This is a genomic window from Phenylobacterium haematophilum, assembly GCF_014196295.1.
Classification (GTDB): domain Bacteria; phylum Pseudomonadota; class Alphaproteobacteria; order Caulobacterales; family Caulobacteraceae; genus Phenylobacterium; species Phenylobacterium haematophilum.
Map to the genome: position 1 here is coordinate 1112166 of NZ_JACIDK010000001.1, position 43267 is coordinate 1155432.

General features: G+C 67.1%; 47 protein-coding genes, 1 tRNA gene and 1 pseudogene (1 of these 49 running past the window's edge). 25 read left to right on the forward strand and 24 right to left on the reverse strand.

Annotated features, from left to right (window positions below):
- Positions 1–1455 carry the 3' portion of a ribonuclease R gene (rnr, locus tag GGQ61_RS05535; protein WP_183770443.1) on the forward strand. 852 nt of this gene lie to the left of the window's left edge, so the window shows 1455 of its 2307 coding nt (coding positions 853–2307); its start codon lies beyond the left edge, outside the window; its stop codon occupies positions 1453–1455.
- 183 nt (positions 1456–1638) lie between these two features.
- A complete protein-coding gene (locus tag GGQ61_RS05540) occupies positions 1639–3327 on the forward strand; it encodes an acyl-CoA dehydrogenase family protein (RefSeq protein ID WP_183770445.1) in 1689 nt (562 codons plus the stop codon).
- Here the strand turns inward: GGQ61_RS05540 and ybaL are convergent.
- Positions 3324–5297 carry a YbaL family putative K(+) efflux transporter gene (gene ybaL, locus GGQ61_RS05545; protein WP_183770447.1) on the reverse strand — a complete coding sequence of 658 codons (1974 nt, stop codon included), beginning with the start codon at positions 5295–5297 and terminating at the stop codon, positions 3324–3326. The two genes, GGQ61_RS05540 and ybaL, sit on opposite strands and share 4 nt — an antisense overlap.
- A 118-nt stretch (positions 5298–5415) precedes the next feature.
- Entirely contained in the window at positions 5416–6102 is a 687-nt protein-coding gene (locus GGQ61_RS05550) for a phosphatase PAP2 family protein (RefSeq protein ID WP_183770448.1), read from the reverse strand.
- On the opposite strand from GGQ61_RS05550, the gene GGQ61_RS05555 reads away from it, so the two are divergent.
- The 10 genes from GGQ61_RS05555 (at position 6101) to GGQ61_RS05600 (ending at position 12945) form a co-directional block, all read left to right on the forward strand.
- Positions 6101–6556, forward strand: coding sequence for an EamA family transporter (locus tag GGQ61_RS05555; protein WP_183770450.1), 456 nt, complete (start codon positions 6101–6103; stop codon positions 6554–6556). The genes GGQ61_RS05550 and GGQ61_RS05555 overlap by 2 nt on opposite strands.
- 48 nt (positions 6557–6604) lie before the next feature.
- Positions 6605–7321 carry an NUDIX hydrolase gene (locus GGQ61_RS05560; protein WP_183770452.1) on the forward strand — a complete coding sequence of 239 codons (717 nt, stop codon included), beginning with the start codon at positions 6605–6607 and terminating at the stop codon, positions 7319–7321.
- 119 nt (positions 7322–7440) lie between these two features.
- Complete coding sequence (locus GGQ61_RS05565; protein ID WP_343056041.1) at positions 7441–8100, forward strand: PepSY-associated TM helix domain-containing protein; 660 nt, start codon at positions 7441–7443, stop codon at positions 8098–8100.
- 11 nt (positions 8101–8111) lie between these two features.
- Positions 8112–8627, forward strand: a complete 516-nt coding sequence (locus GGQ61_RS05570) for a DUF2271 domain-containing protein (RefSeq protein ID WP_183770455.1) — start codon at positions 8112–8114, stop codon at positions 8625–8627.
- An 11-nt stretch (positions 8628–8638) separates the two neighbouring features.
- On the forward strand, positions 8639–9457 hold the full coding sequence (locus GGQ61_RS05575; protein ID WP_183770457.1) for a DUF4198 domain-containing protein: 819 nt from the start codon (positions 8639–8641) through the stop codon (positions 9455–9457).
- Positions 9457–10449 carry an FAD:protein FMN transferase gene (locus GGQ61_RS05580; RefSeq protein ID WP_183770459.1) on the forward strand — a complete coding sequence of 331 codons (993 nt, stop codon included), beginning with the start codon at positions 9457–9459 and terminating at the stop codon, positions 10447–10449. Before GGQ61_RS05575 ends, GGQ61_RS05580 begins: the two co-directional genes overlap by 1 nt.
- Before the next feature lie 113 nt (positions 10450–10562).
- Positions 10563–10730 carry a 50S ribosomal protein L33 gene (gene rpmG, locus GGQ61_RS05585; RefSeq protein WP_183770461.1) on the forward strand — a complete coding sequence of 56 codons (168 nt, stop codon included), beginning with the start codon at positions 10563–10565 and terminating at the stop codon, positions 10728–10730.
- A 112-nt stretch (positions 10731–10842) separates the two neighbouring features.
- Entirely contained in the window at positions 10843–11592 is a 750-nt protein-coding gene (locus GGQ61_RS05590; protein ID WP_183770463.1) for an AraC family transcriptional regulator, read from the forward strand.
- 44 nt (positions 11593–11636) lie between these two features.
- Complete coding sequence (locus tag GGQ61_RS05595) at positions 11637–12596, forward strand: DMT family transporter (protein WP_183770465.1); 960 nt, start codon at positions 11637–11639, stop codon at positions 12594–12596.
- Positions 12574–12945 (forward strand): tRNA-binding protein, encoded by a 372-nt coding sequence (locus GGQ61_RS05600; RefSeq protein WP_183770467.1) that lies wholly within the window; start codon positions 12574–12576, stop codon positions 12943–12945. The genes GGQ61_RS05595 and GGQ61_RS05600 overlap by 23 nt, the downstream gene beginning before the upstream one ends.
- Positions 12946–12956: 11 nt before the next feature.
- Here GGQ61_RS05600 and GGQ61_RS05605 read toward each other — a convergent pair whose 3' ends face one another.
- Together GGQ61_RS05605 and GGQ61_RS05610 are read right to left on the reverse strand one after the other, a co-directional pair.
- Positions 12957–14321 (reverse strand): PleD family two-component system response regulator, encoded by a 1365-nt coding sequence (locus GGQ61_RS05605; RefSeq protein ID WP_183770469.1) that lies wholly within the window; start codon positions 14319–14321, stop codon positions 12957–12959.
- Positions 14322–14328: 7 nt separating this feature from the next.
- A complete protein-coding gene (locus GGQ61_RS05610) occupies positions 14329–14694 on the reverse strand; it encodes a response regulator (protein ID WP_056018205.1) in 366 nt (121 codons plus the stop codon).
- A gap of 110 nt (positions 14695–14804) precedes the next feature.
- On the opposite strand from GGQ61_RS05610, the gene GGQ61_RS05615 reads away from it, so the two are divergent.
- Positions 14805–15473, forward strand: coding sequence for a hypothetical protein (locus tag GGQ61_RS05615; RefSeq protein WP_343056044.1), 669 nt, complete (start codon positions 14805–14807; stop codon positions 15471–15473).
- Here GGQ61_RS05615 and GGQ61_RS05620 read toward each other — a convergent pair.
- On the reverse strand, positions 15470–16165 hold the full coding sequence (locus GGQ61_RS05620) for a YceI family protein (protein ID WP_183770471.1): 696 nt from the start codon (positions 16163–16165) through the stop codon (positions 15470–15472). The two genes, GGQ61_RS05615 and GGQ61_RS05620, sit on opposite strands and share 4 nt — an antisense overlap.
- Before the next feature lie 124 nt (positions 16166–16289).
- Between GGQ61_RS05620 and GGQ61_RS05625 the strand changes: the two genes are divergently transcribed.
- From GGQ61_RS05625 to clpA, 4 genes and pseudogenes are all read left to right on the forward strand, one after another.
- Positions 16290–17183, forward strand: coding sequence for an ROK family protein (locus GGQ61_RS05625; protein WP_183770473.1), 894 nt, complete (start codon positions 16290–16292; stop codon positions 17181–17183).
- Positions 17180–18448, forward strand: coding sequence for a DNA polymerase IV (locus GGQ61_RS05630; protein WP_183770475.1), 1269 nt, complete (start codon positions 17180–17182; stop codon positions 18446–18448). The genes GGQ61_RS05625 and GGQ61_RS05630 overlap by 4 nt, the downstream gene beginning before the upstream one ends.
- A 151-nt stretch (positions 18449–18599) precedes the next feature.
- A complete protein-coding gene (gene clpS, locus GGQ61_RS05635) occupies positions 18600–18929 on the forward strand; it encodes an ATP-dependent Clp protease adapter ClpS (protein ID WP_056734830.1) in 330 nt (109 codons plus the stop codon).
- A gap of 6 nt (positions 18930–18935) precedes the next feature.
- A pseudogene (clpA, locus tag GGQ61_RS05640) lies at positions 18936–21228 on the forward strand (ATP-dependent Clp protease ATP-binding subunit ClpA); the annotation flags it as partial.
- Positions 21229–21332: 104 nt separating this feature from the next.
- On the opposite strand, the gene GGQ61_RS05645 reads toward clpA, so the two are convergent.
- Positions 21333–21770, reverse strand: coding sequence for an HIT family protein (locus GGQ61_RS05645; protein ID WP_183770479.1), 438 nt, complete (start codon positions 21768–21770; stop codon positions 21333–21335).
- A 152-nt stretch (positions 21771–21922) separates the two neighbouring features.
- On the opposite strand from GGQ61_RS05645, the gene GGQ61_RS05650 reads away from it, so the two are divergent.
- Positions 21923–23461 (forward strand): acyl-CoA synthetase, encoded by a 1539-nt coding sequence (locus GGQ61_RS05650; protein WP_183770481.1) that lies wholly within the window; start codon positions 21923–21925, stop codon positions 23459–23461.
- A 12-nt stretch (positions 23462–23473) separates the two neighbouring features.
- On the opposite strand, the gene GGQ61_RS05655 is transcribed toward GGQ61_RS05650, so the two are convergent.
- The 4 genes from GGQ61_RS05655 to GGQ61_RS05670 form a co-directional block, all read right to left on the reverse strand.
- Positions 23474–24634 (reverse strand): GNAT family N-acetyltransferase, encoded by a 1161-nt coding sequence (locus tag GGQ61_RS05655; protein WP_183770483.1) that lies wholly within the window; start codon positions 24632–24634, stop codon positions 23474–23476.
- The gene (locus tag GGQ61_RS05660) at positions 24631–25377 is read right to left on the reverse strand and encodes a glycerophosphodiester phosphodiesterase family protein (RefSeq protein WP_183770485.1); all 747 of its coding nucleotides are present in this window, start codon (positions 25375–25377) and stop codon (positions 24631–24633) included. The genes GGQ61_RS05655 and GGQ61_RS05660 overlap by 4 nt, the downstream gene beginning before the upstream one ends.
- Entirely contained in the window at positions 25374–25835 is a 462-nt protein-coding gene (locus tag GGQ61_RS05665; RefSeq protein ID WP_183770487.1) for a RidA family protein, read from the reverse strand. Before GGQ61_RS05665 ends, GGQ61_RS05660 begins: the two co-directional genes overlap by 4 nt.
- Before the next feature lie 112 nt (positions 25836–25947).
- Positions 25948–26382, reverse strand: coding sequence for a phasin family protein (locus GGQ61_RS05670; RefSeq protein WP_183770489.1), 435 nt, complete (start codon positions 26380–26382; stop codon positions 25948–25950).
- A 306-nt stretch (positions 26383–26688) separates the two neighbouring features.
- Between GGQ61_RS05670 and GGQ61_RS05675 the strand changes: the two genes are divergently transcribed.
- The gene (locus GGQ61_RS05675; RefSeq protein WP_183770491.1) at positions 26689–27984 is read left to right on the forward strand and encodes a D-alanyl-D-alanine carboxypeptidase; all 1296 of its coding nucleotides are present in this window, start codon (positions 26689–26691) and stop codon (positions 27982–27984) included.
- A gap of 5 nt (positions 27985–27989) precedes the next feature.
- On the opposite strand, the gene GGQ61_RS05680 is transcribed toward GGQ61_RS05675, so the two are convergent.
- Positions 27990–28409 carry a J domain-containing protein gene (locus GGQ61_RS05680; protein ID WP_183770492.1) on the reverse strand — a complete coding sequence of 140 codons (420 nt, stop codon included), beginning with the start codon at positions 28407–28409 and terminating at the stop codon, positions 27990–27992.
- 10 nt (positions 28410–28419) lie between these two features.
- Positions 28420–29244 carry a division plane positioning ATPase MipZ gene (locus tag GGQ61_RS05685; protein WP_183770494.1) on the reverse strand — a complete coding sequence of 275 codons (825 nt, stop codon included), beginning with the start codon at positions 29242–29244 and terminating at the stop codon, positions 28420–28422.
- Between the two features lie 169 nt (positions 29245–29413).
- Between GGQ61_RS05685 and panC the strand changes: the two genes are divergently transcribed.
- Positions 29414–30265, forward strand: coding sequence for a pantoate--beta-alanine ligase (gene panC, locus GGQ61_RS05690; RefSeq protein ID WP_183770496.1), 852 nt, complete (start codon positions 29414–29416; stop codon positions 30263–30265).
- A gap of 10 nt (positions 30266–30275) precedes the next feature.
- Here the strand turns inward: panC and GGQ61_RS05695 are convergent, their stop codons facing one another.
- Together GGQ61_RS05695 and GGQ61_RS05700 are read right to left on the reverse strand one after the other, a co-directional pair.
- Positions 30276–30674, reverse strand: coding sequence for a DUF1489 family protein (locus GGQ61_RS05695; protein WP_183770498.1), 399 nt, complete (start codon positions 30672–30674; stop codon positions 30276–30278).
- A gap of 5 nt (positions 30675–30679) precedes the next feature.
- On the reverse strand, positions 30680–31516 hold the full coding sequence (locus GGQ61_RS05700) for an enoyl-CoA hydratase-related protein (protein ID WP_183770500.1): 837 nt from the start codon (positions 31514–31516) through the stop codon (positions 30680–30682).
- Between the two features lie 96 nt (positions 31517–31612).
- On the opposite strand from GGQ61_RS05700, the gene GGQ61_RS05705 reads away from it, so the two are divergent.
- Together GGQ61_RS05705 and GGQ61_RS05710 are read left to right on the forward strand one after the other, a co-directional pair.
- Complete coding sequence (locus GGQ61_RS05705) at positions 31613–33391, forward strand: patatin-like phospholipase family protein (RefSeq protein ID WP_183770502.1); 1779 nt, start codon at positions 31613–31615, stop codon at positions 33389–33391.
- 299 nt (positions 33392–33690) lie between these two features.
- Entirely contained in the window at positions 33691–34497 is an 807-nt protein-coding gene (locus GGQ61_RS05710; protein ID WP_183770504.1) for a helix-turn-helix transcriptional regulator, read from the forward strand.
- On the opposite strand, the gene GGQ61_RS05715 is transcribed toward GGQ61_RS05710, so the two are convergent.
- The 5 genes from GGQ61_RS05715 to GGQ61_RS05735 form a co-directional block, all read right to left on the reverse strand.
- Positions 34494–34808 (reverse strand): DUF3574 domain-containing protein, encoded by a 315-nt coding sequence (locus GGQ61_RS05715; RefSeq protein WP_183770506.1) that lies wholly within the window; start codon positions 34806–34808, stop codon positions 34494–34496. The two genes, GGQ61_RS05710 and GGQ61_RS05715, sit on opposite strands and share 4 nt — an antisense overlap.
- 146 nt (positions 34809–34954) lie before the next feature.
- Positions 34955–36220, reverse strand: coding sequence for a lysozyme (locus GGQ61_RS05720; RefSeq protein ID WP_183770507.1), 1266 nt, complete (start codon positions 36218–36220; stop codon positions 34955–34957).
- A gap of 67 nt (positions 36221–36287) precedes the next feature.
- Positions 36288–37718 (reverse strand): magnesium transporter, encoded by a 1431-nt coding sequence (gene mgtE, locus GGQ61_RS05725; RefSeq protein WP_183770509.1) that lies wholly within the window; start codon positions 37716–37718, stop codon positions 36288–36290.
- Between the two features lie 61 nt (positions 37719–37779).
- Positions 37780–37864: transfer RNA gene (locus GGQ61_RS05730), tRNA-Leu, on the reverse strand.
- Positions 37865–37912: 48 nt separating this feature from the next.
- The gene (locus GGQ61_RS05735) at positions 37913–38194 is read right to left on the reverse strand and encodes a FliM/FliN family flagellar motor switch protein (RefSeq protein ID WP_183770511.1); all 282 of its coding nucleotides are present in this window, start codon (positions 38192–38194) and stop codon (positions 37913–37915) included.
- A gap of 50 nt (positions 38195–38244) precedes the next feature.
- Between GGQ61_RS05735 and lipB the strand changes: the two genes are divergently transcribed.
- Entirely contained in the window at positions 38245–38970 is a 726-nt protein-coding gene (gene lipB, locus GGQ61_RS05740) for a lipoyl(octanoyl) transferase LipB (protein ID WP_183770513.1), read from the forward strand.
- On the opposite strand, the gene GGQ61_RS05745 is transcribed toward lipB, so the two are convergent.
- Positions 38967–39371 carry a DUF805 domain-containing protein gene (locus tag GGQ61_RS05745; protein WP_183770514.1) on the reverse strand — a complete coding sequence of 135 codons (405 nt, stop codon included), beginning with the start codon at positions 39369–39371 and terminating at the stop codon, positions 38967–38969. The genes lipB and GGQ61_RS05745 overlap by 4 nt on opposite strands.
- A 17-nt stretch (positions 39372–39388) precedes the next feature.
- Positions 39389–39709, reverse strand: a complete 321-nt coding sequence (locus GGQ61_RS05750) for a heavy metal-binding domain-containing protein (protein ID WP_183770516.1) — start codon at positions 39707–39709, stop codon at positions 39389–39391.
- Positions 39710–39765: 56 nt separating this feature from the next.
- Between GGQ61_RS05750 and msrB the strand changes: the two genes are divergently transcribed.
- Entirely contained in the window at positions 39766–40260 is a 495-nt protein-coding gene (gene msrB / locus GGQ61_RS05755) for a peptide-methionine (R)-S-oxide reductase MsrB (protein ID WP_425500963.1), read from the forward strand.
- A 95-nt stretch (positions 40261–40355) separates the two neighbouring features.
- Complete coding sequence (locus tag GGQ61_RS05760; protein WP_183770520.1) at positions 40356–41327, forward strand: SDR family NAD(P)-dependent oxidoreductase; 972 nt, start codon at positions 40356–40358, stop codon at positions 41325–41327.
- Here GGQ61_RS05760 and GGQ61_RS05765 read toward each other — a convergent pair.
- The 3 genes from GGQ61_RS05765 to GGQ61_RS05775 form a co-directional block, all read right to left on the reverse strand.
- Entirely contained in the window at positions 41324–42139 is an 816-nt protein-coding gene (locus GGQ61_RS05765; RefSeq protein WP_183770522.1) for an aminoglycoside phosphotransferase family protein, read from the reverse strand. The genes GGQ61_RS05760 and GGQ61_RS05765 overlap by 4 nt on opposite strands.
- A gap of 42 nt (positions 42140–42181) precedes the next feature.
- Positions 42182–43012: a BON domain-containing protein gene (locus tag GGQ61_RS05770; protein WP_221220832.1), complete on the reverse strand. Its 831-nt coding sequence runs from the start codon at positions 43010–43012 to the stop codon at positions 42182–42184.
- 90 nt (positions 43013–43102) lie between these two features.
- Positions 43103–43267 (reverse strand): carboxyl transferase domain-containing protein (locus GGQ61_RS05775; RefSeq protein WP_281372635.1); only part of this gene is annotated, 165 nt, incomplete at its 5' end.

A 43267-nucleotide genomic window follows, 5' to 3' on the forward strand; every position in this document is an offset into this window, starting at 1 on the left:
GACGACGCGGTCTTTGCCGAACCCGACACCGATCCCAAGAACGAGGGCGGCTGGATCGTCTGGGTCGCGATCGCCGACGTCGCCGCCTATGTCCGGCCAAATTCGGCCCTCGACAAGGAAGCGCGCGACAAAGGCAATTCAACCTACTTCCCGGACCGTGTCGAGCCGATGCTGCCGGAGCGGCTGTCGGCCGGTCTCTGCTCGCTGCGGCAGGGTGAGAACCGCGCCTGCATGGCCGTGCGGATGGTGTTTGGGGCCGACGGCCGCAAGCGCTCGCACAAGTTCGTCCGCGGCCTGATGCGCTCTGCCGCCAAGCTGTCCTACGAGCAGGCTCAGCGGGCGATCGACGGGTTCCCGGACGACCAGACCAACCCGCTGCTGGCGCCGATCCTGAAGCCGCTCTGGGCCGCCTACGAGACGATGCTGAAGGGGCGCAAGGCGCGTTCGCCGCTGGCGATCGAGAGCCAGGAGCGCAAGATCGTGCTCAATGCCGAGGGAGAGGTCACCTCGATCACCCCGCGCGCCTCGCTGGAGGCGCACAGGCTGATCGAGGAGATGATGGTCCAGGCCAATGTCTGCGCCGCCGAGACGCTGGAGCAGAAGAAGAGCCCGCTGGTCTACCGGGTCCACGATGCGCCGAGCCAGGAGAAGGTCCAGTCGCTGGCCGAGTTCCTACAGACCATCGGCATCGCGTGGAATAAGGGCGAGGCGCCGCGAACCGACCGGTTCAACAAGCTATTGGGCGAGACCCGCGAGGGGCCGCATGCCGAAATCGTCAACGAGGTGGTGCTGCGCACCCAGATGCAGGCGATCTACTCGACCGAGAACATCGGGCACTTCGGCCTGAACCTGGACCGTTATGCGCACTTCACCTCGCCGATCCGCCGCTATGCGGATCTGGTCGTGCATCGGGCGCTGATCCGCGCTCTAGGCCTGGGCGACGATGGCCTGACCGATCGCGACATCGCGCAGATGAAGGACACCGCCGAGCGGATCACCGGCACCGAGCGCCGGTCGATGGCCGCCGAGCGCGACGCCACCGACCGCTATGTCGCCGCCTTCCTTGCCGACCGCGTGGGCGCCGAGTTCGCGGGCCGGATCACTGGTGTGACGCGCTTTGGCCTGTTTATCCGGTTGGAGGAGACCGGGGCGGACGGCCTGGTCCCGGTCTCCAGCCTCGGCGGCGAGTTCTTCGTCCACGACGACAAGGCCCACGCCCTTGTGGGCGAGCGGACAGGTCGCCGCTGGCCGCTCGGCATGCGGGTGCAGGTCGAGCTGAAGGAAGCTACGCCGATCACCGGCGGTCTGCTGTTCGAGATGATCAGCGATCCCCTGCCCGTCGATCCGACCGCGCCGCGTCCGCGGCTCGGCGTGCGGGGGCGCGCGCCATTTACGGGTCCGAAACGCGGCGGCGGCGCCGGCAAGGCGCCGCCGAAGCGCGGGAAGCGCCGCTAGGCCTTGGCGCCTGGTGTCCCGTGCGTCAGCGCGTGTCTCCGCCTCCGGTTTACCCGTCCCTGCGGTGAAGGTTGTTCACCAGATCATGCGTGACCGGATCGCCTCGGCGTTTCGGCATCTCAAACATCGCCCTCGCGGTCGGAGGAATGGGCTAGTCTTCATCTCAACACACGAGGAGGCGCGATGTACGACACCCCAGTCCCGCCGACCGGCGCTCAGGCGGTCCCGGACAGCCGCGGCCTCAATCTCTATCGCGCCGATCCCGACCTCCAACGGCTGGCCGAGCTCTACCTCCCCGGCGGCCTGGCTTCGCACCTGAAGCCTCATCTCGACCGGCTGGGCGGCTTGGCCGGCGGCGAACTCGACGAACTGGCCGGCGTCGCCGACCGCAACCCGCCGGTCCTACGCCCGCGCACCCGGCGCGGCGAGGACGCCCAGAGCATCGACTATCACCCGGCCTATAGGCAGCTCGAGCAGGCGGCGTTCGGCGACTACGGCCTGGCGGCGTTGTCGCACCGGCCTGGCGTGCTGGGTTGGAACGCGCCAATGCCGGCGGCCGCCAAATACGTGATCACCTATCTGTTCGTGCAGGCCGAGTTCGGCCTGTGCTGTCCGGTCAGCATGACCGACAGCCTGATACGGACCCTGCGCAAGTTCGGCTCTGAGGAGCTGATTGCGCGCTACCTGCCGGCCCTGACCAGCCAGGATCTCGACGTCCTGAACCAGGGCGCGATGTTCATGACCGAACAGGGCGCAGGGTCCGACGTCGGCGCAACCGTGGTCACCGCTTCACCAAAGCCCGATGGCACCTGGACGCTGAGCGGCGAGAAATGGTTCTGCTCCAATGCCGACGCCGAACTCGCCATGGTGCTGGCCCGGCGCGAAGGCGGTGAGCCAGGGCTGAAGGGCGTATCGCTTTTCCTGTTGCCGCGCACGCTGCCCGACGGGACGGCGAACCGCTATCGGATCGTGCGGCTGAAGGACAAGCTGGGCACGAAGTCGATGGCCAGCGGTGAGATCTCGCTGGAAGGCGCCACCGCCTGGCTGGTCGGCGATCCCGCCGCCGGCTTCAAGCAGATGGCCGACATGGTCAACAACTCGCGCCTGTCGAACGGGGTTCGCGCTGCCGGCCTGATGCGCCGGGCCGCCACCGAGGCGCTATATATCGCCCATCGGCGCGAAGCGTTCGGCAAGCGGCTGATCGAGATGCCGCTGATGCGTCGCCAACTGTTGAAGATGATCATGCCGGCCGAGCAGGGCCGGAGCATGATGTTCCAGACCGCCGAGGCGCTACGCCGCTCCGACGGCGGCGAGAAGGCTGCCTATCCGCTGCTGCGCATCCTCACGCCGCTGATCAAGTTCCGCGCCTGCCGCGACGCGCGCAAGGTGACCGGCGACGCCATGGAGGTGCGCGGCGGCTGCGGCTACATTGAGGAATGGTCCGACGCGCGGCTGGTGCGCGACGCCCATCTTGGCAGCATCTGGGAGGGGACGAGCAATATCGTGGCCCTGGACGTCATCCGCGCCGCCCAGCGCGAGGGCTCGCTGCCGGTGCTGCGCGCGCATGTCGCCGGCCTTTGCGCAGATAGCGACGCGCCAGACACGCTGATGCCGGCGCTTGACCGGGCCATCGCCCTCGCCGAAGCGGCGAAGGGCGATGTCGCCCAAACCCGGCAGGCCGCCAGCGCGCTCTACCACCTGACCTCCGCCGCGGCCCTGGCGTGGGAAGCGCGGCGGCTGGGCGCACCGCATCGCCTGGCCCTCGCGCGGGGGGTGCTGGCGCACCGCGTCCTGCCGCACGATCCGCTGGCGGCGACCCCGGCCGAAGATCCCGACCTGGCGCCGCTGCTGGCCGATCCCGGCGCCGGTTAGGCCGCAGCCGGCTGCAGCGCCGCCAGGAAGCCCTGCTTGGTCAGGGTGATGCGCTCCTGATCGAGATCGCGCACGCAGTCTTTGGCGCGCAGGGTCTCGGACGCGTGGTCGAGCCGCTCGGCGTTGTAGCCCCGCAGCACCGCGGCCTCATGCACGGCCGCCCAGGAGATCGCCTCCCCGGGCCAGATGTCGAAGCTCCGGACAGCCGCCAGCACGGCGCGCTCGGCATCGTCGAGGATCAGCAGACGCGGCGCGCCGGCGGCGAACTCGACCACCTCGCCGGCAGGCTCGGCGGTCTCGCCGGCAGGGACCTCGTCCTCAAGCATGCCGCGGGCGATCTCCGCCTCGCCCATCACCACCCGATCAGCGCCGTGGGCTATGAGGTGGGCGGCTTCTGCGTCCGAGTGAGCGCGGGCGACGATTTCCAGCGTGGCGTTCGCCTTCCTGGCGTGGTCGACCACGCCGCCGCACTCGAAGCCGTCGGCGACCGCGACGTAAATGCGCACGGCCCGGGTGACGCCTGCGGCCTCAAGCACCCGCGTTTCGACCGCCGAACCGATGATCACCTCGTAGCCCTGCCCGGCCGCCTTGGCGGCGAACTCCGGCTCGGCCTCGACCAGCACGAACGGCTTTGACTGGCTCTTGAGTCCGGCGGCGACCGCCTGGCCGACGCGGCCATAGCCGACGACGATGATGTGCCCGCTGAGCGCAGTCGGCGCGAGGTCGTTGGCGGGCTCCGGTTCGGGGGCGGCGGGAGTCGGCGCCGCCGGCTCGACCGGCGCGGTCTTCGGCGCCCGCAGCGCCACGGCGAAGATCAGCGGGTTCAGCATGATCGAGATGATCGCACCGGCCAGGATCAGGTCGCGGCCTTCCCGAGGCAGAATCTCAAGATCGACGCCCAGGCCAGCGAGAATGAACGAGAATTCGCCGATCTGGGCCAGGCTGGCGGCGACCGTAATCGCCGTCGTGTTCGAGCGCTTGAACAGCTTGAGGATTGCGTAGGCGGCCAGCGACTTGCCGATGATGACGATGGCCAGCACCGCCAGCACTGTCAGCGGATTGGCGAGCACCACGAACGGGTTGAACAGCATCCCCACCGAGACGAAGAACAGCACGGCGAAGGCGTCGCGCAACGGCAGGGTCTCTTCGGCCGCGCGGTGGCTGAGCTCGGAGTCGGCGAGGATCATCCCGGCGAAGAACGCGCCGAGCGCGAACGAGACGCCGAACAGCATGGCCGCGCCGAACGCCACGCCCAGCGCGATCGCGAACACCGCCAGCCGGAAGAGCTCGCGCGAGCCGGTGTGCGCCACGTAATGCAGCAGCCAGGGCACCGCCCGGCGCGCCACGATCAGCATGAAGGCGACGAATCCGCCGACCTTCAGCAGGGTCAGGCCCAACGGCACGCCATAAGCGGTCAGCGGGTCGGCGGACCCCGCCCCGGATTTCATCGCTCCGGCCAGCGCCGGCAGCAGCACCAGGGCCAGGACCATGGCCAAGTCCTCGACGATCAGCCAGCCAACCGCGATCTTGCCGCGCTCGGTCTGCACCAGCCGCCGATCCTGCAACGCCCGCAATAGGACCACCGTCGAGGCCACCGACAACGCCAGGCCGAACACCAGGCCCGAGATCAGCGGCCAGCCGAGCAACGCCGAAAGAGCGATGCCGAGGACAGTCGCGACGCCCATCTGCGCCAGCGCCCCTGGCACGGCGATCTTGCGGACCGCCATCAGGTCCTTGACCGAGAAGTGCAGGCCCACCCCGAACATCAGCAGGATGACGCCGATCTCGGCCAACTCGTTGGCGATCTTCTGGTCGGCGACGTAGCCGGGCGTGAACGGACCGACGATGACCCCCGCGAGCAGATACCCCACCAGCGGTGAAAGCCTCAGACGCTGCGCGAGCGCGCCGAGGGCGAATGCGGCCACGAGGCCCGCGACGATGGTGGCGATCAGCGGCGTATGATGGGGCATGTGCCTCCGTGGAGAGTTGTCAGGGGTTCCCACCGTGGAAATTGCGGTCCGAAGCCCTCAGATCAACCAGAAATGATCACTCCGCCCGGACACATCGACGTCATCGCAGACGGTCGCGTCAGTTTTTGCCCGGCTCGGTGAGCGCCAGCAGCAGCCACGCCGCCAGCGCCCAGCTGGCGCCGAGAACCCACCCGCCCAGGACGTCGGTCGGCCAGTGCACGCCCAGATAGACGCGGCTGACCCCGACCCCGAGCACCGAGACGATCGCCAGGCCGTAAATCAGCGCCTTTGTCCGTCGCCGCGGCTCGACGCTCGCCACCACTGTCGCCAGGATCAGGAACACCGCCGCAGCCATTGCCGAATGGCCCGAAGGAAAACTGTGCGAGTAGGCGTAGCTGCCGTGCGCCACCAGGGCCGGCCGCTCCCGCTCGTAGAACGCCTTCAGCAGCTGGCTCGACGCCTGGGCGGCGACGACAGTGGCGGCGAAGATCAGCGCCTCGCGCCGGCGCTGGTGGAAGACCAGCAGCAGGGTCGCAACGATCGTCAGCAGCGTCAGGACCGTGAAGCCACCGAGCGCGGTGATGTCGCGGACCGCCTCCTCCAGCCAACTGGGGCCAAGCGGGTCCGACGGCTGGCCGGGCGTACGCAGCGCCAAAAGAAGCTCGCGATCGAGAGCGTCGGTCCCGCCCTCGGACACCTCCCCGGCCACGACCAGGAAAAGCCATGACGCTGCGGCCAGCGCCACCAGCAGCACCAGGGTGCGGGTCTCGAGCTTGCCGATCAGGGCTTTCAGGCGTTCGATCATGCCGCTTTCGCAAAAGGTTGGGTCGATGACATCTTCATGGCAGCTTTGGGCTCTGCTGTCGGCCGGCTTTGCGGCCTTGACGGCGGTGTTCGCCAAGGTCGGGGTGGAGAACATCAACTCCGACTACGCGACCTTGATCCGCACCCTTGTGATCCTGGCGATCGCGGCGGCCATCGTCAGCGCGACCGGAGCCTGGAAACCCGCCGGCGCGGTCAGCCCGCGCACCTATCTGTTCCTGATCCTCTCCGGCGCGGCCACCGGCTTCTCCTGGCTTTGCTACTTCCGGGCGCTGAAACTGGGCGACGCCGCGCGGGTCGCGCCATTGGACAAGCTTAGCGTCGTGCTGGTCGCAGTGTTCGCCGCGATCTTCCTCGGCGAACGCCTCTCGGGCGTGAGTTGGGCGGGCGTGGCGTTGATCGCGGCCGGCGCGGCGCTGGTCGCATATGGAGATTGACGCTACGTCGCCGTTCCCAGGACTCAGATCGAGTCATACAGTTGTTTCATGACCACGACCGTTGTTCCGACCAACCGCGCTCCTGAAGGCGGCCGCATGCGCCCCGCGGGGGCCCGCGCCGTGAAGCCCCGCAACGCCGCGACCTTGATCATCGTGCGCCGCGACCGCCAGAAGCCCCAGGTGCTGATGGGCAAGCGGCACGGCGGACACGATTTCATGCCGAACCTCTGGGTCTTCCCGGGCGGGCGCATCGATCGTAGCGACTTCCGCGCGCCGTTCGCGACGGATCTGCGGCCGGAAGTCGCCGCCCGGTTCGAGGCGCACATTCCGATGAACCGTGGCCGGGCCCTGGCCCTGACAGCTATCCGCGAAACCTACGAGGAAGCAGGCTTGCTCCTGGCCAAGCAGGCGCCCGTGCGGCCTCTGGCCGGCCCCTGGCGCGAGTTCGCCGCCGAAGGCGCTGCCGCCGACCTTGAGGCGTTGGAAATCGTAGCCCGCGCGGTGACCCCGCCTATGCTGGCCAAACGCTTCGACACCTGGTTCCTGATGGCCGACGCCGAGCGGTTGATCAGCCTGGAGCGCAAGCCGGACTGCGGGGAGCTTGAGGAAATCGCCTGGGTCGACTTCGACGAGGCCATCGCCCTGCCCCTGCCCTCGGTCACCCGCACGGTGATCGGCGAGGCGATCCACCGGTTGGAAGATCCCGACCGTCCGCGTCCCTTCATGCGCTTCGGCGCCGGCGCCACGCGGCTGAGCCACCTCTAGGCGCCGAAACATTTCAAATGCGAATTGTTCTCAACTAACTTGCGTTGAGGGCACGCCCTTGTTAGTGCGAACGACTATCAGCACTTGCGAGGACTAGCAGTTTGTCGGCTTCGGAGCTCGTGGACGCGAAAGCGACCATCGACGAGGAAAAGGCCAAGGCCAAGCGTAAGGCCCAGCGCCGCGCCGCTCTCATGCGCCAGATGGTCAAGTGGCACTGGATCAGCGCCGCGATCTGCCTGGTCGGGATGCTGCTGTTCGCGATCACCGGCATCACGCTCAACCACGCCGGCGCGATAGAGGCCAAGCCCAACACCGTTGAGGCCGAGGGACAGCTTCCGGCAGAGCTCCTGAGCGTGGCCAAGGCCGCCCAGGCCGAGCAAGGCGCCCTGCCCGATCCGATCCGCGTCTGGCTCGCCAAGGACATGGGCGTGAAGGCGCCCAAGGCCGCCGCCATCGAGTGGACCGACGAGGAAGCCTACGTCTCCCTGCCCCGCCCTGGCGGCGACGGCTGGGTCACCTTCGACGTCGGCACCGGCGCGGTCGTGCACGAGAGCACCAGCCGCGGCCCCGTGGCCTACCTCAACGACCTGCACAAGGGCCGTAACACCGGCGCGGTCTGGAGCCTGTTCCTCGACGTCTTCGCCATCGGCTGCGTGATCTTCTGCCTCACTGGCCTGGTGCTGCTGCAACTGCATTCGAAAGCCCGCAAGATCACCTGGCCGCTGGTCGGGCTGGGCCTGGCGGTTCCGCTGATCCTCGTTCTCATCTTCCTTCACTGACCGGAGCACCTATGCGTCTGCCGATCTACACCGCCGCCTTCACGGGCCTGATGGCGGGCCCCGCCCTGGCGGCGGACCTGGAGCTGAGCTTGGAAATTCCGCGGCTGACGGTCGCCGAGTACCATCGCCCGTATGTCGCCGTCTGGATCGAGAACCAGGACAAGACCGCGGTGAAGACCCTGGCCGTCTGGTACGACGTCAAGCTGAAGAACCAGGAAGGCCAGAAGTGGCTGAAGGACATGCGCCAGTGGTGGCGCCGGGCCGGACGCGACATGAGCCTGCCCGCCGACGGCGTCAGCGCCGCGACGCGCGCGCCAGGCAAGCACCAGGTGGTGTTCAAGGGCGGCGCAGCGCCGCTCGGGAACCTGCCGGCCGGCCAGTACAACATCGTCGTCGAAGCGGCTCGCGAAGTCGGCGGCGTCGAGGTGGTGCGCGCGCCGTTCCAATGGCCGCCCAAGGCCCGCACGACCTCCTCCACCAAAGGGACCAGCGAACTCGGCGCCGTGAGCGTCACCGTCAAGCCGTAGAGGACAGAAGCATGCAAAAGATCCGCCGCGGCGCCCTGGCCGCCGTATCCGTCGTCGCCATCCTGGCGATCCCGGCCGCCGCCAGCGCGCACCGCCAATGGCTGCTGCCCTCGGCCACCGTGCTGTCGGGCAACGATCCCTGGATCACCGTTGACGCCGCCGTTTCCAACGACCTGTTCTACTTTGACCACGTGCCGATGCGCCTGGACGGCATTTCGGTGATCGCGCCGGACGGCTCGAAGGGCGAAATCAAGAACGGCGCGACCGGCAAGTACCGCAGCACCTTCGACGTGCAGCTGAGCCAACCGGGCACCTACAAGATCGCCAATGTCAGCGACGGCGTCGGCGCCTCGTACAAGCAGGGCGGCGAGCAGAAGCGCTGGCGCGGCGCGGCCGCGGACCTGGCGACGGCGATCCCCAAGGACGCCACCGACGTGAAGATCACGGAGAACGCGCGCCGCCTTGAAGTCTTCGCCACTCGCGGCTCGCCGACCAAGGCAGCTCTTAAGCTGACCGGCAAGGGCCTCGAACTCGACCCCGTCACCCATCCCAACGACCTGGTGGCTAGCGAACCGGCGACTTTCAAGCTGGTCATGGACGGCAAGCCCGCGGCGGATGTCGAAGTCGAAGTCGTCGCAGGGGGCAACCGCTACGCCGGCAAGACCACCGAACTGAAAGTGAAGACCGGCGCCGACGGCGCCTTCACGGTGAACTGGCCGGCGGCTGGCATGTACTGGCTGGAGGCCTCCGTGCGCGGGGGCCAGAGCAGCATCCCGGGCGCAGAGCGCAGCGCCGCCTACGTGACGACCCTGGAAGTGCTTCCCGATTGATGAGCCGGGTCGCGGTTCCCCTGGACCTCTCGCCGCACGCCTTTCGTGCCCGCGGTGAGAGACCGGTCGGCTTCAGCGGCCCGACCATGGGGGTAACCTGGAACGTCAAGGCGTTCGCGCCGGCGGGCCTCGATCTGACGAGCATCCCCACGCAGATCCAGCGCCTCCTGAACGGCCTGATCGCCCAGATGAGCAACTGGGAGCCCGACTCCCGCATCTCGCAGTTCAACCGTGCGGCGGCCGGGGGCTGGCTGGACCTGGCCCCGGGGTTCCAGCATGTGATGGACCGGGCGCTGCACTGGGCCGAACTTAGCGGCGGCGCCTTCGACCCGACGACAGGCCGGCTTGTCGACTTGTGGGGCTTTGGTCCCGCCGGGGCTGCACGGCCCCCCAGCCATACCGACGTCGAGGCCGCACGGGCCGATTGCGGCTGGGACCGCCTAGCCCGCGACGGCGCGCGCATCTTCCAGCCGGGCGGCCTGCATCTGGATCTGTCCGGTATCGCCAAGGGCTTCGGCGTGGACGAGATTTCGCGGGCGCTGTCGCATCTGGGCCTCGCTGACCACCTAGTGGAGATCGGCGGCGAATTGCGCGGCTCCGGCGTCAAACCGGACGGCCACCCGTGGCTGGTCGACATCGCCGCACCGCCGGGCACGAGCCTGCCGGGCGGTCCGATCCGTGTGGCGCTGCATGGCCTCTCGCTCGCGACCTCGGGCGACTATCACCGTTTTTTGGATCACGAAGGACGACGCTATAGCCACACGCTGGATCCGCGCACCGGACGGCCCGCCGCCAATGGCCTGCGGTCGGTCAGCGTCGTGGCTCGCGACTGCATCGACGCCGACGCGCTCTGCACTGCGATCGGGGTGCTGGGGCCAGAGGAAGGCCGCGCCTTCGCCGTCCAGCACGACGTCGCCGCCTATCTGCTGGTGGACAAAGGCGACGGATTGAGCGAAATCGTCACCCCCGCCCTTGAGGCGATGCTGGCCTGAGCCAGGACATCCGCGGATTTTCCCAAGGCCGCATTGACTTTGGGTTCGAGATTCGTATTGTCCGCGGCTCTTTAGAACACCTGCCGGTCCGACCGGCCCCGCGAGGACCGACCATGGCGAAGCCCGCCTCCATCAAGATCCGCCTGAACTCGTCGGCTGACACCGGCTACTTCTACGTCACCAAGAAGAACGCCCGCACGAAGACCGAAAAGCTGGTCATGAACAAGTACGACCCGATCGTGCGCAAGCATGTCGAGTTCAAAGAAGGCAAGATCAAGTAAGCCTTCACCAGACTCTCCAGTCTGTGAAAACGCCCGGCCGTCTGGCCGGGCGTTTTTCGTTGTGCCACGCGCGTGATGTCGCCTCCCCGCAGCGTCGGCTAACATTCGCCCCATGACGACCCTGGATTTCAGCATCCGCAGCTATGGCGCCGACCGCGGCCCCGACAGCCACAGCTTCGACCAGCTGGTGCTGCCGCTTAGCGGCGCGTTGCAACTGGACATCGCCGGCCAGGGCGGCCGACTCGCTGTCGGCCGCGCCGCCTTCGTGCTCGCCGGGACATCGCATTCGACCATAAGCGACACAGCCAACCGCTCGATCATCCTCGACCTGCAGTTAGCCGGCTTGGCCCCGCAAATGGCCGAGCGGCTGGCGCGCACGCCGTTTGTCAGTCTCACGCCCGCCGCCACCAAGCTCATCGACTATATGGGCCTAATGATCGGCGAGGGGCGCGCGACGCCTGCCACCGTGGCGCTCTGGACGCCCCTGCTCGTCGATGCCCTGGCGCAGACCCCGCCCAGCGCCGCCTCTCGCCTGGCGCGGCTCACCGCGCAGATCGAAGCGGAGCCCGCCCTGCCCTGGACCACGACGATGATGGCCGAGCGGGCGGCCGTCAGCGTCAGCCGCCTGCACGCGCTGTTCCAATCCGAGCTCGGCATGAGCCCGCGCGCCTGGCTGAGCGAGGTGCGCCTGCGCCTGGCGCGGGGCTGGCTGTCCACCTCGCCAGCCTCGATCGCCGAGATCGCCCATCGCTGCGGCTATGGCGATCAGAGCGCCCTGACGCGGGCCATGCGGCGGGCCACGGGCATGACGCCGGCCGCCTATCGTCGGCAAGAACGCGAGACGGGGCCCAAAGGACAGTAGCCCCGGCCAAGACCCGGCGTCCGTTTCGTGGCATCTGCCGCCTGATGACAGGTCAAGGCCGCACATTGCTAGGCGTCGGGTGCGGATTGGCTGCTGGCGCGCTCTGGGGACTGGTGTTCCTGGCGCCGGAGCTAGCCTCGGAGTTCACGCCGCTGCAGCTGGCGGCCGGGCGCTACGTCGCCTATGGCGCGTTCGCGGCGGCCCTGCTGGCCCCGCGCTGGCGTGCGGTCAGCGCCGCCATCGGCCGGCGCGAGTGGATTGCGCTGACATGGCTCAGCGTGCTGGGCAACACCCTCTACTACGTCCTCCTCGCCAGCGCCGTGCAGATGGGCGGGGTGGCCATGACCTCGGTCGTGGTCGGCTTCCTGCCCGTCGCGGTGACGGTGATCGGCAGCCGTGACCATGGCGCCGTCCCGCTGCACCGACTGGTCCCCTCTCTGGTCATGGGCGCCGCCGGTGTAGCCTGCATCGCCTGGCAGTCGGTGGACGCCGCCGCGCCAGGCTCTGAAGCCAAGGCCATGGTCGGCTTAGCCTGCGCCATCGGCGCGCTGGTCTCCTGGACCACCTACGCGGTCTGGAACGGCCGGTGGCTGGCGCGCGCGCAGCACGTCTCCGCCCACGACTGGAGCCTGCTGACCGGGGTGGCGACGGGGGCCCAGGCGCTGGTCCTGGCGATCCCGGCAGCGCTGATCGGCGCGAGCGCCCACGCGTCCGACCAGTGGATGCGCTTCATCGCCGTCTCGGCCGGCGTCGCCATCTTCGCCTCGATTGTCGGCAACGCCTTCTGGAACCGCGCCAGCCGACTGTTGCCGCTGACCCTGCTCGGCCAGATGATCCTGTTCGAGACCCTGTTCGCCCTGCTCTACGGCTTCCTGTGGGAGCAGCGCTGGCCGACCACCGCCGAACTCGCCGCCATCGCACTGATGGTCGCCAGCGTCGTCACCTGCGTGTCGGCGCACCGCCCGAGCCAAGGAGCCGCCCATGCACAAGATCAGCACGCCTGACGAACCGGCCGCCGCGCAGATCGTCTTCGACGACTTCGCCAAAGTGGACATCCGCGCGGGCCTGATCGTCTCGGCCGAGCCGTTCCCCGAAGCCCGCAAGCCGGCCTACCGGCTGGCCATCGACTTCGGCCCGGCGATCGGGGTGAAAAAGAGCTCGGCCCAGATCACTGAGCTCTACACGCTAGAGGAGCTGGTCGGCCGCAGTGTCATGGCGGTGGTGAACTTCCCGCCGCGCCAGATCGGCCCGGTCCGCTCGGAGGTTCTGATTCTGGGCTTTCCAGACGAGGCCGGCCGCATCGTGCTGGCCGCGCCGGCGGGGACCGTCCCCAACGGCGCTCGGCTGGCCTGATCGCAGGGCCGCTAGGCGGCGCGGGCGACGACTTTGTTCCGGCCGTGGGCCTTCGCCTCATAGACCGCCTCGTCGGCGCGCTTGAGCAGCGCTTCGGGCTTGTCGCTCTCGCCAAGGGTGGCGGCGACGCCGACCGAGATCGTGACCGTCAGCAGTTCGCTGCCGCCCATCACCCGGAAGGGCGAGCCGGCGACATGTAGCCGGATGCGCTCAGCGATGCGCTCGGCGTCCTCCAGCTTGGTGTCGGGCATGACCACTACGAACTCTTCGCCGCCATAGCGGCAGGGCAGGTCTATGGCCCGGACGTTGGAGGCTAGGCGCACGGCGAACTCGCGCAGCACCTCGTCGCCGACGTCATGGCCGTAGCCGTCGTTGATTTTCTTAAAGTGGTCGATGTCGATCAAAAGGCAGGCTACCGGATCGCCGCCGTGAGTGGCGCGGCGCACCAGCGCCTCCAGCTGGCCGGTCATGTAGCGACGGTTGTGCAACCCGGTCAGCTGGTCGGTAACCGCCAGTTCCAGCGAGTGATCGAGATTGTCGCGCAAGTAGTCGGTATAGCGCTTGCGGCGGATCTGGGTGCGGGCGCGGGCAGCCAGCTCCTGCGGATCGATCGGCTTGGGCAGGATGTCGTTGACACCGATCTCCAGCGCCTTCACCAACCGCGGCCGCTCATCGAAATCCACGATCGCCAGCACCGGCAGATGTCGCGTCGCCTCGTCAGAGCGCAGCTGGGCGGCGAAGCGCAGGCCGTCGAAGCTGCGCGCCGTGGCGTTGACGATGATCAAATCAACCGGTCCCTTGGCGGTCATCAACGCCTTTTCGGGATCGGCCTCGATAATCGGACGGTGCTCGATCGCCAGTTCGGTAGCGACCCGCTGGGCCTGGCGCTCATGGTCGTCGACGATGAGGATCCGACCGCCCGTGCCGCCTAGGCGCGAGGCCGCGCCGGCGATGACGCCCATGCGGCGCCCCGAGGCTTCGCGGTCACGCAACTCGTCGATGACCATCTTGAGCCGGGTCAGGCTGCGCACGCGGGCGAACAGCATGACGTCGTCGATGGGCTTGGTGAGGAATTCGTCGGCGCCCGACTCCAGTCCGGCGATGCGATCGGCGCGGCCGTCCAGGGCGGTGACCAGAACCACCGGAACATGGCGCGTCTCAGGATCATCCTTCAGCCGGCGGCAGACCTGAAAGCCGTCCATGCCCGGCATCATCACGTCCAGCAGGACGATGTCGGGCTTTTCCTTGGCCGCGATCGCCAGCGCCGTCGGCCCGTCGCTGGCCGTCAGGACATCGTAGTATTCAGCCGTCAGCTTCGCTTCCAGCAGACGCACATTGGCTTCGATGTCGTCGACGACGAGGATGCGGGCGGACATGGGCGAACTAGCTCAACAATCGCCGGATGGTATCGAGAAAGTGCGACACTGAAATTGGTTTCGACAAATAGGCTTCGCAGCCGCCCTCGCGAATCCGCTCCTCGTCGCCCTTCATGGCGAAGGCCGTGACCGCCACGACCGGAATCGCGGCGAGTTCGTCGTCCTCCTTCAGCCACTTGGTGACCTCCAGACCGGAGATCTCGGGCAGCTGGATGTCCATCAAGATCAGATCAGGACGATGCTCGCGCGCCAACGCAAGCGCCTGCAGCCCCTCGCGGGTCTGTAGGGTTTCGTAGCCTTGGGCATCGAGCAGATCATGAAACAGCTTCATGTTCAGCTCGTTGTCCTCGACGATGAGGACCTTCTTGGCCATTTTCGTCTCGACGATGCTTCGAGAGCCCGCGAATCGACCGCTGACCCCACCTTTGGATCGTTAATCTCACGGATATCCTTAAACTCGCGTTAGTCGCACCGGAGGGCCCTTTGGCCAGCGTTTCACCTCAACTGCCGCCGCCGCGGGCGCCCAACCTGCTGGAACTGGGCGTCGATCCGCATCGGCCGCTGCTGCTGGTCGACGTGGACGAGGTGCTGGGCCTGTTCATGCAGGGGTTCGGGCGCTTCCTGGAAGGGCGCGGCCTGGAGTTTCGCGTCGACCGCTTCGCGCTGTTCCAGAACATCTACCGCCCCGGCGAGACTCAGCATCTGCCGCTTGACGAAGGCCGTACCCACTTCGACGACTTCTTCCGTCTCGGCTGCGGCGACATGGAACCCGCGCCCGGCGGCCCGGAAGCGCTGCGAGCTCTGTCCCAGCGCGCCAATGTCGTGATCCTGACCAACGCGCCGGGCCCCGCCCGCATGGCGCGGGCCCGTTGGCTGGGCCGCCACGGCATGGACTATCCGCTGGTGCTCAACACCGGACCAAAAGGACCCGTCGCGGCCCTGATGGCCCGGCAGGTGAAGGCGCAGGCCGCCTTTATCGACGACTTGATCTCGAACCTCGACTCGGTCGCCGAAAGCGCGCCGGGCGTGAACCGCTTCCAGATGGTCGCCGATCCGCGCCTCCAGCCCCTGGCTCCGACCGCCCCCGAGCGCCATACCAGGATCGACGACTGGCGCACGCTGCGCGAGGCGATCGAAGCGGCGGTGCTCTAAGCCGCCGGCTTGGCCGGGCCCGGCTGGGTGAACTCGGCTTCGATGATGATCTCGACCGCGTCGCTGACGCCGAAGTTCGTGCCCGCGGCCGGCACTCCGTAGGCGATCCCGAACTCCGAGCGCTTGATCTCGCCCTTGGCCGAGAAGCCGATGCGCGCGCCGCTCGGATCCATGCCGCCGGCCGCATAGCCGCCGTTGAAGGTCACATCCAGTGTCAGCGGCCGCGTCACGCCGTGGAGGGTGAAGTCGCCCGTGACCTTGGCGGTGTTGGCGCCGGTCGGCTCCACCTTGGTCGATTTGAAGGTGATGGTCGGAAACCGGCCCGCGTCCAGCCACTGCGGACCCGTAAGCTCGGCGTCAAAGTCCGGCTCATCCAGAGGGAAGTCCGTTTCGAGCGAATTCGGATCGACGGTCGCCTCCACGGACATGGCCGCGGGGTTGGCGGGATCGAAGTTCAGTTTGCCGGCGATGTCGGTGAAACGAGCCGTGTAGCGTGACAGACCCAGGTGATTGACCCGGAAGGTGACGCTGGCGTGGGTGTTGTCCAGCTTGTACTCGCCCGGAGGCGCCGTGTTCTGCACCGCCGGAGCGGCGGCCATCGGCGCGGCCGGCTCGGCCGCCTTTTTCTCGGCCTGCGGCTGCGAACAGGCGGCGACGGTAAGGGCGGCGAACGCCCAGGCGGCAAGCTTCATGAGTCCGGTCCTTTGAGTGTGTCTGGCCACAACTGAGCGTCGCACCAGCCCGGCTGGCGCGCCAACGGAAATCGCCGCCCCGCCCCATTGCGCGAGCAAGCGAAACGGAACAAACCATGACCTCATGATCCGTATCGGCGTGGACTTCGGCGGCACCAAGATCGAGGCTGCGGCATTGGACGCGCAGGGCCGCTTCCAGGCCCGCGTGCGCGGCGCCTCGCCCCGTGACTACGCCGCCGGGCTGGAAGCGGTTCGGGAGTTGGTCAGCGAGGCCGAGCGCCAGGCCGGAGTGAAGGGAGCCCGCATCGGGGTCGGCGGCCCCGGCTCGCCTTCCCCGGCCACCGGCCTGATGCGCAACGCAAATTCCACTGAGTTGAACGGCCACCCTTTTCCGACCGACCTCGCCCGCGTGCTGGAGCGCCCCATCCGCTACGCCAACGACGCCAACTGTCTGGCGCTGTCGGAGGCCGTCGACGGCGCCGCGGCCGGCCGCCACGTGGTTTTCGCTGCGATCCTGGGCACCGGCTGCGGCGCGGGCGTTGCGGTCCACCGTGCGATCCTCGAAGGCCGCAACGCCTTCGCCGGCGAGTGGGGGCATATGCCCCTGCCCTGGCCGACCGACGCCGAGCATCCTGGTCCATCCTGCTGGTGCGGGCGGCACGGCTGCATGGAGCTGTGGGTCTCGGGCCCCGGCCTCGCCAAGGATCACGGCGGCGGATTGTCCGCCGAGCAGGTCGTGCAAGCGGCCCGAAGCGGCGAACTCTCAGCCGCCGACGCCCTGGAGCGCTATGTCGACCGCCTGGCACGCGGGCTGGCGGTGGTCTGCGACGTGCTCGATCCCGACGTCATCGTCCTCGGCGGCGGGATGTCGAATGTCGGCGAACTCTACGAGCGGCTGCCCGCCGCCATCGCGCCCCTGGTGTTCTCCGACGTCTTCGAGACCGAGATCCGGCCGGCCATGCACGGAGATTCATCGGGCGTGCGGGGCGCGGCCTGGCTGTGGCCGTTGTCGCCATGAGCGCCCTCTGCCGCGACTGCTTCAAGCGCAGCCAGTTCGAACGCCGCTGCCCGGCCTGCGGCTCGCCGCGGATCGTGGCGCACAGCGAACTCGAGGCGCTTTCCATCGCCCATATGGACTGCGACGCCTTCTACGCCTCTGTGGAGAAGCGCGACGATCCTTCGCTGCGCGACCAGCCGGTGATCGTCGGAGGCGGCAAGCGCGGCGTGGTCACCACATGCTGCTACATCGCCCGCATCAGCGGCGTGCGCTCGGCCATGCCGATGTTCAAGGCTCGCCAGCTCTGCCCCCAAGCGGTGATCCTCAAACCGGATTTCACCAAGTACCGCACGGAGAGCCGGCGGATCATGGAGATGGTGCGCGACCTCACCCCGCTGGTTCAGCCGCTTTCGCTCGACGAGGCGTGGATAGACCTCTCGGGCACCGATCGCCTTCACCGCGGGCCGCCCGCCGAAATCCTGGCCCGGCTGCAGGCGAAGATGGAGGCCGAGATCGGCATCACCGTCTCGATTGGCCTGGCGCCCAACAAGTTCCTCGCCAAGATCGCCTCCGACCTCGACAAGCCGCGCGGGTTCTCGGTGATCGGCGCGGCCGAGGCGCAGAGCTTCCTGGCGTCCAAGCCGGTCGGCATCATCCCCGGCGTCGGGCCAGCCATGATCAAGTCGCTGGAAGGCGCGGGTTTCAGCAAGGTCGGCGACCTGGCCCGCGCCGACGTCAAGGTTCTGGCGCGGCGCTTCGGCGCCCAGGGCCTGCGGCTGCACGATCTGGCGCACGGGCGCGACAACCGCACCGTCAATCCGAACGAGGAACGCAAGGGCATCAGCGCCGAGACCACCTTCAACGAAGATCTTTCCTCGCGCTCGGACCTGGAAGACAAGCTCGCTCCGCTCTGCGAGCGGGTGGCCCGCCAAGCCCGCGCCGGCGGCGTCGCCGGCCGGGTCGTGACGCTGAAGTTGCGTCGCACCGACTTCAAGATCATCACCCGCCGCCGGGCGCTGCCCGTGCCGACCCAGACAGCCAAAACCTTGTTCGCCGTGGGCCGCGAACTCCTGGCCAAGGAAGTCGACGGACGGCCCTGGCGGCTGATCGGCATCGGCATGGCGGACCTGATCGACGCCGACGCCGTAGAGCACGACTTTTTCGCCGGCGCCGAGCAGAAGGCGCTGGTGGAGGAACGCGCCGTGGATAGGCTACGAGCGCGATTCGGCCCCAATGCAATCACCTCCGGGCGAGCGTTGGGGGCGAGACGCACCTCCCATGATTGAGGGGCGCCATGTTCCCCCGCATTCGGGGTGACAAAAACGCACGGTTAGACGGGTTGGGGCCTTTGGGCGACATTTCAACCCTTCCATACGGCAGCCTTTTCCATATCTAATCCATTGTAGAGAGGGCTGCTGCCCTCAGGAGACCTGTTCGATGGCCGAGCGCAAGCAAGGTGATCAAGATACGGGCGTCCGGTCGACGGTCATCACTCAGACCAAGCCGAAGACGCAAAAGCCGTCGATGTATCGCGTGCTCATCCTGAATGATGACTACACGCCGATGGAATTCGTCGTCTACGTGCTTGAGCAATACTTTAACAAGTCGCGCGAAGACGCGACGCGGATCATGCTGCACGTTCACCAACATGGTGTCGGTGTCTGCGGCGTGTTCACATACGAAGTGGCGGAAACAAAGGTGGCCCAGGTCGTTGATACCGCCCGCCGGCATCAGCACCCGCTACAATGCACAATGGAAAAGGATTGAGGCCCAGTGCCGTCATTCTCGCGCCAGCTTGAAGAATCTCTCCACCGCGCGGTGGCTTTCGCAAACCAGCGTAAGCACGAGTACGCGACGCTAGAGCACCTGCTGCTCGCCCTCATCGACGATGAGGACTCGGCTGGTGTGATGCGCGCGTGCGACGTGGACCTGGCGGCCTTGCGCACCACTCTCACCAATTACGTGGACAACGAGCTCCGCTCCCTGGTCGTCGACGACGGCGAGGACGCCAAGCCGACCTCGTCGTTCCAGCGCGTGATCCAGCGCGCCGTGATTCACGTCCAATCCTCGGGCCGCGAGGAAGTGACCGGAGCCAATGTGCTCGTGGCCATCTTCTCCGAGCGCGAGAGCCACGCCGCCTATTTCCTGCAAGAGCAGGACATGACGCGGTACGATGCTGTGAACTACATCGCCCATGGCATCGCCAAGAAGGCCGGGGCCGACCAGCCCAAGACGGTCAAGGGCGCTGAAGACGAGGACAAGCCCGCGGTGAAGACCGGCGGAGAGGCCCTTGAGGCCTACTGCGTCAACCTCAACGAGAAGGCCAAGCAGGGTAAGGTCGACCCGCTGATCGGACGCGCGGCGGAAGTCGAGCGCTGCATTCAGATCCTGTGCCGCCGCACCAAAAACAACCCGTTGCTGGTCGGCGACCCGGGCGTCGGCAAGACTGCCATCGCCGAAGGCCTGGCCCGCAAGATCATCAACAACCAGGTCCCGGAAGTCCTGGCCGGCGCGACGATCTTCTCGCTCGACATGGGCTCGCTGCTGGCCGGCACCCGCTATCGCGGCGATTTCGAAGAGCGCGTGAAGCAGGTCGTCAAGGAGCTGGAAAACCACCCCGACGCGATCCTGTTCATCGACGAGATTCACACGGTGATCGGCGCCGGCGCGACCAGCGGCGGGGCGATGGACGCCTCCAACCTGCTGAAGCCCGCCCTGGCCTCAGGCACCCTGCGCTGCATGGGCTCGACGACCTACAAGGAGTTCCGTCAGCACTTCGAGAAGGATAGGGCCCTGGTCCGGCGCTTCCAGAAGATCGACGTGAACGAGCCGACGATCGAGGACACCATCAAGATCCTCAAGGGTCTGAAGACCTACTATGAGGAGTTCCATAAGCTCCGCTACACCAATGACGCCATCAAGTCGGCGGTGGAGCTGTCGGCCAAGTACATCACCGACCGCAAGCTGCCGGACAAGGCCATCGACATCATCGACGAGGCCGGCGCCAGCCAGATGCTGCTGCCCGAGGGCAAGCGGAAGAAGACCATCGGCGTGAAGGAGATCGAGACGGTTGTCGCCAAGATCGCCCGTATCCCGCCGAAGTCGGTCTCCAAGTCCGACACGGTGGCGCTGAAGGAGCTCGAGGTCGATCTGAAGCGCGCGGTCTACGGCCAGGACGACGCGATCGAGCAACTGTCCGCCGCCATGAAGATGGCGCGGGCGGGCCTGCGCGACGCGAACAAGCCGATCGGCTGCTACCTGTTCTCGGGCCCCACCGGCACCGGCAAGACCGAGACCGCCCGCCAGCTGGCCTCGACCATGGGCATCGAGCTCCTGCGCTTCGACATGTCGGAGTACATGGAGCGCCACACGGTCAGCCGCCTGATCGGCGCGCCTCCCGGCTATGTCGGCTTCGACCAGGGCGGCCTGCTGACCGACGCCGTCGATCAGCACCCGCACGCGGTCGTGCTGCTGGACGAGATCGAGAAGGCTCACCCGGACGTCTTCAACATCCTGCTGCAGGTCATGGACCACGGCGTCCTGACCGACGCCAACGGCAAGAAGGTCGACTTCCGGAACGTGGTCCTGATCATGACCACCAACGCCGGCGCCTCTGACGCCCAGCGCAACGCCATAGGCTTCGGCCGCGGCAAGCAGGACGATGAGGTGGACGAGGCTCTGAAGCGCCTGTTCACGCCGGAGTTCCGCAACCGTCTGGATGCGGTGGTCCAGTTCAAGCCGCTGACCCAGGAGATCATCCGCCAGGTGGTCCAGAAGTTCGTCATGCAGCTGGAAGCCCAACTCGCCGATCGTCATGTCACGATCGAAACGACGGAAGAAGCGGCAGACTGGCTGGCCAAGAACGGCTTCGACGAGCTCTACGGCGCCCGGCCGCTGGCCCGGGTCATCCAGGAGCACATCAAGAAGCCGCTGGCCGACGAGATCCTGTTCGGCAAGCTGGTCAAGGGCGGCCACGTCAAAGTGGTCCTCAAGGACAGCAAGCTGGGCTTCGAGATCGAAGGCGACGACCGCGAACCGGGCGCCCCGATCATCGAGGATCCAGCCGAGGACGCCGCTCCCGAGCTGGCCGACTAACCCGCTTCAAAGGCCTGAAAATGCGAAACCCCGGAGCTTCGGCTCCGGGGTTTTTCTTTGCTGCGGCTTTAGGGCCTAGGAGATCTTGGCCGCGATCTGCTCGGCCAGCGCCTTCAGCTCGGCCGGATCGGCCATGCCGCCGGCGCCATGACGGCCAAGCTCGAGGCCCGCCCAGCGCGGAATGATGTGAAAGTGCAGATGGTAGATCGTCTGGCCCGCCGGCGCGCCGTTGTACTGGGCGACCATAATGCCGTCGGGGTTCAGCGCCGAGCGCACCGCTCGGGTGATGCGCTGGACACCAAGCATGAGCGGGGCCAGCACCTCCGGCTCGACCTCCAGCAGATTGCGCGCCTGAGAGTGCTTGGGGATCACCAGGGTATGGCCCCTGGACTGCGGGAAGACATCCATAAAGGCGAGGATCTCGCCGTCTTCGAAAACCTTCGCCGCCGGAGCCTCGCCGCGCAGAATCTTGGCGAAGATGTTGCCGTCCTCGTAGGTCCCGTCCAGGCTCATGGGGCGCTCCTTCAAACTCGTCGCACGGTGGTAGCGCATTGCCCCGGATGACGGAACACGGGCGTTGAGCGCGCTACGGGTTTACGCCTCCTCGCCTTACGATAACCTGCTCTCACAGACGGCCAGCAAAGGCCGCGGAGGGAGGGTAAGCGATGTATCTCGCCGATCACGCCCGGCTGACGCCCGACAAGCCAGCCATGATTTCGGCCGACACCGGCCGGGCAGTCACGTTCGCAGAACTGAACGAACGGTCGAACCGCCTAGCGCAATTCCTTTACGCCCAAGGCCTGCGCCGTGGCGATCACATCGCGGTTCTGATGGAGAATAACCTAGCGTTCATGGAGCCGGTCTGGGCGGCGTTCCGTTCGGGCCTCTATGTCACGACCATCAACCGCTACCTCCCCGCGGACGAGGCCGCCTATATCGCCAGCGACTGCGGGGCGAAGGCGCTTATCACTTCCTACGCCAAGCGCGATACGGCGGCCGAACTCCTCGACCTGATCCCGAACTGCCCGATCCGTCTGATGGTCGGTGGAGTGATCCCAGGCTGGGCGTCATATGAGGACGCTGTCGCGTCGTGCTCGCCTGAGCCATTGGCCCAGGAGTGGATGGGCGATTCCATGCTCTACTCGTCGGGCACCACTGGACGCCCGAAGGGAATCCTTCGCCCCCTGCCCGAGATCACGCCGGCGGAGGGGTTCGAGACGCGTCAGGCGTCCAACCGCTACGAACTGTCGGCGCAGTCGGTCTACCTGTCGCCCGCCCCGCTCTATCACGCCGCGCCGCTGGCCTATGTGCTGACGGTTCAATCCTTCGGCGGCACGGTGGTGATGATGGAGCGCTTTGATCCCGAGCAGGCGCTGCATCTGATCGAGAAACACCGGGTCACCCACAGCCAGTGGGTCCCGACCATGTTCGTGCGCATGCTGAAACTCCCACCAGAGGTTCGCACTCGCTACGACCTTTCCAGCCACAAGGTCGCTGTCCACGCGGCCGCGCCCTGCCCGGTCGAGGTCAAGCGCCAGATGATCGAGTGGTGGGGTCCGATCCTCTACGAGTACTACGCGGGCACGGAAGCTTCGGGCTCAACCTTCATCACCAGCGAAGACTGGCTCAAGCATCCTGGCTCGGTCGGCCGCGCGGCGTTGGGCGTCCTGCACATCTGCGACGAAGACGGCAATGAGCTGCCGGTCGGCGAGACGGGCCTCGTCTATTTCGAGCGCGAGGCGCCGACCTTCGAGTACCACAACGACCCGGCCAAGACCGCCTCGGCCCGCCACCCCAAGCACCCGAACTGGAACGCCCTGGGCGACGTCGGCTATCTCGACGAAGACGGCTATCTCTACCTAACCGACCGCAAGGCCTTCATGATCATCTCCGGCGGGGTGAACATCTATCCGCAGGCCATTGAGGACGCCCTAGTCACCCACCCCAAGGTCGCGGACGTGGCCGTTTTCGGCGTACCTGACCCTGAGATGGGCGAAGCGGTGAAGGCGGTGATCGAACCCGCGCCCGGCCAGGCCCCGAGCGACGACCTGGCGGCCGAATTGATGACCTATGCCCGCGAGCGCCTGGCCCACTATATGGCGCCGCGCTCCATCGACTTCATCCAAGAGATGCCGCGTCTGCCGACCGGGAAGCTCTACAAGCGTATCCTGCGCGACGCCTACTGGCAGGATCGCAAGATCTGAACGGGGCGACCATCAGCCCTGGCGGAACGGCGAGTACTCCTCGGCCAGCCACTCCATCTCGCCATTCACGGCCTCCCGTTCGCGACGCAGGAAGTCGTCCACCGGGCCGCGCAGCCGGGTGTCGGAGATGTGGTGGGCCGAGTAGACGGGCGCCGGCAGATAGCCGCGGGCGATCTTGTGCTGGCCCTGAGCACCGGCCTCGACGCGCGCCAGCCCCTTCTCGATCGCCCATTCGATAGCCTGGTAGTAGCAGAGCTCGAAGTGCAGGAAGGGCACGTCCTCTATGCAGCCCCAGTTGCGGCCGTAGAGACAGTCCTCGCCGATAAGGTTCAGCGCCCCGGCGATCCAGCGGCCGCCGCGACGCGCCATCACCAGCAGCACACGATCGGCCATGCGCTCGCCCAGCAGCGAGAAGAACAGCCGATTGAGATAGGGCCGCCCCCATTTTCGCGAACCGGTGTCCATGTAAAACGCGAAGAACGCATCCCAATGGTCCTCCGTGATGTCGGAGCCGGTCAGGGTGACGATCTCGACTTCGGCCTGCGCGTCGCGCCGCTCGCGGCGGATGGTCTTGCGGCGGCCTGACGACAGCGCTTCGAGAAACCCATCAAAGTCGCCGTAGCCCTGGTTCAGCCAGTGATACTGCTGACCCTGGCGCTGCAGCAGTCCGTGATCGCCCAGCCAGTCCCACTCGCTTTGCGTCGGAAAGTTCACGTGCAGCGACGAGACCTCGTACCGCTCGCACACGGCCAGCGCGCCGCCCAAGAGGATGCGGCGCGCGTCCTCAAGGTCGCAGTCGGGCCGAACCAGCAGCCGCGGCCCAGTGACCGGACTGAACGGCGCCGCCGAGATCAGCTTCGGATAGTACTGCCCGCCCGCCCGCTCATAGGCGTCGGCCCAGGCATGATCGAAGACGTATTCGCCCTGGCTGTGAGACTTCAGATAGAGCGGCATGACCGCGGCCACCTGGCCGGCCTCGTCCTCGACCGCCAGATGCTGCGGCCCCCAGCCGGTGCGCTCGACCGCGCATCCCGCCGCTTCGGCGATATCCAGGAAGTCGAAGGCGACGAATGGGTTGCCGCGATGGTCCGGATGGCCGGCGCAGGCATCCCAGGCCTCGCGCCCGATCTCGGCGATTCGGCGGCTGATCTGCACCGCCGGCTTCAGCTTCACGCCTCGAAACCCTCAAAGATCAGGTTGTCGCAGTAGTCTTTCACCGCATCCCATTGCGCAGGTTCTCTCACCGTCCAGGCGACGACCGGCACCCCCTCCTCGCGGAACCTCGCAGCCCGCTCGTCCGGCAGCATGCCGATATGCAGCGCCAGGAAGTGCGGGCGCGCGATCGAGACGTGCTCGAGCCGGGCGAAGGATTCGCGCTGCGCCTCGTTCATGCCCGGCGCCTGCTTGTAGTCGTAGCTGTCCAGGCCGCGCAGGACGCCCGGAAACCGATCGGCGAACCAGGCGTGCGAGTACGGATTGAAGCCGATGACGCAGGTCGGGCCGGCGTGATCGATCAGCAGTTCATGGACGCGCTGTTCCAGTGGCCCGACCTCGCCATAGGGCGTCTTCAGCTCAATGTGCACCATCGCCCGGCGGCCGATCAGGGCCAGGGTCTCGCGCAGGGTCGGGATCTTCTCGTCAGTGCCCTTGAGCGACAGTTCGGCGAGATCGGCGGCCGTCCGGTCGCGCAGCTTGCCCTCGACGCCGGTCATGCGCTTCAAGTCGTCGTCGTGGAAGACCATCGCCTCCCCGTCCGACGACAGATGAACGTCCAACTCGACGCCGTAGCCCGCCTCGCAGGCGGCCTGGAAGGCAGCCAGTGAATTCTCCGGTGCGCCGCCACGGGTCCAGAGGCCCCGGTGCGCCACCGGCGGGTGGAACAGCAGGTCCCAGGCTTCGCCGAACGGGTTGCTCACCGAACCTGCACCACTGCGTCGACCTCGACCGAGAAGCCAAGCGGCAGGCGATAGACGCCGACCGCCGAGCGGGCGTGTTTGCCGGTGTCGCCGAAGGCCTCGACCATCAGATCCGAGGCCCCGTTTACGACCTGCGGAATCTCCAGGAAGTCCGGACCGGCCTGCACGAAGCCGCCCAGCTTCACCACGCGGACGACGCGATCCAGATCGCCGTCGCAGGCCGCCTTCATCTGGGCGATGAGGTTGATCCCGCACAGCCGGGCCGCGGCCTTGGCGGTTTCCATGTCGACGTCCTCGCCGACCGTCCCGCGAATTCCGCCGCCGGCGTCGACGGACACCTGGCCCGAGATGTGGACGAGATCGCCGGCCCTCACGAAGGGCACGTAGTTGGCGACCGGCGGATTGGGCTGCGGCAGGGTGAGCCCGAGCGCAGACAGGCGTTCTTCGACCTTCGACATGCCGAAGGTCTAGCGCTGCGCTCTGGACCCGAAAAGAGAAAAGGCCCGCGCCTGGGCTGGCGCGGGCCTTTTCCGTTCTGACACCCCGCCGAGGCGGGGCGACTGGGAGCTCTTAGCGAGCGGCCTGCAGGCGCTCGACGGCGGCGGTGACGCGCTCGTTGAGCGGCTTGACCGCATCCTTCACCGACGACGACACGATGTCCGACATCTTCGAAACTTCGGCGATGTAGGCGTCGAGGGCCGACTTGGCGTAGGTGGTTTGAAGTTCGATCACTTCCTGCACCGACTTGGCGCCCGAGAGCGACTTGGCGGCGGCGACGTGATCTTCAATGGCCTTCTTGGAGTAGGCCATGGCCTGGGCGCCGAGGGCTTCAGCGCCCTTGGTCGAGGCGGTCACCGAGGCGATGACGGCTTCCAGGTTCTTCTTCGAATGGGTGTTCATCTCGTTCAGTTGAGCGAGCGACTTCTCGACGGCGTCCTTGAAGGCGACGTTGCCGGCGGTGGTGAACTGTTCGACAGTGTTCTTGACGGTCTCAGCGGCGGCCATGGGCGGGCTCCTGGGGTCGGGATGGGGCGGTGGTACCGCGACGCAAACGTGGACGGGGGACTTGCCTTGAACTCCCCCTCGTTTCCCATGTTGCAGTGCAGCAGTCAAGGGGATTTTGTGCAGTGCACAATCGCCTAGCCGTTCACTAGGCGCAGGGCGTTCACGCAAGAGTTGAACGCATCAGGCGCGACAAATGGGCCCGTTCAAGTCCTGTTTACCATCGCGCAAGGCTACCGCTGGCATGCTAGGACTCACCTGGAGTGGCCCGGGGGGCCGCTTAACCCTTTGTATCGACGGACGAACCGTATGTTCGAGCGCGCCCGCCGCCTGATTGCGTCCCTTGCCCTCGCCGCCGCGACAGCCATCGCGCCGGTGACGGCCTCGACCGCACAGGCTCAGGTTTCTTACCTTCAGCTGCCCGCCAGCCAACCGAAGTACGCGGCCATTGTGGTCGATGCGAAGACCGGCGAGGTCATGTACGCCAAACGCGCGGACAGTCCCCGGTATCCCGCCTCGATTACAAAAGTGATGACGCTGTACCTGGCGTTCGAGGCGCTGGCGGCCGGCCGCATCCGGCTTGACGACCCGGTGGTGATCTCGCCCCGCGCCGCCGCGCAGGCGCCGACCAAGCTTGGCCTGCGCCCCGGCGAAACCCTGACCGTCGAACAGGCGATGCAGGCCCTGGCGATCAAATCCGCCAACGACATCGCCGTCGCGCTGGCCGAAAAGCTCGGCGGCTCGGAAGCGCGCTTCGCGGCGATGATGACCCTGCGCGCCGAAGAGCTCGGCATGCAGAACACCCGCTTCGTCAACGCTTCTGGGCTGCCTGACAGCCGCCAGGTTTCGACGGCCCGCGACATCGCCATTCTGTCGCGCGCGGTGATGCGCGACTACCCGCAGTACTACAAGCTGTTCAGCCAGCAGAGCTTCACGTTCCGCGGCGTGACCATGCGCAACCACAATGGTCTGCTCGGCCGAATGCCGGGCGTCGACGGCCTGAAGACCGGCTTCACCAACGCCTCTGGCTTTAACATCGCGGTCTCCGCGGTGCGCGACAATCGCCGCCTGATCACCGTCGTGCTGGGCGCGCCGTCGACCGCGGTGCGCAACAACAACGCCGAAGACCTGATTCTGACGGGCTTCGACGTCATGGCCCGCCGCGACCGCGGCGAGAAGATCACCGTCGCCCAAAACCTGTTCGAACCGGAGCCCAGCGGCCCGATCGTCCGCCCCTCGGTGGAGCAAGGCGACAACGAGCAGGACGGCCTGAAGATCGTGCTCGCCTCCGCCAGCCCGACGCCGGCCGCCGCCCGCACCAAGATCGTCGAGCCCTCCAAGAGCGCCTTGCGCGACAAGAAAGCCGCCGGAAAGTGGTCGGTCCAGGTCGGCGCGTTCAAGTCGAAGGCCGACGCCAAGGAACAGCTCGCCCTGGTCTCCAAGCGCTTCGGCAAGCACTTCAGCGCCGCCAACGGCGAAGTCGGCGGCAAGGTGGGCGGCTCCTACCGCGCGCGGTTCTCGGGCTACACTGAAGCCTCGGCCAAGGATGCCTGCCAAGCCCTGAAGGCTAAGCGTCTGGCCTGCATGGTCGTCAAGCCGGCCTGACGAAACTACTTCTTCAACAGACGATCCCTGGCCGCGTTGAGCTGCGCGGCCAGGCCGCTGGTCCCACCCTTGTCAGGGTGGGCCAAGCGCATCAGGCGGCCATAGGCCTCCTTGATCTCGGCCTCGGTGGCGCTCGGCCCGACCCCCAAAATGGATCGCGCTTCACTATCGCTGATTCGTCCGGCGGCCGGTGGAACCGCCATCCCCGTCCGCCGTGTGGACGCGGCAAGCCAAAGGCCCATGACCACCAGCACGATGGACTTGCCCCACCCGCCGCGCACGCCGACATAAGCCGCCGCCGCAAAGCAGGCGATCGCCAACGCGCCGGCCAGGAACCGCCACTCGCGCCGCTTCAGCATGGGCTTGCCGCGGGTGATCCAGACCAGCAGGACCAACGCCAGGCAGCCAAGGGCGAGATAGAGCATCTGGACTCGGCTATTGCGCCGCCAGAAGCTCGTCGCCGTCCAGCCCCGACAGGCCCAGCGAGCCCATCAGCGCCCGCAGTTCCTGGCGCGCGGCCACGTGCTGCAGCGACATCGCCACGGGGCGGATCGTCGGCGACAGGTCCGCAATGGTCAGGCCGAACGGGAACAGCTCGCGATAGATAACCCGGTCACGCAGGCCCGGCCCCACGCGGAAGCCGACCCGGCGCGAGAGCGCCTGGACGCGCTCATCCAGGCGCTTGCGGTTACGCGCCTCGGTCGGGGCCAAGCGGTTGCGCAGAACCACCCAGTCGATCGACTTGCCGGTCGCCACGGCCCGAACCTTGCGACTGTTCCAGACGGTTTCCGAATAGAGGCTCGGTCGCTTCAGCTCCAGGGTAACAGGGTCCACCACGCCCAGCATGTCGAAGTCGACGAAGCTGTCGTTCATCGGCGTGACGACCAGGTCGGCCTGGCCGTGCGCGGCGCGGCCGATGGCAGTGTCGCTGCCGGGGGTGTCGATCAAAACAAAGTCCGCCTGCTCGGCCGCCCGGCCGAACGCGTCCTCGAACTGAGCCAGCGCATCTGCGTCGGCGGCCTTGGCGAGCTCGGCCGGCAGCTGAAACTCCAGCGGCATGGGGGCCGCCGCGCCATTGGCGTCCAGCCAGGCCCGTCGGTGGGCGAAGAAGTGCGCCATCGACTGCTGGCGCACGTCGAGATCCAGCGTGGCGACCTTGGCTCCCGCATGCAGCAGGGCGGTCGCGACGTGGATGGCGATGGTGGACTTCCCCGCCCCGCCCTTCTCGTTCCCGACGACGATCACCTTGGCTTGTGACATCGATTCTCAACTCCAAAACCGATTCGGCGACCTCGCACCGATTCTATTGGTTAACAGGAACCTTCACCACGACGCGCCGTCAACGTAAGGCGCCGCTACGGCTGTGGATGGAATGGACGCCGCCGGCCGACCGCGCCATAAGCCCCACACCCTGCTTAGCGAGTACATCATGCCTCAGATCGCCATCGTCCGCACTGTCGCCGACCTCCGCGCTCAGGTCGCAGCCTGGCGCAGCACGGGCGAGCGGGTCGCGCTGGTCCCGACCATGGGCGCGTTGCACGAAGGTCACCTGTCGCTGATCGCGCTGGCCAAGACCAAGGCCGACCGCGTCGTCGCCAGCGTGTTCGTCAATCCGACTCAGTTCGGCCCCAACGAGGACTTCGACGCCTATCCGCGCGGCGAAGCGCGGGACGCCGAGCTGCTGGCCGGCGCAGGCTGCGACCTGCTCTTCGCTCCGACGGTCGCCGAAATGTACCCGCAAGGCTTCTCCACCACCGTCAATGTCACCGGCGTGACTGAGCCGCTCGATGGCGCCGCCCGCCCCGGCCACTTCGCCGGCGTCGCCACCGTCGTCTCGAAGCTGCTGCTGCAATGCGGGCCAGACGTTGCAATCTTCGGCGAGAAGGACTTCCAGCAGCTGCAGGTCATCAAGCGCGTGGTCCGCGATCTGGACATTCCGGTCGAGATCGTCGGCGCCCCGACCTCGCGGCTGGAGGATGGCCTCGCCCGCTCCTCGCGCAACGCCTATCTCAGCGACGCTGAGCGAGAGGTCGCAGGCCGCATGAATGTCGCGCTGGCCGATGCAGTGCGCCGTTTGCAGGCCGGCGAGACCGTCGAACGGGTCGAGGCCACGGGTTTGGCCGCCCTTGAGCGAGCGGGCTTCCAGCGCATCGACTATTTCGAAGTCCGCAACGCCGACGACCTGAGCCATCCGGGCCCCGGTCCGCTGACGGTTCCCGGCCGCGTGTTGGCCGCCGCCGTGGTCGGCAAGACGCGCCTGATCGACAACATGGCCGTCTAGCCGCCTGCCGCTACCACGCGCCGGCCTCACGCAGCTGGCGCGCCAGCTCCGGCGGAATCTCGCCGTCGACGCCCCCGGCGAGATCCGGCGGCGCGTCCTTGGCCTCTAGATAGCGCCAGCCCTGGAATGCACGCCGCGGCGTCGGCGCCACGCGGACGATCTCTGGATCGACGGTGACCTGACAGCGGGCGGCCACACCCTCGCCCACGGTATCGACGGCCAGGATGGTCTGGCGGCACATGATCACGCCCTTGAACACCCGATAGAGCGATCCGCCCTGCAGCAGTTCGGCGGCGCGCTTTGGCGTCTGGCGGGTGTGCATGATCCAGGGTCTTCCCGCCTGATGCCAGGCGAGCAGGTCCTCGATGGTGTCGCACCCCACCACCAGCTTGATCATGTGCAGCGCCATGGTCTTCAGATCTGCCAGTTGGGCTTGCGCTTTTCGAGGAAAGCCCGCACGCCCTCCTGGCCCTCGGGACTGACGCGAATGCGGGCGATCCGCCGCGCCGTCTCTTCCATCACATCTTCGACCGGCCGATAGGCGACGTCCTCGACCAGCTTCTTGGATTGGGCGACCGCCTCGGGGCCGCAGGCCATCATATCCTGGGCGATCCGGTCGCGCGCCTCGGTCAGCTGGGCGCCGTCGGCGACCACCTCGCTGACCAGCCCCACCTTCTCGGCGTAGGCGGCGTCGAACACCTTGCCGGTCGCGAACAGCGCTCGCGCCTCGCGCGGCCCGACCGCCTGGACGACGTAGGGGCTGATGGTGGCTGCGATCAGGCCGAGCCGAACTTCGGAGAAGCTGAATTTCGCGTCGGCGGTGGCGACCGCCATGTCGCACGCCGCGGCAAGGCCGGCGCCGCCCCCATAGGCCCCGCCTTCGACCAGCGCCACTGTGAGCGCGGGAATGTCCCACAGGCTCTTGAGCATCCGCGCCAGCAGCATGGCGTCGTCGCGGTTGTCCGCCTCGTTGCGGTCAGCCGCCTCGCGCATCCAATCCAGATCGGCGCCTGCGCTGAACGTCGAGCCCGCCCCACGCAGGAACACCACCCGCACGCCCTCGGCGCCTTGCAGCGTCTCAAACGCCTCGTGGAGGGCGGCGATCAGCTCGGCGTTGAAGGCGTTGCGGCGGATCGCCCGGTTGAGCGTCACGGTCGCCACGCCCTCCAGGGTCGCGTCGATGTCGACCAGCCGGGACTCGGCGTCGGTGTCAGTGATTTCGACCAGCGGGTCGGCGATCGGATTGGTCATGGCTGCGGTCTCCTGAATCCTTCAACAACGCTGGGCCGGAAGTTTGGATCAGGCCAAGCCATAGCCCCCCGGAGCGACGCAAGCTAGGCTGCTGGCGTGGTCAGCTTGCCTGATATTCCCAGCGAATCGGCGTTGGCCCGTCTCTTCTACGAGGAGCGCGGCCACGGCGAAGCGACGTGGTTCTCCCTGCCCGGCGGAGCGACGCTGTTTGAGGCCGGCGAGCCCGCCGACCACCTCTACTTTTTGCGTGCCGGACGCCTGGGCGCTTTCCGAAAGGACGAGAACGGCGAGCCGCAGTTCCTAGGCGTGATCCGGCCGGGCGAACCGGCGGGCGAGATGTCTCTGATCACCGGCGCGCCGCACAGCGGCGCAGTCGTCGCGCTACGGGACTCCGAGATCTTCGCCCTTCCCCGCGAAGCGTTCTTCGAGGCGGCCGAGACTGACGCCTCGGTGATGACCGAACTGGCGCGTCTGATGATCCTGCGCAGCCGCCAGGCGGTCAGCAAGACCTCGATCGGCGAGCCGTCGGTCTTTGGCTTTGTTGCGACGGGAGCCGCTGTCGCCGTCCGCCCGCTGCTCGACAAGGTCGCCCGCGAGATCGGGCGGCTCGGCTACTCGGTGACCGTGGTCGGCAGCGAGGCCCAGCAGGCCCCAACCGAATGGTTCTCCGAGGTCGAGCGCGACTATGACTTCGTGCTCTATGCGGCCGAGGTCGAGGACATCGGATGGAAGCAGGTGGTCGGTCGCCAGGTTGATCGCCTGTTCCGCGTCGCCCGTGGCGACACCGTCCCACCTTCGCAGGGACTGGCCCACGGCGAGCCGCTTCAGGCTCAGGGCCTGGTCGACCTGATCCTCGTACAGACCAAGACCTGTAAGGCCCCCAAGGGCTCCCAGGCCTGGGTCGATGCGTTGCGGCCCGCCCGGCTCTTCCATGTCCGCCGCGACAACGGCGACGACGCACAGCGGATCGCCCGCCTGCTGACGGGCCAATCGGTCGGCCTGGTGCTCTCTGGAGGCGGCGCGCGAGCCTACGCACACGTGGGCGCCATCAAGGCCCTGCGTGAGCGCGGCGTGCCGATCGACTTCGTCTGCGGCGTCTCCATGGGCGCGATCATCGGCGCAGGCTTGGCGGTCGGCTGGGACGGCGAGGAAATGGAGCGGCGGATCCGCGACGCATTCGTCACCACCAGCCCGCTGGACGACATCGCTCTGCCGCTGCTGGCCATGACCCGCGGCGAAAAGGTGCGCGAGCGCTTGGCCAAGCACTTCGACGACATCCAGATCGCCGACCTGTGGCTTCCGTTCTTCTGCGTGTCCTCGAACCTGACCACCGGCGCCTACCAACTCCACAAGAGCGGGCTGCTGCGCGAGGCGTTGCGCGCGACGATCTCTTTGCCCGGTGTGCTGCCGCCAGCCACCACCGAGGACAACAACGTCCTCGTCGATGGCGCGGTGATGAAGAACTTCCCGGCGGACATCATGCGACTGACCCAACTCGGACCGATCGTCGGGGTTGACGTCAGCCGGGGGCGCTCGATCACCGCCGACGACGTCGCGCGGCCGGAATCGGTTTGGCGCTGGATCCGGTCGGGCCAATGGCGCAAAGGCCCGCCGATCGTCTCCCTGCTGATGCGCGCCGCGACAGTCTCTAGTGGACGAGATCTCGCAGCGGCGCGGGAAGCGACCGACGTTCTGATCACGCCCGACCTCACCGGTGTGGAGATCCGCGACTGGTCGGCCTTCGATCCTGCCGTCGACGCTGGCTATCGCGCGACGATTGAGGTCCTCGACAAGCTGCCGCGGACTGTGACCGAGCTGCGCCGAGGGGCCGGCCGCGACGACGAAGCCGTCGCTCGGGGCGTCACGCTCGCTTGAGCTTCGATGAAGGGGTTTGCGAACCGGAAAATCGGGCCCATATTAAAGGTCCTGTTCAACAGCTGAAAGGAGGTGACCCAGTGTCTCATTGTCCTCATCCGAGTGTGGAAGCCGCGACCCGGGTCGCCGCTTACGAGGTCTCCAAGTAAGCGCCGAGTTGCGGGCCGCACTGCGGTCCGACAATGGAAGGGCCGGTTCTCGAAAGGGAACCGGCCCTTTGTCTTTCTGGGCCCAGAAAGGTCCGCCCATTACCTGGCAGGTCATGGAGCCCGCGCTCCGGCCCCGCTAGTCTTGCGCTCATGATCGCGACAGCAACCGCGGTGGGCGACCACCTTCGTCAATGGCGACAGCGCCGCCGGCTCAGCCAGCTCGACCTGGCCCTCGATGCCGAGATATCCACCCGCCACCTCAGCTTCCTCGAAACCGGCCGCGCCCAGCCCAGCCGGGACATGGTGCTGCGCCTAGCCGAGCACCTTGAGATCCCGTTGCGCGAACGCAATACGATCCTGGTCGCCGCCGGCTTCGCGCCGGTCTTCCCGCAACGCTCGTTGGACGACCCTGCCCTCGCCGCGGCGCGCAGGGCCGTCGACGTCATCCTAGCCGGGCACGAGCCCTATCCCGCCCTCGTCGTCGATCGCGGCTGGAACCTGGTCAGCGCCAACCGGATGATCGCGCCGATGATGGCCGGGGTCTCGCCGCATCTGCTGGATGCGCCGCTCAATGTCCTGCGGCTGACCCTGCATCCCGAAGGTCTGGCGCCGCGGATCTCCAATCTGCACGAATGGCGCGCCCACCTGCTTGACCGCCTGCGCCGCGAGGTGGATCTGACCGCCGACCCGGGACTCGCGAACTTGCTGACCGAACTGAAGGCCTATCCGATCCCAGGCGGCCAGCCGCCGCGCAAGCCGTCGGACGAGTTCGGGGGCGTCGCCATCCCATTCCGACTGCAGACGCCCGCGGGCCTGCTGTCGTTCTTCTCGACGACCACCGTCTTCGGCACGCCGGTCGACGTGACGGTGTCGGAACTGACGCTGGAGACGTTCTTTCCCGCCGACGCGGAGACGGGTCAGGCGCTGCGCGCCCTGGCCGACGACCTGCCGGGCTAGAAGTCCACGCAGGCCGGCTGGGTCACCAGCAGCACGGATTCCTGGTTGAACCGCGCTTTGTAAGCCTTGCGCGCGGCGTTGAGCTTCAGATTGGCTTCGATGCCGTTGGGCAGGACCAGGACCACAACCTTGGACGCCTCGCGGATGAGCTTGTTCTCATCGCCCTTCCACTGGCCGCCGCCCTCGAGCACGGTCAAGCCGCTGGGGAACCGAGGCGTCAGTTCCTCGTCCACGAACTTCCGAAAATCAGCCTCGGAAACGCCGGGTTTGCCGCCGATGTTCTGGCCGAAGAAGAGCTGAGCCGTGCGCATCGGCTCCTGCCCGGCGGGGCAGCTAGGCCCCATCAGACTGGCGCAGCCTCCGAGCGCCAGAACGCTGATGGCTGCCGAGAGGGTAACGACGCGCTTCATGTGTCATGGTTAGCACGCGTCGCGGCTAAGGCGGAACGGGTCCGTGGCTATTCGTCGCGCTCGAGAACGGCGTCCACGTGTTCGACGTCGGGACGGCCCAGCCGGTCGAGGATCATATAGACCGCCACACCGATCAGCCCCACGCCGGCGATCCCCGCCAGCCAGACCACCGTGCCGGGGTTGATCGCCCCGACGGTCTGCGGCTGCGGCATATTCAGCGCCCAGAACAGGCAACCGCCAAACAGCGCCACGCCCGCGCCAGCCAACCCGACGGCCGGGCCCAGGCCCGGGCGCCGGGCTGCCGGAATGGCGTCGCTGACTGGAAGCTCGAATTGGGGCGCTTGCGGCTCCAGCGTGGCCTCGACCTCCGGCGCAGCCTCAACGACCGGTTCCTCGATCAGGCTCGGCTCGGCGGCAGGTTCGGACTCGTTGGCCGCCACCAGCGCAAGTTTCGGCGCATCATAGGTCTCGGGCGATGCGAACTCTTCCTCCTCCGCCGGCGTGAGCACGAAAGCCGGCTCGACGGCAGGCTGCGGAAACGAGCCGCTCACAGGTCCCGGCTCGTCGATGACGAGCCGATGCGCCGGTTCGACGACAGGCCCCGTCTGCAGCGGTTCGCTGAAAATGCTCGAGAGCCGCGAAGACACCGACGCGGCCGCGGCGGCGGCAGGGCTCTGCTGTTCGTCCTCCAGGACAGCGCCAGCCGGCCGCTCCTGCTGGGCCTCGTCACGTTCGACGATAACCTTCGGACCGACCATGGGGGTGTTCAGCGCCGTCGGCGTCTGGCGCGGTACGACGCCCATGGCGTCGAGGTCGATAGTAGGCCGCACCACCGGCGACGGCGCCGGAATCCAGCCGTTCACCGGCGTCAGGAATAGAGTCTTCTCAGCTGAACGCCGACGGACGAGGGCGTCGACGACGATGGACTCGCCATCGAACTCGGCCTTGCGCCAGAGCTCCATCGCGCAGGCGGCTTGGATAAGGCTGCCTTCGTTCAGCCGGCGCAGCACCGACGAGCGCCGGAAGTTCTCAAGCCCGATATTGAAAGCGAACGCCGTCAGGGCGTCGAACTGGTTCTGATTGAGGGGCGTGAACACCCACTCGTTGATCGAGTGCGAAACGGCGATCAGGTCGTAGAGCAGCAGCGCCTCGGCGTCCTGTTCCGAGACTTCGGCGCCCTCGCGGGCCGTCTGGGTGTGGCCATGACCAATGGTCCAGCGCCCATCGGGCAGCTGGGCGGATTTCCGGCGATAGCCTTCGAAGCGCTTGATCAGCTCGATCGCCGATCTCGACACCTGGTTACGCGGTTTCATGGCCGATTGACCCATCCTGACACATGGGCGCATGCGCCCAGGGCTTAGTCGGCAAGATAGAGGCCGGTTACAGCAGGATCACTGCGGCGAGGCCCAGGAAGGCGAAGAAACCTGTGAAGTCCGTGGCGAAAGTCACGAAAACTGAGGATGAAACCGCGGGGTCGCGGCCCATCCGCTCGAGCACCAGAGGCGCGAGCACCCCGGCCAGCGAGGCGACGAACAGGTTTATGATAAGTGCGAGGCCAAACGTGACGCTCAGCATCAGGTCGCGGAACAGGAAATAGATCACGCCGCCGGTCACCGCGGCCAGCGCCGCGCCGTTGGCCAGGCCCACCGCCATCTCCCGGAAAACCGTCCGATAGGCGTTCACCGAGGACAGTTCCTTGCTGGCCAGCGCGCGCACGGCGACGGCCAGGGCCTGGGTGCCGGCGTTGCCGCCCAGCGAGGCCACGATCGGCATCAGCACCGCCAGGGTGACCAGCTTGGCGATCTCGCCCTCGAAGGCGCGGATCACGCTGGCCGCCAGGGCCGCCGTCACGGTGTTGAGGGCCAGCCACGGCAGGCGCGCTCGGATGATGTCCAAGACGTCGGCGTTTCGACCGGCGTCGGACACCCCGGCCAAGGCGAGGATATCCTCCTCGCTCTCTTCCTGGATGACGCCGACAATGTCATCGACGGTGATCTGGCCCACCAGCCGCCCGCCCGGCTCCACTACAGGCGCCGAGATCAGGTGATACTTGTCGAAAATGTAGGCGACCTCTTCCTGGTCCATTCCGACCGGAATTTCCGTCACCGGCTCCATGATCTGCGCGAGCGGCGTACTGCGCGGCGCGCGCAACAGATGGCTGACCGGCGCAGCGCCAACCGGCTTGTAGCTCGGGTCGACGACATAGACGTCGAAGAACAGCTCGGGCAGGTCGTCGGCTTCCCGGCGGAAGTGGTCGATGGTCTGACCGACGGTCCAGAACTGGGGGGCGGCGACGACCTCGCGCTGCATGATGCGGCCGGCGGTCTCATCCTCGTAGGACAGCGAGGTCTCGATGGCGGCCCGTTCGGTCTCCGGCATAGCCGCAAGCACCTGGACCCGCTTGTCGTCCTCCAGGTCGTCGACGACGTCTGCCGCATCGTCGGAGTCGAGTTCCTCGAGCACCTTGGCGAGAGTGGCCGGCGACACCGTCTCCAGCACCTCCTCGCGAATCTCGGTGTCGAGTTCGGAGAGAATCTCGGCCAGCGCCTCGGGCGCCAGGTGGGCCAGCACCTCGTCGCGGTACTCGGCCGACAGAAATCCCATCAGGTCGGCGACGTCGGCCGGGTGCAGCGCGCCCAGCAGTTCGCGCAACCGCTCGGCGTCGCCGCGGTCGGCGGCGTCCACCACCATCGCCACGAATTCGGGATTTAGCGCGTAGTCCTCGCCTAGGGCGAGGTCTTCGAGGTCTTCTTCGAGCTCTGGAGCAATCTTGTCGGCAGCTTCGGACAGGTCGGCCGTTTCGCGGCTCATGCGGACCTCCCTAGGCGTCGGACGAAGATGTGCTCAGTCGCTTTTGAAGACCCTGATTCACTGGTGCGGTCGAGAAGACTCGAACTTCCACGGGTTGCCCCACAGCGACCTCAACGCTGCGCGTCTACCAATTCCGCCACGACCGCTCGTGGTGAGGCGCGGCAGGTAGCAAACCCCCGCAGCTTTGTGAAGCCCTACTGACCGCCTGCCATGAAGTCATACACATCTGCCGCACGTGTAACGGCGATCGAGATGCGGTCTTCGTTGATCTGGATCTCCCCGCGAGCGACCGGATGGTTGTTCGCCAGGATCCAGACTTCCTCGTTCACCCCCGCGTCCAGCGGGATCACCGCGCCGCGGCCCATGCGCAGAAGCTGCTGCATCGGCAGGGTCGACCGGCCCAGCAGGACCGATATTTCGACGTTGACCTCGTTGACCTGACCCAAGACGCAAAGCCTTTGAAATACTAGACACATCGCGGGACGGGCTTTGACGCGCCCTACCCTGTCACCACATTGGGTCCAACATGCTTGACCGCTCGTTAAACCTCTCGCCGGACGCGCCGATATTCGGCCGCGACGACGGCTTGCCCACGCAGTGGGCGGTGTCGCGCACCCCCGTCCCGTACCCTGAAGCCGTTGCGGCGATGGAGGCGCGCGCCGCGGCCATCGCCGACGGAACGGCCGGCGAGCTAATCTGGCTGTTGGAGCATCCTCCGCTCTACACAGCGGGCGTATCGGCCAAGGACACTGACTTGCTGGAGCCGAATCGCTTTCCGGTCTTCGCCAGCGGCCGTGGCGGGCAGTTTACCTATCATGGCCCCGGCCAACGGGTGGCCTATGTGATGCTCGACCTGACGAAGCGCCGCCGCGACGTGCGCGCCTTCGTCGCCAGCCTCGAGGCCTGGGTCATCGGCGCCTTGGCCCGCTTCAACGTCGAGGGAGAGATTCGCGACGGTCGCGTCGGGGTCTGGGTGGAGCGCAAAGCGCCGGGCGCGCCGATTCGGGAGGACAAGATCGCCGCCATCGGCGTGAAGCTGCGCCGCTGGGTCTCGTTCCATGGCGTTTCGCTGAACGTCGAACCCGACCTCAGCCACTTCTCGGGCATCGTGCCTTGCGGCCAAACCGAGCACGGGGTCACCAGCCTGGTGGACCTGGGTCTGCCGGTGACCATGGACGAAGCCGACGACGCCTTGCGCGCGAGTTTCCGCCTGGTGTTCGGCGAGGTAGAGGAAGGTCTGCCGCCGATCTAGGCGCCGAGCGGCCGCAATGGGTTGGGTCCGAAGCGGTTGGCGCCCATCTCGCTGCCCATCACGCCCAGCTCGACCGCCGCCCAGACCAGGGCGAGGCCGAACAGGAAGTCGAAGAAGCCGATCGGCTGGGGCCATACCGCCACCAGTGCGAAAAGGATCAGCGCCGCCCACCATCCCGACTTGCCGCGGTCGTGCAGCCGCTTGGAGAGCACGCAGGCGCCGGCGTAGATCAGCGCCGGATAGACGAACCATCCAGTCAGCCAGTGCAAGGTGACACCGACCACCGCTTCGTAGACCGCAACCAGGCCCAGCAGGGTCGCCGCTGCGATCAGGAATGGCGCACGGGCGATCCGCCCTTGCGCGGAGAGCAGCAGCGCACCCCAGTCGGTCTGGCCGTTCATGCCCCCTCCAGGCGTCTCTAGCGCAACTTCACGGCGGTGCCGGCCGCGGTGACCATGAGCATGCCGTTGTCGACACCCAACGCCTCATAGTCCAGGTCGACCCCGACCACGGCGTCGGCGCCCAGCTTGGCCGCCTCGTCGCACATCTCGCGGATGGCGATGTCGCGGGCCTCCCGCAAGGCCTTCTCATAGCCCCCGGCCCGACCGCCGATGATGTTGGTGATGCCGGCGAACAGGTCGCGGAAGATGTGCGCGCCGATGATCGCCTCGCCGCTGACGACGCCGACGGTGCGGGCGATTTCGCGTTCGGCGATGTGGGGCGTGGTGCTTGTGATCATGGCGGCTCCTGGCGATGCACTTTCGCTAATGGCCCGGCGACCTTAGATTGACCAACATGAGCACGCCAGCCGCCTCCCCTTCCGGTTTCGACCTCACCCCCCCGACCGCCGACGAGCGCGCCGCGCTTGAGGCCGGGCTCTCAAGTGAAGAGGCGGATGTCCTGCTGCATCATGGCACCGAGGCCCCGTTCTGCGGCGGCCTGCTCGATAACAAGGAGGACGGCGTCTACTGTTGCCGCCTCTGCGCGCTGCCGCTGTTCCAGGCCAAGACCAAGTTCGAGAGCGGCACAGGCTGGCCCAGCTTCTTCGCCCCCTACGACGAGGCGCACGTAATCGGCGTTCGCGACGTCAGTTACGGCATGATCCGCATTGAAACCCGCTGCGCCCGCTGCGACAGCCACCAGGGCCATGTGTTCCCCGACGGCCCGCCGCCGACCCGGCTGCGCTACTGCATCAACTCGGTCTCGCTGGAGTTTGTCGCCAACGGCGAGCCGCTCCGCGACCCGCTGCACCGCGGCGACAACGCCGTCCTGGCCGGCGCGAAAGCCTGATCTCCGGGCGCCGGCTTCACCCCAGCCTGACCAGTTGGCGGACCACACGGAAAGCGCGCTAGGCTCCTCCCGAACAACGCCAGGGAGGCGACGCCGTGAAGGATTTCGCAGGTAAGACCGCCGTGATCACCGGCGGCGGAACGGGTATGGGCCGCGAACTGGCCCGCCAACTCGCCGCAGAAGGCTGCAACGTCGCCATGTGCGACGTCTCGGCCAAGGCCATGGACGAGACCGTCCGTCTCATCGAGGCCGACGGCAAGCCTCAGGGCGCCAAGGTCACCACCCACATCGCCGACGTCTCGCTCGAAGCTGCGCTGATCGCGTTCCGCGAGGAACTGGCCGAGCAGCAGCAGACCGACAGGATTCACCTGCTGTTCAACAACGCCGGCATCGCCGGCGGCGGCAGCATGATCGCCGACAGCCGCGCCTCCTGGGAGAAGACCTTCAACGTCTGCTGGGGCGGCGTCTATCTTGGGGTCCGCACCTTTCTGCCGATGCTGATGGCCGCGGACGAGGGCCACATCGTCAACACCTCCAGCGTCAACGGCTTCTGGGCGACTATCGGGCCGAATACCTCGCACACCGCCTACGCCGCGGCGAAGTTCGCGGTGAAAGGCTTCACCGAGGCGCTGGTCACCGACCTGCGGATCCACGCCCCACATATCAAGTGCTCGGTCGTGATGCCGGGCCATATAGGCACCTCGATCATCGCCAACTCGCGCAAGGTTCAGGCCGGCGTCGATTCCGACGACATGAGCGCCGATGAACTTGCCCAGGCCCGTGCACGACTGACCGCGGCGGGCATGGACGCGGCGTCTGTCCCAGACGCCGCAATCCAAGCGATGTCCGCCGAGATGGCGCGCAGCTTCCTTGAAGACGCCCCGATGACAGCCGCCGCCGCCGCAAGGGTGATCCTCGACGGCGTACGCGATGAACGCTGGCGGATCCTGGTCGGCGACGACGCCCATGCCTTGGACCAATGGGTGCGCAAGGATCCCGAACGTGCCTACGAGCCGGAGTTCTTCACCGACTTCGCCCGCGAGGTCGGCTGGCGGATCGGCGGCTAGCCGTAGAGCCGCGCAGCCGACATCTCGACGATCGAACTGTCGAACTGCGCCGGATCCCCGTCATCAAGGATCCAGGCCGCTGATAGTCCGCTGTAGGCCAGGATCCACATCAGCAACCGGCGCGGATCCTGGCCGGTCTTCTCAGTGACGATGGCAAGGTAGCGGTCGAGCCGGCCAGGGATGAGCGCCGTCGCCGTGTCTGGATTGCAGAACGGGTTGGCGTAGTCGTAGCCGCGCTCGCCCAGCACGCCCTTCGGATCGATCGCCAGCCAGCCCTTCGCACCAAAGTCGAGGACGTTGCCGTGGTGAACGTCGCCGTGCAGCGCCACGACATCGCGCGGCTCCGCCAGCAGCGCCTGCGCAGTCTCGTGCGCCCTGACGAGCACGCCGCCATGCCTGTCCGCACCCGGCCCCAGCGCGGCGAACCAGACATCCAACGGAACCAGCGTGTCGGGCGGAGGCGTTCGCCGCGGCGCATGCAGCACCTGCACGGCGTCACAGATGATCGCCGTGGCCGCGTCATCCTCGTCGCCGCGAGACATGCGGATCAACGAACGCGGCCCTTCCGCGCGCTCCAACAATAGGGCCGGTCCCTCCCGCGCCAGCACTTCGGCGGCGCCCTGCCCGGCCCACCACTGCATCAGCGCGCCGCCGGCGATCTCCTCGGGCGCATAGGCGAGCTTCAGGATCGCAGCCCGCCGGCCTTGGCGCACGGGCAACAGCCAGCTTCCCGTGTACTCGGTCGTGAATGCCTCGCCGTCGGGAACAAGGTCCCAACGGTCGAGCCAGGATTGAAAGGATGGCGCCGTCACGCCGTCAATGTAGGGCGCGGGCGCGACGGGGCCAGGGCGCAGCTAGTTCTTTCGACCCGCCGCCCGCATCTGCTCAGCGTTGGCGGCGTCGCCAAAGCCGGTTCCCGATCCGGTGATCGGGTCGTTGCGCCGTACCCGCAGGTTGTTTTGGACATGGGTCACGCCGGCCATGTCCTCGATCAACCGCTCGGCCCGGTGCTTGGCCTCGCGTTCGAGCACCTGGCCCGACAGGGTCACCTCGCCGCCCTCGACCGTCACGGTGATCGCGCTGGCGTCGAGCCACGGATCGTCGGTCAGCCGCTCATGCGCCTCTTCGCTGATCCGCGTGTCGGTGCGCTTGTAGCCGCTGGGTCCCCGCCCGCGATGGTCGCCCTCCCCGAGCCACGAAGCGACGCGGTCGCCGGCCCGTTCCCAGAAGCTGCGGCGGTCCGGCTCGTCTTCGTAGTGGCCAATGTGGTCGGGATGTCGGTCGCCATAGGCGACGCGATAGGCGCGTTCATCCCGCCAGCGCTCATCGCCATAGCGGTCGTCGCGATGACGCGGCGATCCATAGGCATAGGCGCCTCCCCGGGTGATCGCCCGCTCGTCGTCCCGATAGTCAGGACGGCGATCATAGTCTGAATAGGCGCGCCGCGCCCGCCGGGCCATTCGCGCCTCGTAGGCGTAGTCTGATGAATCGCGCGGACTGGTGTAGTCCACGCCGCTCTCGCGCTCGCCGAAGACATGCTCACGTCCGCGCGGCTGGAAACTGCGATCGCCGTATAGCCCGCGGTCGTAACGGTCGTCGCGCTCGTGCCGACGATAGCGCCCATACCCGCGTTCACGGTCCAGCCGTTCCAGTTCCTCGCGCTCATCCATCCATCGGTCGGACATGGTCGTTCTCCCTGGTTGTCGTTGCGTCATGCGAGCGACAACGAGGGATCGCGGCGCCGGTTCCGGCCAGATTTCACGCCAAGCTTGGCTCTACAGCGGAATGTTGTCGTGTTTCTTCCAGGGGTTGGCGAGTTGCTTTCCCTGGAGGTTCTTCAGCGCGTTGGCGATGCGCCGGCGAGTGGAGTGCGGCATGATGACATCGTCGATGTAGCCGCGGGAAGCGGCGACGAACGGATTGGCGAAGCGCTGCTTGTA

Coding starts and splice junctions, on each gene's coding strand:
- GGQ61_RS05540 (WP_183770445.1), top strand. CDS start 1,639: ATGTACGACACCCCAGTCCCGCCGACCGGCGCTCAGGCGGTCCCGGAC.
- ybaL (WP_183770447.1), bottom strand. CDS start 5,297: ATGCCCCATCATACGCCGCTGATCGCCACCATCGTCGCGGGCCTCGTG.
- GGQ61_RS05555 (WP_183770450.1), top strand. CDS start 6,101: ATGCCGCTTTCGCAAAAGGTTGGGTCGATGACATCTTCATGGCAGCTT.
- GGQ61_RS05550 (WP_183770448.1), bottom strand. CDS start 6,102: ATGATCGAACGCCTGAAAGCCCTGATCGGCAAGCTCGAGACCCGCACC.
- GGQ61_RS05560 (WP_183770452.1), top strand. CDS start 6,605: ATGACCACGACCGTTGTTCCGACCAACCGCGCTCCTGAAGGCGGCCGC.
- GGQ61_RS05570 (WP_183770455.1), top strand. CDS start 8,112: ATGCGTCTGCCGATCTACACCGCCGCCTTCACGGGCCTGATGGCGGGC.
- GGQ61_RS05575 (WP_183770457.1), top strand. CDS start 8,639: ATGCAAAAGATCCGCCGCGGCGCCCTGGCCGCCGTATCCGTCGTCGCC.
- GGQ61_RS05580 (WP_183770459.1), top strand. CDS start 9,457: ATGAGCCGGGTCGCGGTTCCCCTGGACCTCTCGCCGCACGCCTTTCGT.
- rpmG (WP_183770461.1), top strand. CDS start 10,563: ATGGCGAAGCCCGCCTCCATCAAGATCCGCCTGAACTCGTCGGCTGAC.
- GGQ61_RS05590 (WP_183770463.1), top strand. CDS start 10,843: ATGACGACCCTGGATTTCAGCATCCGCAGCTATGGCGCCGACCGCGGC.
- GGQ61_RS05595 (WP_183770465.1), top strand. CDS start 11,637: ATGACAGGTCAAGGCCGCACATTGCTAGGCGTCGGGTGCGGATTGGCT.
- GGQ61_RS05600 (WP_183770467.1), top strand. CDS start 12,574: ATGCACAAGATCAGCACGCCTGACGAACCGGCCGCCGCGCAGATCGTC.
- GGQ61_RS05605 (WP_183770469.1), bottom strand. CDS start 14,321: ATGTCCGCCCGCATCCTCGTCGTCGACGACATCGAAGCCAATGTGCGT.
- GGQ61_RS05610 (WP_056018205.1), bottom strand. CDS start 14,694: ATGGCCAAGAAGGTCCTCATCGTCGAGGACAACGAGCTGAACATGAAG.
- GGQ61_RS05620 (WP_183770471.1), bottom strand. CDS start 16,165: ATGAAGCTTGCCGCCTGGGCGTTCGCCGCCCTTACCGTCGCCGCCTGT.
- GGQ61_RS05625 (WP_183770473.1), top strand. CDS start 16,290: ATGATCCGTATCGGCGTGGACTTCGGCGGCACCAAGATCGAGGCTGCG.
- GGQ61_RS05630 (WP_183770475.1), top strand. CDS start 17,180: ATGAGCGCCCTCTGCCGCGACTGCTTCAAGCGCAGCCAGTTCGAACGC.
- clpS (WP_056734830.1), top strand. CDS start 18,600: ATGGCCGAGCGCAAGCAAGGTGATCAAGATACGGGCGTCCGGTCGACG.
- GGQ61_RS05645 (WP_183770479.1), bottom strand. CDS start 21,770: ATGAGCCTGGACGGGACCTACGAGGACGGCAACATCTTCGCCAAGATT.
- GGQ61_RS05650 (WP_183770481.1), top strand. CDS start 21,923: ATGTATCTCGCCGATCACGCCCGGCTGACGCCCGACAAGCCAGCCATG.
- GGQ61_RS05665 (WP_183770487.1), bottom strand. CDS start 25,835: ATGTCGAAGGTCGAAGAACGCCTGTCTGCGCTCGGGCTCACCCTGCCG.
- GGQ61_RS05670 (WP_183770489.1), bottom strand. CDS start 26,382: ATGGCCGCCGCTGAGACCGTCAAGAACACTGTCGAACAGTTCACCACC.
- GGQ61_RS05675 (WP_183770491.1), top strand. CDS start 26,689: ATGTTCGAGCGCGCCCGCCGCCTGATTGCGTCCCTTGCCCTCGCCGCC.
- GGQ61_RS05680 (WP_183770492.1), bottom strand. CDS start 28,409: ATGCTCTATCTCGCCCTTGGCTGCCTGGCGTTGGTCCTGCTGGTCTGG.
- GGQ61_RS05685 (WP_183770494.1), bottom strand. CDS start 29,244: ATGTCACAAGCCAAGGTGATCGTCGTCGGGAACGAGAAGGGCGGGGCG.
- panC (WP_183770496.1), top strand. CDS start 29,414: ATGCCTCAGATCGCCATCGTCCGCACTGTCGCCGACCTCCGCGCTCAG.
- GGQ61_RS05695 (WP_183770498.1), bottom strand. CDS start 30,674: ATGGCGCTGCACATGATCAAGCTGGTGGTGGGGTGCGACACCATCGAG.
- GGQ61_RS05700 (WP_183770500.1), bottom strand. CDS start 31,516: ATGACCAATCCGATCGCCGACCCGCTGGTCGAAATCACTGACACCGAC.
- GGQ61_RS05710 (WP_183770504.1), top strand. CDS start 33,691: ATGATCGCGACAGCAACCGCGGTGGGCGACCACCTTCGTCAATGGCGA.
- GGQ61_RS05715 (WP_183770506.1), bottom strand. CDS start 34,808: ATGCGCACGGCTCAGCTCTTCTTCGGCCAGAACATCGGCGGCAAACCC.
- GGQ61_RS05720 (WP_183770507.1), bottom strand. CDS start 36,220: ATGAAACCGCGTAACCAGGTGTCGAGATCGGCGATCGAGCTGATCAAG.
- mgtE (WP_183770509.1), bottom strand. CDS start 37,718: ATGAGCCGCGAAACGGCCGACCTGTCCGAAGCTGCCGACAAGATTGCT.
- GGQ61_RS05735 (WP_183770511.1), bottom strand. CDS start 38,194: ATGTGTCTAGTATTTCAAAGGCTTTGCGTCTTGGGTCAGGTCAACGAG.
- lipB (WP_183770513.1), top strand. CDS start 38,245: ATGCTTGACCGCTCGTTAAACCTCTCGCCGGACGCGCCGATATTCGGC.
- GGQ61_RS05745 (WP_183770514.1), bottom strand. CDS start 39,371: ATGAACGGCCAGACCGACTGGGGTGCGCTGCTGCTCTCCGCGCAAGGG.
- GGQ61_RS05750 (WP_183770516.1), bottom strand. CDS start 39,709: ATGATCACAAGCACCACGCCCCACATCGCCGAACGCGAAATCGCCCGC.
- msrB (WP_425500963.1), top strand. CDS start 39,766: ATGAGCACGCCAGCCGCCTCCCCTTCCGGTTTCGACCTCACCCCCCCG.
- GGQ61_RS05770 (WP_221220832.1), bottom strand. CDS start 43,012: ATGTCCGACCGATGGATGGATGAGCGCGAGGAACTGGAACGGCTGGAC.